This is a genomic window from Levilactobacillus namurensis DSM 19117, from assembly GCF_001434785.1.
GTDB classification, from domain to species: domain Bacteria; phylum Bacillota; class Bacilli; order Lactobacillales; family Lactobacillaceae; genus Levilactobacillus; species Levilactobacillus namurensis.
Map to the genome: position 1 here is coordinate 1 of NZ_AZDT01000008.1, position 57,671 is coordinate 57,671.

The 57,671-nt window shown below is 50.7% G+C and carries 44 protein-coding genes and 2 pseudogenes (1 of these 46 running past the window's edge); 35 read left to right on the forward strand and 11 right to left on the reverse strand.

The window, feature by feature from the left end; all coding sequences use genetic code 11:
* The first annotated feature begins 150 nt into the window (after window positions 1-150).
* The 5 genes from FD30_RS01490 to FD30_RS01510 all read left to right on the forward strand — a co-directional run bounded on the left by FD30_RS01490 (window position 151) and on the right by FD30_RS01510 (window position 4,032).
* Window positions 151-519 (forward strand): hypothetical protein, encoded by a 369-nt coding sequence (locus FD30_RS01490; RefSeq protein WP_235803241.1) that lies wholly within the window; start codon window positions 151-153, stop codon window positions 517-519.
* A 616-nt stretch (window positions 520-1,135) separates the two neighbouring features.
* Window positions 1,136-1,873, forward strand: coding sequence for an amino acid ABC transporter ATP-binding protein (locus FD30_RS01495; protein ID WP_024746773.1), 738 nt, complete (start codon window positions 1,136-1,138; stop codon window positions 1,871-1,873).
* Between the two features lie 17 nt (window positions 1,874-1,890).
* Window positions 1,891-2,727 (forward strand): transporter substrate-binding domain-containing protein, encoded by an 837-nt coding sequence (locus FD30_RS01500; RefSeq protein WP_056943613.1) that lies wholly within the window; start codon window positions 1,891-1,893, stop codon window positions 2,725-2,727.
* On the forward strand, window positions 2,724-3,362 hold the full coding sequence (locus FD30_RS01505; protein ID WP_024746775.1) for an amino acid ABC transporter permease: 639 nt from the start codon (window positions 2,724-2,726) through the stop codon (window positions 3,360-3,362). Before FD30_RS01500 ends, FD30_RS01505 begins: the two co-directional genes overlap by 4 nt.
* Window positions 3,363-3,375: 13 nt before the next feature.
* Window positions 3,376-4,032 (forward strand): amino acid ABC transporter permease, encoded by a 657-nt coding sequence (locus FD30_RS01510; RefSeq protein WP_024746776.1) that lies wholly within the window; start codon window positions 3,376-3,378, stop codon window positions 4,030-4,032.
* Window positions 4,033-4,163: 131 nt separating this feature from the next.
* Here the strand turns inward: FD30_RS01510 and hflX are convergent, their stop codons facing one another.
* Window positions 4,164-5,456 (reverse strand): GTPase HflX, encoded by a 1,293-nt coding sequence (gene hflX, locus FD30_RS01515; protein ID WP_056943614.1) that lies wholly within the window; start codon window positions 5,454-5,456, stop codon window positions 4,164-4,166.
* Between the two features lie 387 nt (window positions 5,457-5,843).
* On the opposite strand from hflX, the gene FD30_RS01520 reads away from it, so the two are divergent.
* The 10 genes from FD30_RS01520 to FD30_RS01565 all read left to right on the forward strand — a co-directional run bounded on the left by FD30_RS01520 (window position 5,844) and on the right by FD30_RS01565 (window position 20,202).
* Entirely contained in the window at window positions 5,844-7,475 is a 1,632-nt protein-coding gene (locus tag FD30_RS01520; protein ID WP_056943615.1) for a peptide ABC transporter substrate-binding protein, read from the forward strand.
* A 334-nt stretch (window positions 7,476-7,809) separates the two neighbouring features.
* The gene (locus FD30_RS01525; protein WP_056943616.1) at window positions 7,810-9,447 is read left to right on the forward strand and encodes a peptide ABC transporter substrate-binding protein; all 1,638 of its coding nucleotides are present in this window, start codon (window positions 7,810-7,812) and stop codon (window positions 9,445-9,447) included.
* 317 nt (window positions 9,448-9,764) lie between these two features.
* Entirely contained in the window at window positions 9,765-11,393 is a 1,629-nt protein-coding gene (locus tag FD30_RS01530) for a peptide ABC transporter substrate-binding protein (protein ID WP_056943617.1), read from the forward strand.
* A 157-nt stretch (window positions 11,394-11,550) separates the two neighbouring features.
* On the forward strand, window positions 11,551-12,480 hold the full coding sequence (gene opp3b / locus FD30_RS01535; RefSeq protein ID WP_024746781.1) for an oligopeptide ABC transporter permease: 930 nt from the start codon (window positions 11,551-11,553) through the stop codon (window positions 12,478-12,480).
* An 11-nt stretch (window positions 12,481-12,491) separates the two neighbouring features.
* The gene (locus FD30_RS01540; protein ID WP_024746782.1) at window positions 12,492-13,520 is read left to right on the forward strand and encodes an ABC transporter permease; all 1,029 of its coding nucleotides are present in this window, start codon (window positions 12,492-12,494) and stop codon (window positions 13,518-13,520) included.
* 13 nt (window positions 13,521-13,533) lie between these two features.
* Complete coding sequence (locus FD30_RS01545; RefSeq protein ID WP_056943618.1) at window positions 13,534-14,637, forward strand: ABC transporter ATP-binding protein; 1,104 nt, start codon at window positions 13,534-13,536, stop codon at window positions 14,635-14,637.
* Window positions 14,637-15,593, forward strand: a complete 957-nt coding sequence (locus tag FD30_RS01550) for an ABC transporter ATP-binding protein (protein ID WP_146999999.1) — start codon at window positions 14,637-14,639, stop codon at window positions 15,591-15,593. Before FD30_RS01545 ends, FD30_RS01550 begins: the two co-directional genes overlap by 1 nt.
* Window positions 15,594-15,807: 214 nt before the next feature.
* Entirely contained in the window at window positions 15,808-17,880 is a 2,073-nt protein-coding gene (locus FD30_RS01555) for a leucine-rich repeat domain-containing protein (RefSeq protein WP_056943620.1), read from the forward strand.
* Window positions 17,881-18,012: 132 nt separating this feature from the next.
* Window positions 18,013-18,498 carry a GNAT family N-acetyltransferase gene (locus tag FD30_RS01560; RefSeq protein ID WP_225426463.1) on the forward strand — a complete coding sequence of 162 codons (486 nt, stop codon included), beginning with the start codon at window positions 18,013-18,015 and terminating at the stop codon, window positions 18,496-18,498.
* Window positions 18,499-18,669: 171 nt separating this feature from the next.
* Entirely contained in the window at window positions 18,670-20,202 is a 1,533-nt protein-coding gene (locus tag FD30_RS01565) for an endonuclease MutS2 (RefSeq protein ID WP_056943621.1), read from the forward strand.
* 216 nt (window positions 20,203-20,418) lie between these two features.
* On the opposite strand, the gene FD30_RS01570 is transcribed toward FD30_RS01565, so the two are convergent.
* The 3 genes from FD30_RS01570 to FD30_RS01580 all read right to left on the reverse strand — a co-directional run bounded on the left by FD30_RS01570 (window position 20,419) and on the right by FD30_RS01580 (window position 22,532).
* Window positions 20,419-20,931, reverse strand: a complete 513-nt coding sequence (locus FD30_RS01570; RefSeq protein ID WP_024746788.1) for a DUF2798 domain-containing protein — start codon at window positions 20,929-20,931, stop codon at window positions 20,419-20,421.
* A 130-nt stretch (window positions 20,932-21,061) separates the two neighbouring features.
* Entirely contained in the window at window positions 21,062-21,520 is a 459-nt protein-coding gene (locus tag FD30_RS01575) for a nuclear transport factor 2 family protein (RefSeq protein ID WP_056943622.1), read from the reverse strand.
* 124 nt (window positions 21,521-21,644) lie between these two features.
* A complete protein-coding gene (locus FD30_RS01580; protein ID WP_056943623.1) occupies window positions 21,645-22,532 on the reverse strand; it encodes a LysR family transcriptional regulator in 888 nt (295 codons plus the stop codon).
* 138 nt (window positions 22,533-22,670) lie between these two features.
* Here FD30_RS01580 and FD30_RS01585 point away from each other — a divergent pair, with 138 nt between their 5' ends.
* Entirely contained in the window at window positions 22,671-24,305 is a 1,635-nt protein-coding gene (locus FD30_RS01585; RefSeq protein WP_371862349.1) for a malolactic enzyme, read from the forward strand.
* A 53-nt stretch (window positions 24,306-24,358) separates the two neighbouring features.
* Window positions 24,359-25,330, forward strand: coding sequence for an AEC family transporter (locus FD30_RS01590; protein WP_082604768.1), 972 nt, complete (start codon window positions 24,359-24,361; stop codon window positions 25,328-25,330).
* 89 nt (window positions 25,331-25,419) lie between these two features.
* On the opposite strand, the gene FD30_RS01595 is transcribed toward FD30_RS01590, so the two are convergent.
* The 3 genes from FD30_RS01595 to FD30_RS01605 all read right to left on the reverse strand — a co-directional run bounded on the left by FD30_RS01595 (window position 25,420) and on the right by FD30_RS01605 (window position 30,986).
* Complete coding sequence (locus FD30_RS01595) at window positions 25,420-26,082, reverse strand: histidine phosphatase family protein (RefSeq protein ID WP_056943625.1); 663 nt, start codon at window positions 26,080-26,082, stop codon at window positions 25,420-25,422.
* 345 nt (window positions 26,083-26,427) lie between these two features.
* Window positions 26,428-28,053, reverse strand: a complete 1,626-nt coding sequence (locus tag FD30_RS01600; RefSeq protein ID WP_056943626.1) for an ATP-binding cassette domain-containing protein — start codon at window positions 28,051-28,053, stop codon at window positions 26,428-26,430.
* A gap of 1,076 nt (window positions 28,054-29,129) precedes the next feature.
* A complete protein-coding gene (locus tag FD30_RS01605; protein ID WP_056943627.1) occupies window positions 29,130-30,986 on the reverse strand; it encodes a cation:proton antiporter family protein in 1,857 nt (618 codons plus the stop codon).
* 170 nt (window positions 30,987-31,156) lie between these two features.
* On the opposite strand from FD30_RS01605, the gene helD reads away from it, so the two are divergent.
* The 8 genes from helD (at window position 31,157) to FD30_RS01645 (ending at window position 39,568) form a co-directional block, all read left to right on the forward strand.
* The gene (gene helD / locus FD30_RS01610) at window positions 31,157-33,460 is read left to right on the forward strand and encodes an RNA polymerase recycling motor HelD (RefSeq protein ID WP_024746796.1); all 2,304 of its coding nucleotides are present in this window, start codon (window positions 31,157-31,159) and stop codon (window positions 33,458-33,460) included.
* 159 nt (window positions 33,461-33,619) lie between these two features.
* Entirely contained in the window at window positions 33,620-34,543 is a 924-nt protein-coding gene (gene coaA / locus FD30_RS01615) for a type I pantothenate kinase (protein WP_024746797.1), read from the forward strand.
* Window positions 34,544-34,612: 69 nt separating this feature from the next.
* Window positions 34,613-35,191 (forward strand): hypothetical protein, encoded by a 579-nt coding sequence (locus tag FD30_RS01620; protein WP_056943628.1) that lies wholly within the window; start codon window positions 34,613-34,615, stop codon window positions 35,189-35,191.
* A gap of 80 nt (window positions 35,192-35,271) precedes the next feature.
* Window positions 35,272-36,828, forward strand: a complete 1,557-nt coding sequence (guaA, locus tag FD30_RS01625) for a glutamine-hydrolyzing GMP synthase (protein WP_056943629.1) — start codon at window positions 35,272-35,274, stop codon at window positions 36,826-36,828.
* A gap of 166 nt (window positions 36,829-36,994) precedes the next feature.
* A complete protein-coding gene (locus FD30_RS01630; RefSeq protein ID WP_056943630.1) occupies window positions 36,995-37,471 on the forward strand; it encodes a thioredoxin family protein in 477 nt (158 codons plus the stop codon).
* Window positions 37,458-38,120, forward strand: coding sequence for an ArsR/SmtB family transcription factor (locus tag FD30_RS01635; RefSeq protein ID WP_056943631.1), 663 nt, complete (start codon window positions 37,458-37,460; stop codon window positions 38,118-38,120). Before FD30_RS01630 ends, FD30_RS01635 begins: the two co-directional genes overlap by 14 nt.
* 35 nt (window positions 38,121-38,155) lie before the next feature.
* Window positions 38,156-38,815, forward strand: coding sequence for a DsbA family oxidoreductase (locus FD30_RS01640; protein WP_056943632.1), 660 nt, complete (start codon window positions 38,156-38,158; stop codon window positions 38,813-38,815).
* A 204-nt stretch (window positions 38,816-39,019) separates the two neighbouring features.
* Window positions 39,020-39,568, forward strand: coding sequence for a matrixin family metalloprotease (locus FD30_RS01645; RefSeq protein ID WP_051413251.1), 549 nt, complete (start codon window positions 39,020-39,022; stop codon window positions 39,566-39,568).
* Window positions 39,569-39,698: 130 nt separating this feature from the next.
* On the opposite strand, the gene FD30_RS01650 is transcribed toward FD30_RS01645, so the two are convergent.
* On the reverse strand, window positions 39,699-40,301 hold the full coding sequence (locus FD30_RS01650) for a DUF805 domain-containing protein (RefSeq protein ID WP_056943634.1): 603 nt from the start codon (window positions 40,299-40,301) through the stop codon (window positions 39,699-39,701).
* Window positions 40,302-40,761: 460 nt separating this feature from the next.
* Between FD30_RS01650 and FD30_RS11875 the strand changes: the two are divergent.
* The 5 genes and pseudogenes from FD30_RS11875 to FD30_RS01670 all read left to right on the forward strand — a co-directional run.
* Window positions 40,762-40,872 (forward strand): annotated as a pseudogene (locus tag FD30_RS11875) (KxYKxGKxW signal peptide domain-containing protein); the annotation flags it as partial.
* Window positions 40,873-42,201: 1,329 nt separating this feature from the next.
* Window positions 42,202-44,400, forward strand: coding sequence for a MucBP domain-containing protein (locus FD30_RS11710; RefSeq protein WP_235803242.1), 2,199 nt, complete (start codon window positions 42,202-42,204; stop codon window positions 44,398-44,400).
* 210 nt (window positions 44,401-44,610) lie between these two features.
* On the forward strand, window positions 44,611-45,780 hold the full coding sequence (locus tag FD30_RS01660; protein ID WP_056943636.1) for an MrcB family domain-containing protein: 1,170 nt from the start codon (window positions 44,611-44,613) through the stop codon (window positions 45,778-45,780).
* Between the two features lie 102 nt (window positions 45,781-45,882).
* Window positions 45,883-48,417: a M1 family metallopeptidase gene (locus FD30_RS01665; protein WP_056943637.1), complete on the forward strand. Its 2,535-nt coding sequence runs from the start codon at window positions 45,883-45,885 to the stop codon at window positions 48,415-48,417.
* A 136-nt stretch (window positions 48,418-48,553) separates the two neighbouring features.
* Window positions 48,554-49,060, forward strand: a complete 507-nt coding sequence (locus FD30_RS01670; RefSeq protein ID WP_056943638.1) for a type 1 glutamine amidotransferase domain-containing protein — start codon at window positions 48,554-48,556, stop codon at window positions 49,058-49,060.
* A 27-nt stretch (window positions 49,061-49,087) separates the two neighbouring features.
* On the opposite strand, the gene FD30_RS01675 is transcribed toward FD30_RS01670, so the two are convergent.
* Window positions 49,088-49,483: a MerR family transcriptional regulator gene (locus FD30_RS01675; protein WP_024746810.1), complete on the reverse strand. Its 396-nt coding sequence runs from the start codon at window positions 49,481-49,483 to the stop codon at window positions 49,088-49,090.
* 175 nt (window positions 49,484-49,658) lie between these two features.
* Between FD30_RS01675 and FD30_RS01680 the strand changes: the two genes are divergently transcribed.
* From FD30_RS01680 to arcD, 3 genes and pseudogenes are all read left to right on the forward strand, one after another.
* A complete protein-coding gene (locus tag FD30_RS01680) occupies window positions 49,659-50,144 on the forward strand; it encodes a hypothetical protein (RefSeq protein WP_056943639.1) in 486 nt (161 codons plus the stop codon).
* 62 nt (window positions 50,145-50,206) lie between these two features.
* A pseudogene (locus FD30_RS01685) lies at window positions 50,207-51,043 on the forward strand (tyrosine-protein phosphatase).
* 496 nt (window positions 51,044-51,539) lie between these two features.
* Window positions 51,540-53,009: an arginine-ornithine antiporter gene (arcD, locus tag FD30_RS01690; protein WP_371862348.1), complete on the forward strand. Its 1,470-nt coding sequence runs from the start codon at window positions 51,540-51,542 to the stop codon at window positions 53,007-53,009.
* A 62-nt stretch (window positions 53,010-53,071) separates the two neighbouring features.
* On the opposite strand, the gene FD30_RS01695 is transcribed toward arcD, so the two are convergent.
* On the reverse strand, window positions 53,072-54,478 hold the full coding sequence (locus FD30_RS01695) for a C69 family dipeptidase (protein ID WP_056943641.1): 1,407 nt from the start codon (window positions 54,476-54,478) through the stop codon (window positions 53,072-53,074).
* 338 nt (window positions 54,479-54,816) lie between these two features.
* Window positions 54,817-55,797: an AraC family transcriptional regulator gene (locus FD30_RS01700; RefSeq protein WP_056943642.1), complete on the reverse strand. Its 981-nt coding sequence runs from the start codon at window positions 55,795-55,797 to the stop codon at window positions 54,817-54,819.
* A gap of 340 nt (window positions 55,798-56,137) precedes the next feature.
* Here FD30_RS01700 and FD30_RS01705 point away from each other — a divergent pair, with 340 nt between their 5' ends.
* Entirely contained in the window at window positions 56,138-56,338 is a 201-nt protein-coding gene (locus tag FD30_RS01705) for a hypothetical protein (RefSeq protein ID WP_024746816.1), read from the forward strand.
* Window positions 56,339-56,394: 56 nt separating this feature from the next.
* Window positions 56,395-57,671, forward strand: partial view of an MFS transporter gene (locus tag FD30_RS01710; protein WP_056943643.1) — the 5' portion only. 133 nt of this gene lie beyond the right edge of the window; 1,277 of the gene's 1,410 nt are visible here — the first part of the coding sequence; its start codon is at window positions 56,395-56,397; its stop codon lies off the right edge, out of view.

The following is a 57,671-nucleotide window of genomic DNA, read 5'->3' on the forward strand; positions in this document are numbered from 1 at the left end:
GTTTTTGAAAAACATGAAAACTGACGACTTTTTTGAAAGGTATGAATAATTCAGGCTAATCAAGCTCCGGCTATTCCTAAGGGGTTAAACAGTCGTTCAGCGATTATTAAGAAAGCATTGAGAAGCTCAAAGCTGTCCTACGAACCGCGAATGTCAGAAGTCTTGGGATTCAGTGACATGACGGATGACGACCAAATTCAGCTTATGGAGAATCCCAAGACGAAACGCTATGTCTTTAACTATGATTTTAAGGGGCAGATAATTCCTGTGTATGTTATTTATAGTCGAATCGATTCGAAAAAGGAGCGGTATAATGCCTACTTAATTCCTGTAAACGATGATAAAATTGAGAATTTATTGACAGATGGAGTAGTTGCGGATAAGCAGGTGAAAGCTAAGTCATATTATGGGTTTAGTTATCAGGATCTGGAGCAATTAATGCCGGAAGATGCCTTTAATGGATCTAAATATCCAGAGCCAAAAATTGTGGGGAAGTATGTGGTGACCGATAAACAATGATTGGCAGGGGTGTCGTTAATCTTGCAGATCAGTAATTGAATGAAAGCTCAACTCTTGTGGTTATGATAGGGGTATACCAGAACACCGAAATAGGCTTAACGTGACTGTAAGCCGTGAGGACGGCCAGACAAGGCTCAGCCGTGAAATTTTCCTTGGTGAGCGTTTCTTAGCTCGCCTAGGAAAAGGCCAGCTTGGGGACTATGGATTTGGGCGTCAAGTTGTGTCCACGGCGTTCCAGCCTTGTCTGGCCGTCCGGTAAGGCGATGACTAGCACAGCAGTTAGGCTAGTCAATCGAAGAAAAATCTTTTCAAGATGGAATGTTGATGGCCATTGGTTCTAAAAAAGTAACGTTTTGGCAGAAAACCTCACATGACAGTCAAAATTTTTTTGAGGCCAGAAATCCAGGAAAATCAATAGTTTTGCCCCATAAATAGTTCAAGGGAGGCCGGGACGCTGAGCAGGATACTTTGACCCGTAATTTCTTTTGGTTTAAACTTTGAAGTAGACCCTGCAAGTTTCCGGGTATCGGAGCGGTAGGCGCCTGATTAACTTTAGTGATGGGCCCCGCGGACCGGTGAACGGTCACTCATTAACTATTTTAATGGAGGGAAAAATATGTCAATGATTGAATTCCACAACGTCGAGAAGTACTACGGTGACTTCCACGCGTTGCATAATATCAACTTAACCATCGAAGCCGGCGAAACGGTCGTCTTGATTGGGCCATCTGGTTCTGGGAAGTCCACTCTAATTCGTTCCGTGAACGGGTTGGAACAGATTCGAGAAGGTCAACTGATCGTGAACGGCCAGGACTTGGCTAATCCTAAGACGGACATCAACCGGATTCGGAAGAACGTGGGAATGGTCTTCCAACACTTTAACCTGTATGCTAACAAGACGATTCTTGAAAATATCATGTTGGCACCCCGCATCGTGTTACACCGGGATGAACAGGAAAACAAAAAGATTGCGATGGAGATGCTGGACCGAGTTGGGCTAGCCGACCAAGCAGCGAAGATGCCGGCTCAGTTATCTGGGGGGCAGAAGCAACGAATCGCCATTGCGCGGTCGCTGGCGATGAAGCCGAAATGCCTGCTATTCGATGAACCGACTAGTGCCTTGGACCCCGAAATGGTTGATGATGTTTTGAATATCATGAAAACGATTGCGGAAGATTCCAGCATGACGTCCTTGATTGTGACCCACGAAATGGGCTTCGCTCGGGAAGTGGCCAACCGGGTTATCTTTATGGCTGATGGACGGATCCTGGAAGACGATTCAAAGGACAAGTTCTTCAACGGCGAGCCTAGCAACGAACGGGCACGTCAATTCCTTAGTAAGATTTTGCACTAATCAGGGAGGTTTGCGATATGAAAAAAATTATGCGCAGCCTGGGCCTGATGCTCGCGCTACTGACCCTGACGGTAGTCGTCAGTGCCTGTGGCTCGAAGCCGCTATCTCAGCGTAACGTCTTGAAGACGGATCAACAGTCCAAGACGATTACCTGGGGGGTCAAGGCGGATACGCGGCTGTTTGGGTTGCTGGATACCAAGGATGGCCAGATCAAGGGCTTCGAAATTGATTTAGCTAAGGCCATCACCAAGCAGATGCTGGGCAAAGATGCCAAGGCGAAGTTTATCCAAGTGACCAGTTCAACGCGGATGCCGATGTTAAAGAACGGGAACATTGATGCCATTATTGCCACCATGACCAATACGCCAGAACGGCGAAAGCAAGTGGCTTTTAGCAATACTTATTTCTACGCTGGTCAATCCCTACTGGTCAAGAAGGGGAGCAGCATTAAAAACGTCAAAGACTTGAACCGCCAGAAAGGCACGGTCCTAGGGGTCGTGGGTTCAGATTCCGTGGAGAACGTCGCGAAGGTGGCGCCTAACGCGAAAGTCCTACAACTGACCGACTACGCCCAAGCCATGACGGCGCTGAAGTCGGGGCAAGGGCAAGCGTTGACCACCGATAACGGGATCCTTTACGGGATGTCCGTCCAGAACCCCGATTACGTGGTCACTGGTGGGACGTTCGTGTCCGAACCTTACGGGATTGCGGTCGATAAGGCGCAAACGCCGTTCCGGCAAGCCGTCAACCAGTCGCTGAAGGAGTTACGGGCCAACGGGCAGTATCAGAAGATTCTGCACAAGTGGTTCCATAACGTTAAGGGCTTTGATTACGAGGAGGCGGCTAGAGAATGATTCATATCTTTGCACACTACGGAGGCACGCTCCTCTACGGGTTAGGTCAGACGCTGTTATGTAGTCTGATTGCGCTGGTGTTCAGTCTGATTATCGGGACTTTCTTCGCGTTACTAGAAGAATCCCCGAATAAGGTCGCGCGCGGCGTGGCCCGGGTCTACATCGAGGTTTTTCGGAACATTCCCCTGCTGGTGATCACCATGTTCTTCTACGTGGTCATTCCGTTGTACGTGATCAAGGTCAACGGATTCACTGCCGGGACGATTGGGTTGACGCTGTACACGTCAGCCTTCATTGCGGAAACAGTGCGGGCGGGGATTCAGTCCGTGGACCCCGGTCAGATGGAAGGGGCCCGGTCGAACGGGCTGACCTACTGGCAGAGCATGCGCTACATTGTCTTGCCGCAGGCTTTCCGGTACGTGATTCCACCACTGGGTAACCAATTCGTCAACTTGGTCAAGAACTCCTCAACGTTAGCCTTCGTGGGGGGCTTTGACCTGATGTATCAGGGGAACGCCATCGCGTCCAGTTCACTAGAGACCATGGCGGCCTACTCCGCTGTTGGGGTGCTCTACCTGATCATTACCATGCCGATTAGTTACTACATGCGCTACCTAGAAAAACGGTTAGCTTAGGGGAGGGATTACGATGCTAAATAACTTTATTGCTGCCTACTCCCCGGATAACTTACGCTACCTGTTTGGCGGCCTGGGAATCACCATTCTGGTTTCCGTGGCCTCCATTATTGGGAGTTTCATTATCGGTGCGATTCTGGGGGTCATCCGGTACGTTAAGATTAAGTACCTGTCTGCCTTGGTCGGTCTGGTGATCGACATTATCCGGAACCTGCCGTTGATTCTGATCTTGTTCTTCATTTACTTTGGATTACCGAACCTGGGGGTCAAGCCGGAAGTGATTCCAGCGGCGATTCTCGCAATGACCATCTTCGAATCCGCTATGTTGGCCGAAATCGTGCGGTCCGGGATTCAAGCGGTCGACCCCGGCCAGATGGAAGGTGCCCGGGCCAACGGGCTGACTTACTGGCAAGCGCTCCGCTATATCGTGTTGCCCCAAGCCATCGTGAAGATGATTCCGGCCATCGTGAGCCAGTTCATCTCACTGGTCAAGGATACGTCTTTGGCGACGATTATTCTGTTACCAGAAATGCTGTACCGGTCACAGATTATCTATGGTCAGAACACGAATTACATTATTCCCATGTTCTTGGCAATCGCAGTGTTATACTTTGTGGTTTGTTACGCACTGTCCGTGTTGGCGCGGTACTTGGAAAAGCGTCAGGCCTAACGTGACGAGATAAACTTAAGGCGTTTTCGATTCTTCCGGAGAAGGGGGACGAAAACGCCTTTTAATTTGGACCACTAACTGACCATAAAAAGCCCCCAGTCGCTGAACTGGGGACTTTTGGTGATCAGTGCCTAATCTTCGACAGAGTCGGCATCCGTGACCACGTATGACTTGTATTTGTTGAAATCAGCGCTGGTCAACTCAACGCGCATCGCAGTGCCGTCGGCTTGGTAATCCGTCGACAGGACGTTGCAGTGGTCGTTCATGTAGGCCACGATGTCGCCGGCATCGAACGGAATCAAGAAGTTGGCCGTGACGTAGTTGTGGAAGACCTTTTCCTTCATGGCCCGGACGAGCAGGTCGATGGAGGCGTCGTCCTTAGCGGAGATGATCAGTTGATCGCCCGCACGGCTGGGGTAGTCGGTCGATGTCAGGTCCGCCTTGTTGAAGACCGTGATCATCGGCACGTCGGTCACCCCAATGTCTTGGAGCGTCTGCTCCGTGGTGGCCATCATGGCATCCCGGTTGACATCGGCGTAGTCGACGACTTGGACCAGGAGATCGGCGTTAGCGGCCTCTGACAGGGTCGACCGGAACGCCTTGACCAGGTTAGTTGGCAGTTGACTGACGAAACCGACCGTATCGCTTAACAGGAGCTTCTTTTGGTCGGGGAAGATCAGTTGCCGCACACTGGTATCTAGGGTCGCAAACAACATGTTCTTCACGAAGACTTGCTTCTCCTCGTTCTTGCCGAAGCGCTTGACCAGCGCGTTCATCAGAGTCGATTTCCCCGCGTTGGTGTAGCCAACTAGGGCGACGGAAGGCAGTTCGTTGCGTTCCCGTTGTTGACGTTGGGTTTCGGCGGCTTGGTTGATTTCCTTCAGCTCGTGGTTCACGTGCGTGATCGACCGTTCGATGGTCCGCCGACTCATTTCGGTCTGGGATTCACCGGCCCCCCGGTTGGCGAGGCCACCGCCACCGCCACCGCCTTGTTGGTCCAGCCGTTGCGACGCGCTGGTGTGCAAGCGGGGCAACTGGTACTGTAACATAGCCAATTGGACTTGTAGCTTGGCTTCGCGGGATTGCGCCCGGTTGGCGAAAATCTCCAGAATCAGGCCGGTCCGGTCGATGATCCGTGCCTTGGTGCCGTTCTCCAAGTTCCGAATCTGACTCGGGGTTAGCTCATCGTTGACCACCACGGTATCGACTTGGTCGTCGGCGACGATGGCCGCGAGCTCTTCCACTTTCCCGGTTCCGAAGTAGGTGCCGGGGTTAGGCTTAGTCAGTGCTTGTTGCACTTGTTCGACCACCGTCATGTGGTTGGCCTCGACTAAGGCCGTTAACTCAGCCATGGAATAATCAAACGTCGCTTGACCGGCGTTTAAACCAATGGTGACGACTGGTGTTGCTGGCGTTTCATCCATAAAGTCATCCTCCTTATTAGGTTCCTTGAAGTCAGTATACCATTTTTAGGGACGGGACGGTTAAGGGAGCTTAGGCGACCCGGATGGTGCGATTGAGTGAGAAATGCGGGGTGATCTTAGAATGCTGAAAATTAAAATGAAATGACAAAGGATTATAAGGAAGTTGGCCAACACTATCGTAAAATTTCTTACGGATTAACGAGTTTAGCGGGATTACATACTTATGAAACCACGAAGGCTGAATGGAAACGGTGAGAAAACGGGAACGATATCGGTTGATAAATGATAATAAAATTAAATAAAAGTATTGATTCTAACTTAATTTTAATATATGCTGTTTTCAGCGCTCATTCGTTGAGCGGATTTACATATGAGGGGTCGGATTTGATGAGAGTATCTTCAGCACTTAAGCTGGGGACGGTCGCCACGTTCTCTGCCATTTTATTGGCTGCTTGTGGGACCTCTTCCAGCAGTACCAGCCGGGCCAAGGACCAAACCTTGAACTGGATGGAAGCTTCAGCGTTGCCAACCATGGATCCATCGAAGGCAACTGACGTGGTTTCGGGGGGAACCATGAACAACACCAGTCAGGGATTGCTTAAGTTCGGGAAGAACAGCAAGACCTATCCCGGGGTGGCCAAGTCCTACAGCAAGTCGAAGGATGGGAAGACCTATACCTTTAACTTGCGGAAGTCGAAATGGAGTAACGGCGATCCCGTGACCGCGAAGGATTTCGTCTTCGGCTGGCAACGGACCGTGAACCCTAAGACGGGGTCGCAGTACGCTTACCTCTACGGTGACGTTAAGAACGCCAATGCCGTCATGAAGGGGAAGAAGCCAGTCTCAGCCTTAGGTATCAAGGCCGTGGGGGACTACAAGGTCGTTGTGAACCTGGAACACCCTGTCAGTTACTTCCCAACCTTAGTCGCGCAGACCAGTTTCTTCCCGCAGAATGAATCCGTGGTCAAGAAGCTGGGGAAGAAGTACGGGACCAACGCCAAGAACAACGTCTACAACGGGCCGTTTAAGCTGACCTACTGGACCGGGACGTCGGATAATTGGACGCTGACCAAGAACGACAAGTACTGGGATGCCAAGCACGTGACCCTAAAGCACGTGAAGTTCAATACGGTCAAGGACCCACAAACGGCGTTGAGTCAGTACCAGACCGGTAAGCTGGACGCGACTTACCTGAGTGGGCAACAACCTAAGAACTACAAGAATAGCAAGAACTACCATTCACGGGACGGCTCGTCGATTGCTTACATCGAACTGAACGAACGGCGCGATTCCATGATGAAGAACAAGAAGGCGCGGCAAGCCTTGTCACTGGCCATTAATCGGGATCAATTCGTCAACAAGGTCCTCGACGACGGCTCTAAGGTCCCAACGGGCTTTGTAACCACCGGCTTAGCGGTTCGTGACGGCCAAGACTTCGCCAAGGAAGCCGCGGTCCCGGCCGCGACGGCTTACAACCTGAAGAAGGCTAAGCAACTGTGGAACCAAGCTTTGAAGGAGACCGGCCGGAAGAGCTATTCTCTGACCCTCTTGGCGGACGATACGCCAGTCGGGAAGAGTACCACCGAATACGTACAGAGTCAGTGGTCGAAGTTACCGGGGTTGAAGGTTACCAACCAGAACCTACCGTACAAGACGCGGCTGTCCCGTTCGGCCAGTCACGACTTCCAGGCCGTGGTAACTCTCTGGGGCGCGGACTTCCCTGACCCGATTACGGACTTATCCCTGTTTACGACGGGCGCTTCGTACAACAACGGCGGCTGGAAGTCGGCGGCTTACGATCGGAACATCCAGGATGCGACGACCACTAATGCGAACCGGCCAGCTCAACGTTGGCAGAACTTAGTCAACGCGCAGAAGATCCTGATGCGTGATCAAGGGGTCATTCCAATCTACCAGCCAGGTAAGCCACAACTGGTGAAGTCGACGGTCAAGAATCTAGTCTACTTCCCAGTCAGCTCGAATTGGGACTTTAGTAAGGTCTACATCGCCAACAAGTAAGCTGAACGCTCTGCATCTTAGTGTGGGCACACTAGGGGGATGACGGGGCAACGTCAGTTAGCTCGGGTGACGCTCAGGTGAAACGAACCTTAGGCGTCACTTTACCCGGTAACACAGGAGGAACCGTTAACGTGCATCAATGGTTAACGGTTCCTTTTACTTATCACTTTTTAATAATGAGAGGCTTATAAGGGGATAAATTGGGTGAAAATGATATAAAATTAAAAAATACTATTGATTTTAATCTTATTCTAATATATGATTGAAACCATCAAATTTGATGTTGTCACTTGGTTGTTTGTACCCAAATTAAGTTTAGAGGGGTTGGATGAGAATGAAGATTAATTCAGCAGTGAAATTAGGAACGGTCGCCACATTTGCCGCCGTTCTGTTGGCCGCTTGTGGATCGTCCACGAGCAGTAGCAGCAGTAGCCAAACTGCGAAGAGTCAGACGTTAAATTGGATGGAAGCTTCAGCTTTACCCTCAATGGATATTTCCAAGGCAACCGACGTGGTTTCCGGTGAAACGTTGAACAACACCAATGAAGGGCTTCTCCGAATGGGCAAGAACAGCAAGACCCATCCTGGGGTCGCCAAGAGCTATAGTAAGTCGAAAGATGGGAAGACCTACACCTTCAACTTACGGAAGTCGAAATGGAGTAACGGGGATCCCGTAACTGCTAAAGATTTCGTTTATTCCTGGCAACGCACGGTGAACCCTAAGACGGCTTCGCAATACGCTTACCTGTTTGCTCAAGTCAAGAACGCGAACGCCATCATGAAGAGTAAGAAGCCCGTCTCCAGCTTAGGAATCAAGGCGGAAGGCAATTACAAGGTCGTGGTCACGTTAACGAAAGCCACGAACTACTTCCCAGCGTTGGTGGCTAACCCAACGTTCTACCCGCAGAACAAGTCAGCCGTTGAAAAGTACGGTAAGAAGTACGCCACGAACGCACAATCTAACGTCTACAACGGACCATTCAAGTTAACGGCTTGGACGGGGACTTCCGATAACTGGACGTTGAGCAAGAACAGCCAATACTGGAACGCAAAGAACGTTAAGTTAAAGAAGATCAACTTCAAGACGGTTAAGGATCCACAAACGGCGCTGAGTCAGTACCAAGCCGGCAAGCTGGATGCCACTTACCTGAGTGGACAACAACCGAAGAACTACAAGAACAGTAAGAACTACGTGGTTCGGCAAGGGGCTTCGACCTTCTACATCGAACTGAACGAACAGAAGAGCAAGTTAATGAAGAACGCTAAAGCCCGGAAAGCCTTATCCTTGGCCATCAACCGGAACCAATTCGTTAACAAGGTGCTTCAAGATGGTTCGAAGGTTGCCAGCGGTTACGTCTCAACTGGTTTAGCTTCGTACAAGGGTGAAGATTTCGCTGCCGCAGCTAAGACGGCTGACGGGACGGCTTACAACCTGACCAAGGCCAAGAAGCTCTGGAAGGAAGCCCTGAAGGAATCTGGCGAAAGCAGTTACGACCTGACGCTGATGGCCGATGATACGGCTGCTGGTAAGAACGCAACTGAATTCGTTCAGAGTCAATGGTCGAAGTTACCTGGCCTGAAGGTCACGAACCAGAACTTACCATTCAAGACGCGGTTGAGCCGTTCACAAAATGGTCAGTTTGATGCCGTGGTTTCTGGTTGGGGTGCCGACTTCGCCGACCCAATCTCCTTCCTGTCCCTGTTCACTTCTGACAACTCGTACAACAACGGGAAGTGGAAGTCAACGGCTTACGACAACGATATCGATAAGGCCAACAACCAAGATGCCAACAACGAAGCGGCGCGTTGGAATGACTTGGTTAACGCCGAAAAGACGTTGATGAACGATCAAGGAATCGTGCCACTCTATCAACAAGCTAAGCCACAACTGGTCAAGTCAAACGTCAAGGGAATCATCTACTTCCCAACCGGCGCTAACTGGGACTTCAGTAAGACTTACATTGCAAAATAAGGTGAAAGCTAAAATCTCGCCGCTCGCTTGCCGAACGGCGAGATTTTATTGAATAAAGCCCACGGGATGGGGGATGTAATCGGTCACTATTCTGTATACGGTATACAGAAAAATGTAATTAAATACAGGAAAAATGTGACATCAGATTTTAATTTTTATTTTTAAACGTTGTCATACCGGCCTTTGTAACTGGTTAGCTGAAATAAATTAAACACAGCCCTTGTTTTTAATGATTTTCTAATATACAATTGGAATCATCAAATTTGAGGTTGTCAATTTATGACACGCAACCAAGATAAGAGGGGTTGGATTTTACAATGAAAATCAAATCGGCAGTCAAATTAGGAACAGTGGCGTCCTTTGCCGCTGTGCTCCTTGCAGCCTGTGGTTCGTCGTCCAGTAACACCAGTTCGGCGAAGGACCAAGAGCTCAATTGGATGGAGAATTCATCGTTACCATCCATGGACATTTCTAAAGCGACCGACGTCGTTTCCGGGGAAACCATGAACAACACGGGTGAAGGACTCTTGCGTGCAGGCAAGGATAACAAGGTCTCCATGGGGGTTGCGAAGAGTTACAGCAAGTCCAAGGATGGTAAGACTTATACCTTTAACCTGCGGAAGTCCAAGTGGAGTAACGGGGATCCCGTAACGGCAAAAGATTTCGTGTATTCTTGGCAACGGACGGTCAATCCTAAGACCGCTTCACAATACGCTTACCTGTTAGCGCCCGTAAAGAACGCTAACGCGATTATGAAGGGCAAGGAAGCCGTGTCGAACCTGGGAATCAAGGCCCAAGGTAGCCATAAGTTAGTCGTGACGCTGGATAAGGCCACGAGTTACTTCCCATCCTTGGTGGCTAGCCCAACCTTCTTCCCTCAAAATAAGTCGGTTGCCGACAAGTACGGTAAAAAGTACGCGACGACCGCTCAGGCTAACGTTTATAACGGACCATTCAAGTTAACTTACTGGACGGGAACCTCGGATAACTGGACCTTGAGTAAGAATCCTACCTACTGGAACGCAAAGAATGTTAAACTGAAAAAGATCAACTTCAAGACGATTAAGGAACCACAAACGGCTCTAAGTCAGTACCAGAGCGGTAAATTGGATGCCACTTATTTGAGTGGGCAGCAACCAAAGAACTACAAGAATAATAAGGATTACGTTGAACGGAAGAGTGCCGGGACGTTCTATCTGGAAATCAACCAGAAGAAGGACAATATGTTGCGGAACAAGAAGGCGCGTCAAGCATTATCGATGGCCATCAACCGGAACCAATTCATCAACAAGATCCTGCAAGACGGGTCAACGCCAGCTAAAGGGGTCGTGGCTTCCGACTTGGCTTCTTACAAGGGGAAGGACTTCGCTTCTGTAGCCAACGTCCCATCTGCTTCGACCCAAGATTTAGCGCAAGCTAAGAAGTTGTGGAAGCAAGCCTTGAAGGAAACGGGTCGTAAGAACTACTCCCTGACGTTCATGGCCGATGATACGCCAGCTGGTAAGAGTGCCGCTGAATTCATTCAGAGTCAGTGGGCGAAGTTACCAGGGTTGAAGGTCACCAACCAGAACTTGCCATTTAAGACCCGGTTAAGCCGGTCACAAAATGGTCAGTTTGATGTTGTGGCGACGGCCTGGGGCGCAGACTTCCCTGACCCAATCTCGTTCTTGCAATTGTTCACTTCTGACAACTCGTACAACAACGGGAAGTGGAAGTCCGCAGCTTACAACCAAGACATCGCGAATGCCAACGGCAAGGATGCCAACAATGATGCTGCGCGGTGGAACGATTTGGTTGACGCTCAAAAGACCCTGTTGAAGGATCAAGGGGTCATTCCATTCTACCAACAAGGTAAGGCGCAACTGGTCAAGTCCAACGTTAAGGGATTGATTTACTTCCCAACTGGCGCGAACTGGGATTTCAGCAAGACTTATATTGCCAAGTAACCGTATCTGACTTATAGTTTTAACCGGGGAGTAAGGACCAGCGTAACCGTTGGGACTTGCTCTCCGGTGGTATAGAAATCATTTATCATCTTATTGTTTTTGTCTAATGCTGGTTAAGTTTTGAAACTTAACGGTAAAGAGATTGAGAGGTAAGCAAATGGCAAAGTACCTAGCAAAACGGATCTTTTACTTGATCCTGACCTTATTCATCGTGATTACCGTGACGTTCTTCCTGATGAAGCTTTTGCCAGGGACGCCGTTGACCAACCAAGCCAAGTTGTCGAAGAGCCAGATTGCGTTGATCTACCAGCAATACGGCTTGGACAAACCGGTTTGGCAGCAATACGTGCTGTACCTAGCGGGTGCCGTCAAGGGGGACTTCGGGACCTCCTTCCAATTCAGTGATCAACCCGTATCCTACTTAATTTCTAGTCGGATCGAACCATCACTGCAGATTGGGTTGCAGGCGATTATTGTGGGTGTCATCTTAGGGATTGTTGTCGGGGCCTTCGGGGCCATGAAACAAAACACCTGGGCAGACACCACGGCCACGATTGTTTCCATCTTAGGGATTTCGATTCCTTCCTTCGTGTTGGCCGTTCTGTTGCAGTACTACTTAGGGTTGAAGGCCGGCTGGTTCCCAATTGCCGAATGGGGCGGCTTCATCTACACGGTCTTACCGACCCTGGCGCTGGCGTTTACTCCGTTAGCCGAATCGGCGCGGTTCGTCCGAACCGAAATGGTCGACGTCTTGAGTTCGGATTACATCGAATTGGCGAAAGCTAAAGGGTTGAGCCGGACCAGTGTCATCTACCACCACGCATTGCGGAACAGTCTGATTCCGTTGATTACCATCGTGGGGCCGTTGGCCGTGAACATCATGACCGGGTCGATGGTTGTGGAAAACATCTTCTCGATTCCCGGGATTGGGGAACAATTCGTTAAGTCCGTCTTGACCAACGATTACCCAACCATCATGGGGCTGACCATCGTCTACTCCTTCATGTTGTGTGTGGTTCTTCTGATTACCGATATTCTTTACGGAATCGTTGACCCACGGATTCGGATTACAGGAAAGGCTAACTAGGAGGTAATTCAATGGCAGATACAGTAAAACTCCCAGAAGATAGCTTTAAGCCGATGACGCCCGCGGACCGTGCGGCGCTAGATAGTGAAAAGATTGCGGCGCCATCCCTTACGTTTACGCAAGACGCATGGCGGCGGTTAAAGAAAAACCGGGGTGCCTGGGTATCCCTCATCATTTTAGCAATTGTGTTCATCATGGCTTTTGGGTCCATCTTCGTGTCACCCCACAACCCCAACGCCGTGAACCCGTCTTACGCCAACTTGCCCTCTAAGATTCCGGGTATTGGCATCAACGGATTCAACGGGACATTGGTCCAAGCGGGTCAACGCATCGATGCTTACCAACAAGCCGGTGCCAGTTCTGGAACCTACTATATTATGGGAACCGACTATTTAGGACGGGACCTGTTCTCCCGGGTCCTTTACGGGACACGGATTTCCCTGATCATTGCGTTAGTGGCCACCTTCTTTGATTTAACCATCGGGGTGACCTACGGGATGTTCTCCGGTTGGAAAGGGGGACGGATTGATACCTTCATGCAACGGGTGATCGAAATCATTCTGTCCATTCCTAACCTGGTTGTGATTGTCCTCCTGATTTTGATTCTGAAACCCGGGATGACCTCGATTATTATCGCGATTGCGCTGACCAGTTGGACCAACATGGCCCGGCTGGTTCGAGCCCAGACCATGGAGCTGAAGAGTCAAGAATACATCTTAGCTGCCAGAACGCTGGGCGAGCGACCGCTCAAGATTGCGTTTAAACACTTGTTACCGAACCTTTCAAGTGTGATTATCATCAATACCATGTTCACCATTCCCAATGCCATCTTCTTCGAAGCGATGCTGTCCTATATCGGGATTGGGATCTCATCACCACAGGCATCACTAGGGACGTTGTTGAACGACGGGCAAAAGAACTTCCAGTTCTTACCGTACCAGATGTGGTGGCCAGCGTTAGTACTGTCCATCGTCATGTTAGCCTTTAACCTCTTAGGGGATGGCTTGCGGGATGCCTTTGATCCACGAACGAAAGAGTAGGTGAAGACGCGTTATGGATAACGAAAAAGATATTTTGGAAGTACGGAACTTGCAGGTTGATTTTAAGACCTACGCGGGGGACGTTAAGGCCATCCGGAACGTTAGTTTTGACCTACGGAAGGGCGAGACGCTCGCTATTGTTGGGGAGTCCGGTTCCGGTAAGTCCGTGACGACGCGGACCATTATGGGATTGAACGCCACCAATGCCCGGATTACCAACGGGAGTATCATGTACAAGGGCGAAGACCTCTTGAAGAAGTCGGAAAAGGAAATGGAAGGAATTCGGGGACAAGACATTGCCGAAATCTTCCAGGACCCAATGACTTCGCTGGACCCGACCATGAAGATTGGGCGCCAGATTGCGGAACCTTTAATGGTCCACAAGGGCATGAAGAAGGAAAAGGCCTTAGCCCAAGCTCTGGAAATGATGAAGTTAGTGGGTATCACGGATGCGGAAAACCGGATCAACGATTATCCACACCAATTCTCCGGAGGGATGCGGCAACGGATCGTGATTGCGATTGCGTTGGTCAACTACCCTGAGATCCTGATTGCCGACGAACCAACCACGGCGTTGGACGTGACGATTCAGGCGCAAATCCTGAATTTAATGAAGGAATTGCAAGACAAGATTTCGACGTCGATCATCTTCATCACCCATGACCTCGGGGTCGTGGCTGGGATGGCCGATCGGGTAGCCGTGATGTATGCCGGGAAGATCGTGGAATACGGAACGGTTGACGAAATCTTCTACAACCCGAAGCACCCGTATACTTGGGGCTTGTTGAGTTCCATGCCGACGTTGGATACCAAGGGCGACGAATTACCATCGATTCCTGGGACGCCGCCGGACTTACTGGATCCACCAGTGGGGGATGCCTTTGCAGCCCGGAACCAATACGCGTTGAAGATTGATACGGAAAAGGAACCACCGTTCTTTAAGGTTTCTGATACGCATTACGCCGCAACTTGGTTATTGCATCCGGATGCGCCTAAGGTGACGCCACCGGAACAGATTGTGGCGCGTCAGAAGAAATATGCGGAGATGCAGGCTGCGTTGCGTAAGCACCAAGCGGACCACACGACACCCGTTGAAGAAGAGGAGGAACAGCAATAATGGACTATGAAAATGCCGAAAAAATCCTCGAAGTGAAACATTTAAAGCAATATTTCAACGTTGGTAAAGCTGACGAAGTTCGGGCGGTCGATGACATCTCCTTCGACATCTACAAAGGAGAGACCTTCGGACTGGTTGGTGAATCCGGTTCTGGGAAGACCACGACCGGACGGGCCATCATCCACTTGTACGAACCTACGTCGGGTGAAATCCTGTTCGAAGGGAAGAACGTGGATAACTTCAAGTCAGCTGACGACCGGCGGCAATTCCGTCAGGACATGCAGATGATCTTCCAAGACCCGTACGCGTCATTGAATCCGCGGATGAAGGTCAAGGATATCGTGGCTGAAGGAATCGATATCAACCACCTGGCGAAGGATGATGCTGACCGGACTAACCGGGTAGAGAACCTGCTTGAAACCGTGGGTCTGAACAAGGACCACTCCAGTCGGTACCCACACGAATTCTCTGGTGGGCAGCGGCAACGGATCGGGATTGCCCGGGCGTTGGCCGTGAACCCTAAGTTCGTGATCGCCGATGAACCGATCTCAGCGTTGGACGTGTCGATTCAAGCCCAAGTGGTCAACCTGATGAAGAAGTTGCAACGGGAACAGGGCTTAACTTACCTGTTCATCGCCCATGACTTATCCATGGTCAAGTACATTTCAGACCGGATTGGGGTCATGCACTACGGTCGGATGCTTGAGATCGCGGATGCAGACGAAATCTACGCGCACCCGTTACACGATTACACCAAGAGTCTGTTGTCGGCGGTTCCAGTTCCGGATCCAGAGTTCGAACGGGCACGACAAGAGATTGCGTACGATGCCAGTCACGAAAATGATGGCAAGGAACGGCACTTGGTTGAAATTGCGCCGCACCACTTCGTTCGGGCAGCGGAAGATGAAATTCCGATGTACCAGAAGCGGGCGCACGAAGCCTCATTGCTACACTAAATTAAAATAGGTACCGTAAAACACCGGCCTGGTTGGTCGGTGTTTTTTTGCGTGGTCGCCATTCGATTATTAAGAATGAAATAGTTTCCCTTGCTTATTCTGTGGGGACGCACTATAGTGGAGGCGTCATAAATGGTGTGCATGGTTCGCACTAGAAATGTTGTCTCCCCGTTTTGGTTTCTATAAGGGGAAAATCGGCAGAGGAGGCCTAGTAATGACAACAATGACAAAGCATCCAACGAATACGCAATGGCACAAGGCGTTAGTGGTGACGGGACTAGTGACGAGCGGGGTGATCTGGGGAAGCTGGACCGGAACTTCCGCCCAGGCTAACCAGCAGGCCACGGGAACCAATCCGGTAGCGCCCACCCGAACAGCAACTTCCGTGACACCCACCCAGCCGGCACTGACCCCGCAACAATCTGAGGATTCGGCGTCAACGACCGTGCAGACTCCGCTAGCGGGGACCCCGGTGACAACGGACGGGCAGCCAACTGGCCAGGGCCAACCGACCCAACCACGTAAGCCCCAACCGACTGGTAGCGTGGAACCATTAGCGGCAACCATGGTTACGGATAAGCCTGCTAACGGCGAGAATCAGATTAATCAAGACAAAACGCCAGTACCCGGGCCGGCCGCTAGTACGGCGCCCACCACGGCCACTACGCCGGCAACTGCCATTGACCAGTGGATGCCGGATAAAAACCTGCAACAGATTGTACTGAAGGCCCTCCAGTCGCAACAGGTCCACGATGGGCAAACCACCTATATCGACGCGACCCAGATAACGCCCCAGGATATGACCACCCTGACTACCCTGAATGTGACCCAGTACGACCCTATCACCGGGGACGTGATTCGGGGACCACTCTATTATGCCATGTTAAATTTGACCGACTTAACCGGCTTGGAGAAGGCCACCAATCTAACGGACTTGGCGTTATCGACCAAAGATGCACGGACCAACGATGATCCGGATGAGGACCAGGGCCTGTGGCAACACGCTAAACTAAGCGATTTGACACCGATTCAGAATCTGACCAAGTTGGCTTACTTAAATATCGAAGAGGACAGCATCTCGGACTTAACGCCCCTGGCCAAGTTGACCAATCTCCGGAGCCTGACCGCTGACCATAACCAGATTAAGGACCTGACACCGTTGGCGGGGTTGAAGCAACTGACTTATTTGGACCTGGATTATAATCAGGTGGGAGACATTACACCCTTGGGACAACTCACGAACTTAACGTCCTTGGCGCTGCAGGTTAACCAAATTAAAGACATTTCCGCGCTGGCTAAGTTGACCCAACCCATGGACCAGTTGATGCTGGATGACAATCAGATTCTAGACTTGTCTCCCTTGGCGCACCTGAAAACCACGGGAAACGGTGCCGCGATAGATGCCAGTGAGCAGTTGGTCTACTTGGATCCGATTAAGGTCAAAACGAATCAGGATACTTACCAGTTCACGTCACCGGTAATTGCGAGCGATGGTCAACCGCTCAGCGTGAAGACGGTGTTGGGAACGGGGGCGAAGAAGACTTCGCTGAAATCAACGCCACTTTCGGGGCCCCGGTTGACCTGGACGGGCATTGTGCGGTCCGGTCAGCGCTACATTAGTGTGACCTGGCTTGATCAGCGGATGGACTGGGATTGGGGCGGTTATCTCGGTAGTTTTTCTGGAGAGCTCATGATTCCCTATAGACTGGTCGCACCGCAACCGGTGAGTCCGGTCAACAGTACTCCGAGTGTGGTTCTCCCCGCCGTGACGCCTGTAAATGAGGTGACCCCCGTTGATGGGGCGCCGACTCCCGGCGATGAGCGGCCAATGGGACGTCCCTTTAAACCGTTCATGATTTACCTCAAGCGGGCCCTGAATCGGTATCTGCGGGCAACCTTTAAGCGAAACCAGATTCAACAGCATTATCGGCAGTATTCGCGGCAGACCGCGCCCACGTTCAAGGTCGTAGGCACCCAACGCTCAAGCCAGGGGCGCTTGCGTTACCGACTAAGCGACGGGAGCTTTGTGACGGCCCGCAAGGCCTTTACCGCTAATTTGTACTGGCAGGGGAAGACCTACACCAGATTGCGGGTTGGCCGGACGATTTACCAACATTCGCAGGCCAAGTTGACGCGCAAGAGTCGCATTAAGGTCCTCAAGCGGGGTCAAGTGGTGCGAATTAAGCGGATGATTGTTCGGCGGGGCTACATGACCCGTTATCAACTGACTAATGGCCAATACGTCACCGGTAATAAACAGTTTGTGACGCCGCTGGCAGCTAAGTGATTGGGTGGTCGACTACGAGTCGTCACGACCACACTAAGAATAAGATGAGTTGCTCAGGGCACTGACTAGTTGGTCAGTGCCCTTTTAGACAGGTATACTAATTCGTAAACGAGTAGAGAGTGAGGCAGTCGAATGGCAAATCAAGAACCAGCATCTCAACGACCAATGGTGGTGTCCCTTCCCGTAGAGCAACGAACCGACGCACGCATCACCGCACTGACCGCCGTATGGGAAGCCAGTGTTCGCGCGACCCACAAGTTTCTGTCACCAAGTGAGGTTCAGGCGATTAAGCAGCTGGTCCCGCCAGCGTTACGGCAGGTTCCCCAGCTCCTGGTGGCCCGGAACGCCAATCAACGCTTACTAGGGTTTATGGGACTTAGTGAGCAACGGATGGAAATGTTATTTGTAGCCCCCGATTCACGGGGAACCGGTGTGGGGAAAACGTTGCTCACGATAGCGATTCGCCGCTACCACGTCACTGAAGTCACGGTGAACCAACAAAATCCGCAGGCGGTCGGGTTCTATCACCACATGGGGTTTCAGACGTATCGCCGGACCATGAGCGATGAGCAGGGGGCACCTTACCCGTTGCTGTATCTCCGGTTGAAGACGGAATAGGCAACTCGGGGGTTTGAACGGTTAAGGGGAACATGGTATTCTGAGACTATTCGGCATTGAAGGAGTGACGTGAATGAGTGCGGTTAGTGGTCTAACGATGACCCAACAGGATTAGGGGCAGGCAATGGACGAACCCGTTCTCCGTTGTTCAGCCCCGTAGAGGAGCGCATTTTGGATAAAACGATTCGAGAAACTTTACAACTAGACGTGATTTTAGACCAGGTCGCCGCTTACACCCACAGTGATTATGCGGCGGACCAGTTGCGTCAGACACCGGTCCAAACGGACTTGAAGGATGTCCGCCGTGAATTGGGCCTCACCCATGAGGCTCACCGGTTACTGAGTGAAGACGTGTTGCTCACGTTCTTCAACTTAGACCAGATCGCCGTGATTCGGACCAAGCTGGATCAGGGCCGTTTACTGACCGTGGAACAGCTGAAGGCCGTTCAGAACACGCTGGTGAACTGGCGGCGGTTGAGTATCGTTCTGCACCAGCACACCACCGAGATTCCCTTTTTGATGGACCTGTTAGCGCAGCAGCCCCCGCTGAATGGCTTGCGGGATCGCTTGGATGACGTGCTAGACCTGAACGGCATTCGGGACGACGCAACGCCCGAGTTGGCGCAGTTGCGTAAGGATAAGGCCAAACAGACGCGGCAGATTCAGCAGCAGTTGAACCAATTCATCGGTAAGCATTCCCATGAATTACAGGGCAAACAGCTGATTCGCCGGGATCAGCATTACTGTGTCCAACTCAAGGCCACTTACAAGCATAAGTTCAAGGGAACCGTGATGGGCCAATCTGCGACCGGTTCCACGGTCTTCTTCGAACCCAGCACGGTCTCTAAGACCGGGCTGGAGTTAGCGGCCACGCTGGCTTCGGAAGAAGGCGAGGTGTACCAGATCCTGGCGACCATGACCGGAGACGTCGAGGAACACTGGACGGACTTGCAGAAACAGATTGAGCTCTTAAGTGAGTTAGACCAGATCTTTGCCCGGGGGCAGTACGGCTTGGAACACCAAGCCATCTTGCCTAAGCTCAACGGACACCAGGTCTTACACATCGTGAACGGCCGGCACCCGCTATTGGGAGAAGCGGCGGTTCCGTTGAACGTAACGTTGGACGCTCAGCAGAGCCTGATGATCACCGGGGCCAATTCCGGGGGAAAGACCGTGGTCCTGAAGACCATCGCGTTATTTTCGATGATGGTCAAGCTGGGCCTGGAGATTCCCGCTGACGAAGGGACTAACCTGGCCGTCTTTGACCAGGTCGCTATCGACATTGGGGACCAGCAGAACATGGCGGCCCAGTTGAGTACTTTCTCGGGTGAGATGACCACGCTGGTGGGCATCACCGACCAGCTGCGGCCGAACGCCCTGATTCTCCTGGATGAAATTGGTAGTGGGACCGACCCGGAAGAGGGGACGGCCTTAGGGATTGCCATTATCCAGTACTTGGTCGACCAAGGCGCTAAGTTGGTGGTCACCACCCACTACACCGGAATCAAGGATTATGCGGTGGCCCAGCCTAAGTTCGTGACGGGAGCCATGGCGTTTGATCGGCAGACCTTAGAGCCCGAGTACCGGCTGTTATTGAACCAGGTCGGGGCCAGTGAGGCCATGTGGCTGGCGGAGCGCATCGGGTTGAAACCGGAGATCCTGGCACTGGCCAAGCAACACTTGAAGATGCAAGCGGAAAAATAGTGTGACCTAAAAATTGCCCTTAGCTGTCGTGTGACAGTTAAGGGCAATTTTTTAAGGGGTCAGATCGAGCTGACCCAAGATGACCGCAAGCTGAGATGGCGGGGTTGTGGGTGAACCACCGACTGTTCGCTTGCAGGAGGGGATGGGCGTAAAGGCCCGAAAAAAGAAAAACGCCGCCCTACGCGAGTTGGTAGCGGCGACGTTTAGTTAGTGAAGCTAGTCTTCGAAAGTTTCGACGGGTTGTTCTTGGGTTGCGGTCTTCAGCGCAGTCCGCTTTTGAACGGCTCCCAGGATGGCCCGGGCAATGGGCCCCACGATCAACAACTGTAATGGCAGTGCCATGAAGAGGTTGAAGATCCAAGTGTGGAGGTACGTCAGGAACACGTTGCCCCCGAAGTTTTGGGTGACAATCATCCCGAAGAGGGACATCAGGGTCACCATGCCGGCCACCATCATGCAAGAGATGGCCAGGGCAATCCGAATCTGCTTTTGTTTCATATAATCGTTAATGATGTAGCGGAAGAAAATGAACTTCACGCCAGGACCGATGATTCCTAAGTCGCAGATTGCCGCGACGATCAAGGCCAGTGGATAACCCACCAGGACCTCCCGGATAAAGTGGTGCGAGAAGCCATCCGTTAAGGCGATGTTGTAACCAGCCATGACTAAGACCATCAGGCCAGCCATGACAGCAGTGAATAGTAATTCTTCTTTAAAATTTTTAGGCATTTAATGTGTAACTCCTTGGTTTAATTCCCACGAAGTCTTACATTACCATAAAAACTGAAGGGGTGTAAGGATTAATTCTCAAAAAAGAGATGATAACGTTTTCGGACCGAAAATCGGGGATGATTGCCCGTTAATGGCCCGTGGCCAGTGGGTGTTGGTCCACGATGATGCGGTGTTCGTCCCGCTCGAGGATGCCCCAGTTCTCGCCCAAGAAGGCGTAGTGGTCATCGTAGCGCACGCTGTAGTCCGTCAGGATAGCCGGGCCACCTTCGACGGGCGTCGTGACGACCTTGACCTGGGCGTAGAGGATGCCCGTGGCCGTCCCGTCGTTTTGGTTAACGGTGATCAGCCGGGTCCCATTTTGCGTAAAGCTCCGGTCGCTGGCAGCGGCCGCTTGGGTGAACTGCCGGTTGAGGTTCTCTCGGCCACTAGTTTCTGAGATTAGGGCGTCATCTTGGTAGATCCGATAGGTCCCATCGGGCGCCATCAACCGTAACTGTGCGGCGGTGTCGTGGGCGTCACTAGCAATAGCCCACTGGTTGATCAGGCGGGTCAAAATTAAATTACTTTCTGCTTCTCCATAAGTCATGACAAGTCTTCCTCACTTTTTAGGATAGAACGGGGCGTTTCGCGTCCTAGGTCCATTAAACCACCGATGACCGTTCCTGTCAGTAGGGGATCCCAGAATCGTTAGGGTGGTTGAACAAGCGAGCCTAAGCTGACCCCAGTGTCTGCCGGAGGACGGTGAGGACCTGCCGTTGTGCAGCAGTCAGGACGTGGTTGGTCCGGTAAGCGATGCTGGTGATGAATTGGGGTTGTTCGTCATCCATCAGTTCCAGGCGAACCACGTCGTCCCGGTGCTGGTCCACGATGGTGGTCAGGAAGGTGATCCCCACGTTTTCGGCGACTAGGTTCATGATGATGTGGGTATCGTTGGCCCGGTAGACCACGTCAGGGCGAAAATGGTTCCGGCGGGTGAGCTTGTTGAAGGCCGTGTTGTGGACAAAACTACTATTAAAGAGGATAAAACGTTCGTGGCGGAGTTCACTGAAGTACAGCCGCTTGCGGTTGGCCAGGGGATGCTGGCGGGAGACGAAAATGCTGAAGGGCCGGTGGTCGAATTCGTTGACCGCCAGTTGCTGGTAGGAGAGGGGTTCGATGGAGCCCAGTAGCGCGATATCACACTGGCCGTCGCGCAGGGCGTGGCGCAGATGGACGGAACCGCCCGCGATGGTTTGCAGGTTTTCCAGTTCACCCAGGGCCTGCAGACGGGCAGCGACCTTAGGAAAGTAGAAGTTTTCAATGATGGGCGGTAATCCCAGGATGGTGCGTTGTTGCGTGAGCCGGTCGATTTCTTGGTGGGTGATCTGCAGCTCCCGCAGGATACTGGTGGCGTGTACCGCTAGTTGACGACCGGTGTCGGTGATCAAAAGCTGGTTGTGGACCCGGTCACGTTGGACCAGTTTAGTGGCGAATTCGGCTTCCAGCCGTTGGATGGCCAGGGTGATAGTGGGTTGCGTGACCCCAAAATATTCGGCCACTTGGGAAAAGTTTTTTTGCAAAGTTAATTGGTGAAAATAATCTAGGTCTTTGATGTTCATTTTTAAAGCCCTCTCTATCAAGGATATTAACCCTATTATAAATTATTTTTATGTGGACTACCAGATTTGACTATAGTTTATACTGAACACTATAGTGGGTCTTGTAAATTGAAGTTAACCAATTGGAGGTTAGTGATGATGAATGCAGAAAATATTTTAAACAATCCATTTTTAAACAAGGGAACGGCCTTTACTCAGGCGGAACGGAAGCAACTTGGGCTGACGGGGACGTTACCCGCCACGGTCCAAACCATTGACCAACAGAGCCAACAAGCCTACGCACAATTCCAAAGCAAGTCGAGTGACTTGGAGAAGCGAATCTTCTTGATGAACCTGTTCAACGAGAACCGGACGTTATTCTTCCATCTGATGAATCAACACGTGGTTGAATTTATGCCCATCGTGTACGACCCAACGGTTGCGGACTCCATCGAAGAATACAGCCACCTCTTCACGGATCCTCAAGGCGCTGCCTTTATCTCCGTGGACGATCCGGACAGTATCGAAGACACGTTGCGCAACGCCGCCAACGGTCGGGACATCCGCTTAGTCGTGGTCACGGACGCTGAAGGCATCTTAGGAATGGGTGACTGGGGCGTCAACGGGGTCGACATCGCCGTAGGAAAGCTGATGGTCTACACAGCCGCTGCCGGTATTGACCCTGCGCAAGTCCTGCCCGTTAGCATCGATGCAGGGACCAACAATCAGAAATTGTTAGATGACCCGATGTACTTGGGGAATCACCACAAGCGGGTCTACGGTGACGCCTACCACGCTGTGATCGACAAGTTTGTCGCAGCGGAACAGAAGCTGTTCCCAGAATCACTGTTGCACTGGGAAGACTTCGGCCGGTCTAACGCGAAGGTCATCTTAGACAAGTACCAAGATAAGATTGCGACGTTTAACGATGACATCCAAGGCACTGGGATGGTGGTCTTAGCCGGGATCTTAGGGGCTTTGAACATTTCCCACGAAGACATTAAGGACCAGAAGATCGTGATCTTCGGTTCTGGGAGTGCCGGCATGGGGATTGCCCACCAGATCTTTGATGAGCTTCAACGGGCAGGGTTGTCAGCCGATGAAGCCCGGCAACACCTCTACGCGGTCGACAAGCAAGGCCTGTTATTCAGTGACACGCCAGACTTGACCGCTGCGCAGACGGAATTCGCACGGAACCGGGATGACTTCGCCAATGCGGCCGAACTTACTGATTTAGCCGCTGTTGTCAAGGCGGTCCACCCAACGGTCCTGATCGGGACATCGACGCAACCTGGAACCTTTACGGAAGCTATCGTTAAGGACATGGCGGCCCACACGGAACGGCCAATCATCTTCCCACTCTCCAACCCAACCAAGTTGGCTGAAGCTAAGGCGTTAGACCTCTTGAAGTGGACCGATGGTAAGGCCTTGATCGCCACCGGGATTCCAGTGGGCGACGTGGACTACAATGGCACCACTTACCACATCGGGCAAGGAAACAATGCACTGATGTACCCTGGCTTGGGCTTTGGGTTGATCGCTTCGACGGCCAAGGTCTTGAACGGGGAAACGTTGTCGGCAGCTTGCCATGCTTTAGGCGGCTTGGTCGACACCACCCAACCTGGCGCGGCAGTCTTGCCACCAGTTGACCAACTGACGGAATTCTCACAGAAGATTGCGGAAGTGGTCGCTCAGAGTGTCGTTGATCAGAAGCTGAACAAGGAACCCATCACGGATGTTAAGCAAGCCGTTGCGGACATGAAGTGGGTCCCAGAATACAAGTCCGTCGACTAACGCCGACCGTGCAGTCCGCTGCACTGATTCTAAAGTAAAGGGGAATATAACTAGTGACTGTTTTATGGAATTCGGTACAAAGCGTCCTAGTCGTGGTCCTGATTATGATCTTGGGCTACGTCTTACGACGGAAGGGCTGGTTTGACGACCAGTTCGGGGGAACCATCTCGAAGTTCATCAAGAACATTGCGTTGCCCGCGTCGATCTTCGTCTCAGTACTGAGTCGCTTAACGCGGGGACAGCTGGTCTCCTTCTCGGGGTACCTGGTCTACGGATTCATTTCCGTGATCATCGGTTACCTGATTGCCTTCTTCTTAGTTCGGGTGATGAAGGTTCGTCCGGGCCGCCGGGGGATCTTCATCAACGCGATGGTCAACGCCAACACCATCTTTATTGGGTTACCGTTAAACATTGCGTTGTTCGGTGATCAGAGTATGACCTACTTCCTGGTCTACTATATCGTGAACACGGTCTCGACTTGGGCCTTCGGGGTCTTCCTGATCTCTAACGATGACCCAACCAAGCCTAAACAGACCGGAAATCATCATATCGACTGGAAAAAGGTTCTGCCGATGCCCCTAGTCGGGTTCTTGGTGGCCTTGGTCTTCTTGCTCCTGAACATCCCGATTCTGAAAATCAGCTTCGTGAACTCAACGCTGACTTACGTGGGGAACTTGGTAACGCCATTGTCCCTGGTCTATATTGGGATTGTGTTGGCCGATGCCGGACTGAAGAGTATCCACTTTGACCGGGATACCATCGTGGCCCTCTTAGGCCGGTTCGTCCTAGCACCAGTGGTCATGGTTGGTCTGATTCTGTTAGGCGCCCACTTCGGGAACGATATGCCAACGCTAGCATCGCAAACGCTGATTGTTCAATCCGCGACGCCAATGCTGGCGGTACTGCCAATCCTGGCCAACGAGGCCCACGGCGACGTTGAGTACGCCACCAACGTGGTCACCACCAGTACGGTCCTGTTCATCGTGGTCGTGCCAATTTTGATGAGTTTGATTCAGTTTGTTTAAACCGTAATCGCAGAATAGAAAAAGTTGATGACAACAGACGAAAAACGGGTCCATCCTCCGCTGGGGATGGGCCCGTTTTGATTGTGGAACTATTTAAGTTTGCCGGTGGTGTTGTTGAAGTAGTTGACCTTGTAGTGGCCGTCCTTCACGGTTAATTTCGTGACCGAACCGTTCTTGGCGGAACTCGCAACGTCAATGTCGGAATACTTGGACACGATGCTGCGGATGGTGGTCCCGTGCGTTGCGATGACCACCTTGTCGCCATCCTGAGCGGCCGCTACGATGGCGTCTAGGCCGGGTTGCAGGCGATCCCAGAACTCCTGGTCGTTTTCGGCATCGTGGAAGGGATCGTGTTCCTTGATCAGGTCGCGGGTCTTCTCGATGGTCAGGTCGCGAATCATGGCGTCGTAGGAGTGAGACCCTACCGGTGAACCGACGAAGTGGGCGGTGAAGGTCGAGTCGAGTCCTTCAAAGAAACCGAAGTTCTCTTCCCGCAATGCCGGGGCCGTCTGAAGGTCGGCGACATCGAGGGTGTCGTTAGCCGCTAAGATGTGTTGCGCCGTGGTCTGAGCCCGTAGCATGTCGCTAGCGTACGCGGCCGCGAACGGAATCTTAGCGAGTCGTTGGCCGACCCGATCAGCATCGGCGATTCCCTGATCAGTCAGGGGGGAGTCGGACCAGCCCTGCATCCGGTGATACTTGTTGAGATAGGTCTGGCCGTGACGGACCAGATAGAGTTCGATGGTTGCCATGAAAAACGCTCCTTATAGATTAATTAGCCTCGGGTGGTGATGCCAGCGCGAGACTCGGGTGATATCAACAGACCTTAGTGTATCACATTGTCTGGTAGAGAAACGAGTCATGCTTGATTTGATTTGCTGGGTAAATTGCTGAGACGGTAGCTAGGAACGGGTTTAAGATGAGTACGACGCGTTAACGCCCAATTCTTCACCAGTGCGGTTTTTCTCGGCTAAAAGCTATGACCGGGCTGAGACGCAATGTCCAGCCATAAGCTCTAAAACGCTGCTACTACCGTCTTTAGCTTGTTTTTGGTCTCATTGACTTAAGTTTCTAGAAGAGGTAGCGTGCCTGTGGATTTAATGACCATGATTTAGGTGATCAAAATGAATGACTTTGTCAAACTGATTCTTATTATGATCATGTGGCGTATGACTAACCATGATTAACGTGAGGTTAGGTTCCCCTAGTAACATATTTTCAATTGCTATCGCATTAGTGGCGTCAATGGACGATGTTCCCTCGTCCAATAGGATGATACTGATATGACGTAATAATCCTCGTGCCAAAGCTAAACGTTGTAATTGTCCTCCGGATAAATTGGAACCATCTTGTCCAGCTCTTTTTTCTAGAAACGATGCGCCATCTTCTTTATCAGCTATTAATTTCACTTTTAATAAGACACGGATTAATTGCTCGTCAGTGTAAGTATCTGTTAAAGCTAAATTTTTACGAATTGATGCATTCAAAGCCTGAGGGTTTTGGTCAAGATATAAAATCTTAGCATTAATTGACGAAGACCTACAGTCTTGCAAATCGTATTGACCCAAAAAAACTTTTCCTTGGTAGTCACGATAATATCCGGCTATGATGCGGAGTAACGTTGTTTTTCCAGCGCCGCTTTCTCCTAGAATTAAGTACTTCTTATTAAGGTTGAATTGATAATTTATATGCTGGAGAGTCGGCTGTTGGTTGTGATAAGAATAGGTGACATCTATCAGACTAATTGAAGTGAATTCAAGATCATGGTCTTGAATAGGTCTTTGTTTTGGTTGGGTTGTTTTCTTCCGCTCGTTTTCAAATTTCATGAATATTGGATCTACGCCTCGAATCATGCCTAAATTATTACTCAGTGAGCCTAAGTTATTGAAAATATTTCCTGAGAGGGACCCAGTTGCACTAAGGGTTCCAATTGTGACGATTCTTCGAATTGCTAAAAAGCCACTGAGACCGATTAATAAAACCTGCGAAATAACATTTCCCATAAAACCAGTCGCAAGAATTTTAGATTGTGATTTTTCTCTCTCAACATATGCGTGTTTTAATGCACTAGACGAACTAAAAATGGAATTTGTTAGGTACGATAATGAGTTAAATGTGTAAAGAAGATTAAAATGGTCGAGAGAGTCTTGGGTTGTCTTTACAAATTTTTCATTTTCAGAAGTTAAGCGTCGATTACTTAAAGACACAATTCTATCAAAAACTTTTGGTGTCAGGATAATTAGCGCTGCTAATATCATTGATGAAATTGCTAAACTCCAGTGATAGCTAAAAAGAGTTAAAATTGCAAAGATTGTACCAAAAATGGCAGGAATTATCGAAAAGAATACGGATAGGCCCTGGTCATTAATAAGCTGTATATCATTGTTGATCCAAGATTCATAAACACCCGTTGAACGTGAGTTATAATCCGCGTAACTTTTAGAGGATAGCGTGCTTACTAAATCTAAACGTATTGAGATATCTATATTTTGTATGGCTTTCTCTTTGAAGATTGCTCCCCAGTAGGTAATTGTCACTATGAATCCCCATACGATGAGCAGCGTTACAGTCTTTGTCAAAAAAAGAGTCAGTTTTCCCTTGATTAACGCATTAATGATATCCGCGTTTAGAGTGGCACTATATACTGTTAGCAATTCCATAACAATCATAGCAGCTGTATACTCATAAACTTCCCTTTTGTGTTGAAGGATGTAATGTTTCATTAATGGTTCGCTTCCAATTTAACCAGGCCAATCTTGATGAAGCTAAATAAGAGCTAGTGGGACGATCGCTTGAAGTCGGATTTAAGGTGCTCTCCTTCTTAACAAAGTAACTAAGTACGAGATTAGCTTCATTAGTTCAAGGCGAGGCTAATTTTCTAGAGGTAGATTTTTAGAGCTTAGTCTCTGATTTAAACTTATTCTCATTTGTAAATGGAAGAGGGCCGAGGCAGAAACCGCGACCTTCTTCCACTTACAAATAATCTTAGAATGTATTGGCTTAATCCAATCAGTGATTGAGAGATTGAGTCAAACGGGTTATCAATGGCTGTATGTGAACCGAAGTATAACACATTAATTACGTCTTCAATGCTGGTTTAAAAAGTTGTATGATTTCCGCTGACTGTGCCTAGATTATGCGATTGATTGGTTATTCGGAAAATTATTATGTGTTTTTAATATAAATAGTGTTTTTTCTGTTTGTTCCCAGCCAGAGATTTCACAACTCTAATAATATTTAGTCGGATTACTAAATCATCATTTTAATATTCTGCTATTATTTGTAAGTTTGGAAATGTAGGGAGGCCAACTAACTAACTTGTAAATACTGGTCCAAGAGTTAATTAAGAAGACGATGAGTCAAACCGTATGTACTGGAACGATGGATTTATGATCGAAGTGTAACCAATAAGGAAACCAAGGCACATCATATCTTAAAATGTCGTGACCGCATCCGGTTAGCCGTTACGTTAAGCCGTGCTTACTAAGCTATTGCCAACCAAGTGGCTGTTCCCAAGCCACTTGGTCACGATTAAACGAAATAGCAGTCAAGGTGTCTACTCCGCAAGGGTTTAGCCGAACCGAGAGGGGTTTCCTTAGAATATGTGAGTTGGTTCAGCTATCAGTGGATTTCAGCAAACAGTAAAAGGTATGTTCCCGTGTGAACAGTGAGAACATACCTTGGCAGAATCATATTTAATTTCTCACGTAGGATGTAACCCATTTTTATGTGCTAACGGTTAACTACGCAGTCGGGTTAAAACGCGGTAACAGAAAATCTTAACGTAATTGTAAAGCTCCTAGTTGAGGACCCCCAGTTTCTGCCGAATCTCGCGGGCGGTAGTAGCGCTACTGGTGAAGATGACGCGGTCGTTGACCTTGAGGAGGGTCTCACCGGTTGGCCGCAGGAAGTGGCCGTCCCGGTAGATCCGGCTGATGGTGATGTCGCCCACGAACGGGAGCTGACGGATCGCCAAGTCGGTGTAGCGCCGGTTCCGTAGTGTCACTTCGTAGACCGTGGTGTTGCTAGACGTCAGCAAGCGAAGCGTGGTAGGCGTTTCAATCAAGCTACGCAACATCGCAATGTTGACACTAGGTGTGTTATAGACTTCAATACCTAGGGCGATGAGTTCATCGGCCCGCTGGTCTAAGACGTTGCGGTCCTCGAACCGGACGATTACCCGGGTGACCCCGTAGGCTTTGGCGGCCTTAGCCAGTTCGTAGTTCTTGGTGGCGTTGAAGTGTCCCAGAACCACGGTGTTGGCATCAAAGACCCCGGCGGCCTTAGCTGATTCGGGGGTCAGTTCCGGAAGCAACTGGGTATTGACTTCGGAGTTATAGGTCCGGTAGTTGGTATCCTTATCCGTGTACATGGTGATGTCGTACCAGCCCTGGGAAAGTTGCTGGGCGACTGGTACCGTCATCAGGTTGGTGCCGATGAAGTGAACCGTGGTCTTCTTCAGGTCCTCGGCTTCGGCGGAGTAACTCATATTGAAGAGGAGCGGCCCGCAGACGCAGGTCAGGATGGCCGCTAACAGGAAGGCGCCGGATTGTTGGCTGGTTACGGCGTGCATGGCCTTGGCAACTTGCAAGACGGCTAGAACCATGGTGATGGTGACCGCGGACATGGCGGTACCGGCTAGGGCGTTACCGCGTTTGAAACGGAGCCGTAAGACCCCGTAGACGGTGACTTTGGCCAATAGGTAGGCCATGAAGAAAGCGGGGATCAGGATCAACGTGGCAGGTTGGGCCAGCAGTTGCCGCAGGTTCAGGTTGGCCCCACTCATCATGAAGAAGATGGGGATGAAGAACCCGTACCCGATGGCGTCGAGACGGACCTTAGTGTCTTCGCGGGGCTGTAGCAGCTTCATCACGATCCCCGCGACAAAGGCGCCCAAGATTCCCTCGGCCCCCACGGATTCGGCCAGGACTACCAGGCTGAAGATTAGAAAGAAGGCCAGCCGAATGTCGAGTTGGGTGGTCGACTTGTTGATCCGTTCGTAGAAGTTGAAGAACGGCTTGAACCGGATGAACAGCACACCAGCGGCCACAAAGATTAATAGGATCAACCATAGAGACTGGTTGTGGCTACCGAAGATGGCCGCGTAGATGGTCAGGGACAGTAGGGGGACAATTTCCCCTAGGGCGGCGATCAGGAGGACCGTTTGCCCGAATGGCTTACTCAAAAGTTCCTTTTCCTTTAGGGTCGCAATCACGATTCCTAGGGAGATGGTCATGAAGATGATGGCGGCTAGCCAGGGGTCGGAGAAGAGCTTGAGGGCCACCAGTCCCCAGCCGAGCAGTAGTGAACAGACCGCAATCAGCAGGTAACTAAGACCGGCCAGGAAGACCGGCGAGTACTTGGGCGCGTTATTGGCGACCTTTGCGGCTAGAGGCGTCTGGGGTGTCTTGCGGCGCCCGAAGAGGCTGAAGTCGATCTCCATCCCGCTGAGAAACATTAAGAAGATGACCCCGGTATTCGATAGCAGGGTCAACGTGTCGTTAGTGTGGACCATGTTGAGGGCACTGGGGCCCAATAAGATGCCGACTAGGATCTCGACCACGGCGGTTGGTAAGAGGCTTAACCGAAACCGAGCCATGGCTAATGGGGTCACCAGTGCGGCTGCTAAAATGATTAATAATGATAATTGATTCATCTGAAATCCCCCCGAACTTTGGCTCTATTATAGCAAACTGACCCTTAAGCACGGTGGTTGGTGCTTGGGGGCGCATTGCTTTATTTGTCAGGAAAAGAAGTGTAAAATTGTTAGGCGAATTATTGCAGAATTGACCAGCAGGTTGTCAGTCACACCAAGGAGGAATTGCGTTGGCAGATTCAATCAAAGCCCGAGAACAAAAGCATTTAGATGAGGTCGTTGCCAAAATCAAGGTGGCCCAGGCGGAGGCTAAGAAACGAATCGACGTTGCCGAAAGCGATGAGGCGGGGATTCGGAAGAACTTTGTCAACGATCTGCGGCTCAAGACGGATAGCTACGAGGGCATCATGGAAACCGCGTTATCCGTGCGGCAGCAGCAACAGATGTTGGCTGAACGACAGAATAGTTGGCAACACGCCACCACGGAACTGAGTACGTTGAAGCGTCTGGAGAAGCGGGCCTACTTCGCTCGAATCGACTTTCAGGAAGGGCCTAATGCCAAGCCAGAAACCATCTACATCGGCCTAGGGTCCTTTTCGGATACGCCGGATCACTTCCTGATCTACGACTGGCGGGCGCCCATCTCCAGTATCTACTACGACGGGGAGCTGGGGAACGTCAGCTACCAGACGCCGGACGGTGAACAGAGCGTTGACGTGAAGTTAAAGCGGCAGTTCCAGATCGAAGATGGCACCATCGTCACGCTGTACGATACGGACCAGACCGTGACGGACCAGATGCTGCTGTCGGCGCTGAGTGAACATTCCGATACTCATATGAAGAGTATCGTGACCACCATTCAAAAGGAACAAAACCAGATTATCCGGGACACCCATTCCGACCTGCTGTTCGTGCAGGGGGCGGCGGGGTCCGGGAAGACGGCGGCCATCTTACAACGAGTGGCCTTCCTCCTGTACCGTTACCGGGGACACTTAACGGCGGGACAAGTTATGCTGTTCTCCCCCAACCAACTCTTTAACGACTATATCGACCAAGTGCTGCCTGAACTGGGCGAGCACAACATGGTCCAGATGACTTACTACCAGTACGCGGGGCGGCGGATGCCGAAGATCGACATTGAGACCTTAGCCCAACGCTTTGCGGAGAGTAACACGCCGGCTGAGAAAAAGATTACCCAATTAAAGGGAAGCCTGGCCTTCTTCAACGCGGTGACCCATTACGCGGACCACTTGGAACAGCGGGGGATGGTTTTCCGCAATATTGTCTTCCAAGGCAAGCCGTTCATTCCTAAAGAAAAGATCCAAGAGATCTACTACAGCTTCAATCGCAACTACCACTTGGGCAACCGGCTCCAGGCGACTAAGGAAGCCTTGATTCGGATCCTGAACCGGCGGATTGCGGGAGAAATGAAGTCTAAGTGGGTCGAAGAAACCATCCAGGACCTGAGTAAAGAAGAGCTGGATAGCTTGTACGGGGACCATCCGCGAGAATTCGAATCGGCGGACAAGGAGTTCCAGTTCTTGGCCCGTAAAGTGGTCATGCAGTCACTGGAATCCGTTCGGCGGGCCATCGTTCGGGCACGGTTCTTGAGTATCAATAACCAGTACGTGCACATGTTGCGGGAGATGCCCCGGCACATTGACCTGACCCAGTACGGCATTACCCAGGCAGATTGGGATGCCAGCGTGGACACCACGATCAGTGAATTGCGCGACCACCGGATGCAGTTGATTAACACCACGCCGTACCTGTACCTCTACGATAAGATTGCCGGAAAGAGCGGTGACCGGGAGATGCGGTACGTCTTCATGGACGAGATTCAAGACTACAATGCCTTCCAGTTGGCCTTTTTGAAGACCACGTTCCCCCGGGCGCGGTTCACCATGCTGGGGGACCTGAACCAGGCCATCTTCACCAAAGAAAACAGCCACACGTTATTGCAGGAGTTGAGCACCATGTTTGACCCTGAGAAGACGCGGGTGGTTCAGTTGACCCAGTCGTACCGGTCAACGCAACAGGTGACCGACTTCACCAAGCACATCTTGAAGAACGGGGAAGCGGTGACGTCGTTTGCTCGTGAAGGGGAGCTGCCGACGATGACGGTGGCGCCGGACGAAGACGCGGCTTTACAACGGGTGATGGCGGAACTGAAGCGCAATGACCAGGATCACGAGACTACGGCCATTATTGGGAAAGACTTGGCGGATTGTCGCGAGATTACGGAGAAGCTGACGGCAGCGGGCGTTCAGGTGACGCTGATTCGCTCGGAGAACCAACGGCTGGCGCCCGGAATCATCGTAGTGCCGTCGTTCCTAGCCAAGGGGCTCGAATTCGACGCGGTCATCGTCTGGCACGCCTCGAAGAGTCGCTACGGGGCGGACGACGAGCGGCAGTTGTTATACACCATCTGCTCGCGGGCCATGCACCGGTTGAGCCTGGTGGCGATTGACCAATTATCGCCACTGCTGAGTGACGTGCCGGCGGATGAATTTGAAGTCGTAAACGTAGACTAATCGAGGACCGTTCGGGGCCGGAGCTTTTCCGGTTGCGAACGGTCTTTTTTAGGAGCTGGCAGCAACTCCTAGAATCTGAGGGACCGAAAGCGGTTCATTTGTTGGGTAAATGCGTTATAATGGGAGATAAATTTTGCAAAATCATTTCGAGGTGTCTTCATGAGTGATCCCATTAATTACAATGCATTTACCCGCGACCAGTGGAAGCAGTTCGCCAACGCCACGGCACTGCCCCTGACTCCCGAAAGTCTACGGCAGATCAAAGCCTTCAATGACCGTATCTCCCTTCAAGACGTCCAGGATGTGTATATTCCGTTGGTCCACCTATTACGACTCGAGTTCGACCGTTACCGGCAACTCCAGAAGGACAAGGCGGCCTTCCTGCACCAAGCCCCGCACCGGGTGCCGTTCATCATCGGGATTGCCGGTAGTGTGGCGGTGGGAAAGAGTACCGCGGCCCGCTTACTTGAAGTCCTGTTGAACCACTACTTTGTGGGGCAGCGGATTCAGCTGATCACCACCGACGGCTTCTTGTACAGTAACGAAGAGCTGAAGAAGCGGAACCTGATGGCACGTAAGGGGTTCCCGGAGAGCTACGATATGTCGTCGCTGATTCATTTTTTGAACGAAGTGAAGTCGGGCAAGCCACTGATCAAGGCGCCCCTGTATTCGCATAAGATCTATGATGTGATTCCCGATCAGTTCGAGTACATCGTGCACCCGGACATCTTGATTGTCGAAGGAATCAACACCCTGCAACTTCCCACCAACGAACAGATCTACGTCAGTGACTTTACCGACTTTTCCATCTACGTGGATGCCGAGGCGTCACTGATTGAGACCTGGTTCTTGGAGCGGTTCGAGTTGCTCCTTCAGACGGCCTTCCAGGATCCGACCAACTACTACTATCCTTATGCCATCGGAGACCACGACCAGGCCATGCGTAAGAGTAAGCAGGTCTGGCACGATATCGACCTGAAGAACTTGGAAGAGTACATCTTACCGACCCGTAATCGGGCGGATATGATTATTCACAAGACCTATCATCACCGCATCGACCGCTTGTTGTTGCGGAAGTATTAGCTTGACCACACAGCCCCCGGAACCCACTGGTATCCGGGGGTTGACTGTTGGTGAAAAGGAGGGGATGGCATGCTACGGAATGCGGAAATCGTCGATGGGCCGGCGGTTGCCATGCTGGTCTTACACGAGTTGGAACGTCGACAGTACCGGCAACTCCGCCGGGTCACCAAGGAACAGCTGTCGCAATTACTGTTTGTGGGCTACCGGGAACCGAATTTTCGGTATAACTACCACTTAGCGCGGGTCTATCAGAACCAGGGGGTTGCGGTTGGGGTGGCGTTCGGCTTTCCAGCGGAGCAGGAAGGTCAGCTGGATAACCAGTGGACCACACTATTCGAGCGGTTGCAGATCACGCCGCCACAGCAGCCGGTGGTCCGTCCCCGTGCGTTGCCCGACGAGTGGTACCTGGACTTATTGACGGTCAATCCCCGGTATGCGCATAAGACTTATCAGCTGAAGTGGTTTGACGAGTGGCTGATGACCGATGTGCTCCGGTGCGCCCGGGTCAATGACAAGCCCGTGGTGGGGTTAGATGTGCGTCCGGGGACTGCAATCGCTTCCTTAGCGGCCCAGTATGGATTTGTCAGCACCCAACGGCGACGGTTTGACCGGCAAACCTACTTACACTTGCGTTATCGGCGGCCTTAATCGGCAATTTTTGATTGACCCGCACCGGTGAAATTAGTATTATATAGGCAGTGTTATCCAAAAAAGAAAGGGTGAATGGCTTGGCAAACGTTGATCTGTCCAAATTTGACAAAATCATCGTCTTAGACTTCGGTAGTCAGTATAATCAGCTGATTACGCGCCGGATTCGTGACTTAGGCGTTTACTCCGAGCTCAAGGCGCACACCATGAGTGCCGCTGAGATTAAAGCTTGGGGCCCTAAGGGAATCATCTTTTCTGGGGGACCGAACAGTGTCTATGATGACGACGCGTTGAAGGTCGATCCAGAAATCTTTAACCTGGGGATTCCGATTCTGGGGATCTGCTACGGGATGCAACTGATGGCCTACGATCTTCCTGGTGGGAAGGTTGAATCAGCGAACAACCGCGAATACGGTCGCGCTGAGATTGAGGTCTTAAGTGACGACGCAACGCTCTTCAAGGGAACCCCTAAGAAGCAGACGGTGTGGATGAGTCATGGGGACTTGGTGACGCAGGTTCCAGATGGTTTTGAACGGGTCGCAACTAGTGAGAATTGCCCGATTTCGGCCATTCAAGACGTTTCCCGGAACTTCTACGGGTTACAATTCCATACGGAAGTTCGCAACACGGAGTACGGTACCGATATTCTCAAGCACTTTACGTTTGATGTTTGTCAGGCGGAAGCCAACTGGTCAATGGACGATTTCATTGATCTGCAGATCGAACAGATTCGCGAGACGGTCGGTGACAAGCGCGTCTTGTTAGGGCTGTCTGGTGGGGTCGATTCCTCCGTGGTCGGGGTGCTGTTGCACAAGGCCATTGGGAACCAACTGACCAGTATCTTCGTGGACCACGGGCTACTCCGGAAGGGTGAAGCCAAGCAGGTCATGGACAGCCTGGAAGGCAAGTTCGGCTTGAACATCGTCAAGGTTGACGCGCAGGACCGCTTCATGAGTAAGCTGGCTGGTGTGACGGAACCGGAAAAGAAACGGAAGATCATCGGTAACGAGTTCATCCAAGTCTTTAACGACGAGGCGCAAAAGTTGGACGGTATCGACTTCTTGGCCCAAGGGACCCTGTACACCGACGTGATCGAAAGTGGGACCGATACGGCACAGACCATTAAGTCCCACCATAACGTGGGTGGCTTGCCGAAGGACATGCATTTCCAATTGATCGAACCGCTCCGGTCCCTGTTCAAGGACGAAGCCCGGAGCTTAGGTGAGAAGCTGGGGATGCCGAGTGACTTAGTCTGGCGGCAACCGTTCCCTGGTCCTGGTCTGGGAATTCGGGTCTTGGGCGAGATTACGCCTGAGAAACTCCAGATTGTTCGGGACAGTGACCTGATCTTACGAGAAGAAATCAAAAAGGCCGGTTTAGACCGGGATATCTGGCAATACTTCACGGTCTTGCCAAACATCAAGAGTGTCGGGGTCATGGGCGATGGCCGGACCTACGATTATGCGGTCGGTATCCGGGCGGTAACGTCCATCGATGGCATGACGGCCGACTTTGCGCACATTCCGTGGGATGTCTTACAAGCCATCTCCGTGCGAATCGTCAACGAAGTTAAGCACGTGAACCGCATTCTGTATGACGTCACGAGTAAGCCGCCTTCGACAATCGAATGGGAGTAAGCTTCCTGCTCGGTAAATTAAATTGTTAAAGAAATGGTGTTCAGGGAAACCTGGACGCCATTTTTGTTTGGAGAAGGTTTTACTTGACTTATTTTAAGTAAGCATATAAACTGAACCTATTCTACGAAACCGTAGAATGAAAAATGACGGAATCAGGAGACCGATGATGCTAGAATCACGGAGATTAACGGAAAACTTAAACGTGACCGATGGCGTCCTCTTCTTTTACGATGAGGGGTGTGCACATTGTGTCACGCAACAACGGGCCGTGGAAACGGTGACGGCTCAACTAGCGGGCGCGTTACCCGTCTATCAGATTAACGTGCGCCGACAACCGCAAGTGACCCGGACGTGGGGTGTCACCAGCACCCCGACCCTGATTCTGGCCCAAGCCGGTCAAGCGGTCGCAACCTATACACATGATTTAGATGCCGCCCAATTGCGGACGGTGATTCATTATTATTTTGGAGGGATTAAGATGGCTGAAAAGAAATCAGAGTCAACGGAGACGTTACACATGGTGACGGGCGGAAGTGCACTGAGCACGGGCGTCTGTGGCCCGGACGGATGTGAGATCGACTGGAACCAGGCCGCGACGAAACCCACGACGCAAAAGAAGCAGGCCGCCCATGACCACGACTAACTTAGCGGAGACCTATCGGGATGCGGCTTACACCCAGCTGGTCAGGGTAGGTAAGGCTCTAGGGAATAGCTCCCGGTTAAAGCTTTTGAACAATTTGGTCCAGGGCCCGAAGACCGTCGAGGAATTAGCCAAGACGGTGGGGCTGAGTGTGGGCACGGCGTCGAAAAACCTCCGGCTCCTGAAACAGGTGGGGCTAGTTCGCGTGGAACGGCGCGGGAACTATGTGGTGTACGACTTGGCCTCCACGCAAGTTCCGCAGGTGCTCTCACTTTTGATCGATGTGAGTGAGCAAGCCTTGCCGGAACTCCGCGCCTTGGAGCAACAGCTGTCCGCCCAACGGCCCCCCTTACCGCAATTATCGATTACGGACATCACCCGAGAGCTGGCGACCAGCCAACCGTACCTGATTGATTTACGACCTGCTGATGAATATCAAGTTGCCCATCTCCCGGGGGCACATAACTTCCCCTATGATCAGATCATGCAACGGTTGGCCGAGATTCCCCGTGATCAGGAATTGGTGGTCTACTGCCGTGGTCGGATGTGTGGCTATTCTGAAATGATTGGTCAGCAGCTCAAAGACCAGGGGTATCAAGTTCAGATTTTTCAAATGACGGTTTGGGAGTGGCAACAGGCCCAAGCCCAATAGACGGAAGCATTCATTAAGGAGACGATGAGAAAATTATGGAAATCGAATACTGGTCCGACATTGCTTGCCCCTTCTGCTACATCGGGTCGACCCGGATGAAGCGGGCGATGAAAGAAATCGGCATCTATCAGGACACCAAACTGGTTTTAAAGTCTTTCCAATTAAATCCCATGGAAGCCAAGACGGCTAAGCCGGGCGACTACCTCAACCACTTTACGGGTGGCCGCGCAGAGATGGCTGACCAGGCTAAGGAGAAGATGGCCTACATCTCCCAGATGGCCGCCGAGGAGGGCCTAGACTTTCACCTGGATCAGGTGATTCCGACGAACACGATGGATGCGCACCGTCTGATCAAGTTGGCGGCGAGTCATGGTGACCGGGAGTTGACGGAACGAGTCATCAACCGGTTCTACCAGGTCTACTTCACGGATGGGGAGTCCATCGCCGACGCCGACGTGTTGACCCGGGCCGCTCACGACGCCGGATTAGCCGATGATGAGGTACAACAAGTTTTAGCGTCCCAGGACTACCAGAAGGAAGTTGTGGCAGACGAACAACAAGCCCAAGAAATGGGCATTCAGGGTGCTCCATTCTTTGTATTGAATCACAAGTATGGCATCAGTGGCGCGCAGCCCTACGACGTCTTCGTGAAGGCTTTAAGACAGGTTTTAGCCGAAGAAGAAGCCGAGGCATAAACTTAAACGTAATCCCCATTGGTCAGGTTATTGCTGACCAATGGGGATTTTTTGAGGAATCGTTTATATGGTGATTATTTTATCCAATAATCATAAAATGGTGTAGCTTATTAATAATGATTAGTTTATAATCATCATAAGTTAATTGATACGCAGCCAACCACGAAAGCGAGTAAACTTATGGTGACTAAACGATCAAGGAAGATGATGAAAAGTCTCAGCCTAGTGGCGACGATGGGGCTATGCCTCTGGGGCGTACCCATCCAAGCCACGGCAACCGCTAAGACCCCGCATTGGGGCAGTTGGAAGACCACGACCGTGACTTACTGTTATCAGGGGTCTTCCGCTTATTATCAGAGCATCTGGAAATCGGCCGCACAGCAATGGACCCGTTCGGGAACGGTGCGCTTGAAGGCTGTGAAGACGCCGCAACAGGCCGATGTGGTGGTGAAAGGCGCCAGCGTTCAAGTGGCGCGTCAGGGCATGGCGGGCGTGACCCACTACGCTTATCGGCCGAATAAGGTGGTCCACGAGATTACCTCCGCGAAAGCCATGCTAAATCACCAGGTGCTATCCGCTCACCGGTACACTAAAAAGCAACGCACCAACGTGGCGGCCCATGAACTGGGGCACGCGTTGGGCTTAGGCCACTCTAAGAGTCGGCGTAGTGTGATGCACAAGTCGAACCGACACGCGACCATCAGTCGCCAGGACCGCCTAGCACTGAAGCGGGCGTACCGGAATCGTAAATAACCGTTAGAAGTCATCAACCGGTGGGGGATGGCTTTTTCTGTGTGGAATATCGGTGTTGTGAGGCTTTGGGGTTTAATGGGTGCAATAAAGCCGCTAGCGAATTAAATCGCCAGCGGCTTTTTGAGCATCCTCAATTAATGTAACGGTTATTTAACTGGCGTGACGGTTGGCACAGCAGAATCAGGACGATTAAGCCACCAACCATGGGGACTAGGTTGAGTAACCAAAAGGCACCACTGTAGCCCAGGTCGTGGAAGCGGCGAATCTCTGCCGTGAAGCTGGCGATCCACAGGCCGACGTATGCCACGAACATGATCAGTAACAGGGCGTAGAAAAATAGCGCCGAGAGTCCCGTGGGTTCGTAAGCGTCATCCAGTCCGCCGAAGAGCGCCAAGAGGAAGAAAACGACTAAAGACGCAGCGCCAGCTAGTAGGCTGATACCTAAGGCGGCCCACCAGTAATCGGCGCGCCCCATACGTTTATTGATGGTTAGGGCATCACGTAGGTAGAGTTTGGTGGAAACGACCAGTCCAGGAACGGGACTTTCATTATAGACAGCATCGCCGGGTTGCGGCTGGGGCTGCTGATAGGTTGAGCCGGCAGTATTTGGCTGCGGATTAGTCTGCTGGGTGGTCTGGGTAGCGACAGCTTGACCGTGGCCGCAGTATGGGCAGAATTCGGCGTCACGGGGAATGGACTTGCCACAATTGGTACAGAACTTGGTTTCGTGCATGGAAAAGACTTCCTTATATTATGTATGTTGTCAGCTTTTCGCGTCATCGGGAGTGGACGGGTCCGGTGGGGAGCAATGTCTGGCACCAGGACTAAGTTTCATCATATTGAGAACAGATGGGAAAGTCAATTGTAAAACGTCTGGGAAAATGAAAGGACGAGGACTAACCAGTTTGACCGGCCTTTAAAGGTTTACCCTGTTTGACGGTTGGTTAAGTAAAACAACTAAAATATTATCCATATTGTAAAAGAAAGATGGGTGCGACTGGTAATGATGACGATGCGCACCATTATAGCATTATATTGATAGCATAGAGAAACCGGTCTATTCCAAAACGGTTCATCCGATTGACTTTGTTGGGCTATTAAGGTTATAATAAATGGTAACAAATAAGCTTATGTGTGCATAAAACTTATCTGATTTTGGTCATTGTTGAATAGGGGGACCAATCATGGGTGTTATGGAGAAGAAGACGCATTTCAAGATGTATAAATCACACAAGGGCTGGCTGGTTGCGGGGATTACCGCAACGAGTTTAGCAGTGGGTTTAGTTGTGGGACCACAGGCAGAACAGACGGCTCAGGCGAGTGATGCGGCACCCGCAACCGAGTCAATCAGTGAAGGTAATGACGTTGAACAGGGCTCTAGTGCCACGCTGCGGTCGACTACCGAAAGTGATGCTAATTCGGTGTCCCAGGGAACGCCATCAGGGACTGAATCAGTAACGGGAGATAGTCAGGCCGAAACGACCGACCAGAAGGCCCCGACTGACGCGACTAATCAGGATTCGAAGACGACAACTTCGGATGATCATGTGGTGAATGAATCTACTAGCAACCAGAATGATCAAAGTGAGGATTCAACGTCGGTTGCTGAGTCAAGTAATAATCAAAAAACGAATATTGAGTCAACAGATAATTTACAGATAGATAAAAATGCTCAGGTTTCCAATGGTTTTGATGCTAGTAAAATCGATAGTAGTGAAACTAATGTTGCGAAGGAAACCGATACTGTAATTAATACTAAAAAGAGTGTAAAGCCAGCTGAGGAAACCATTGATCAATGGATGCCTAACAAAACATTGCAAAAGTGGGTACTGGAGGCTTTGAATGATGGCCCAACTTATAGTACCAAACCAAGTGATGTGGAAATTACTAGCGTTGACCAGATTACTAAGGATGATATGAAATACCTCATTAATTTTATGGCACAAAATTTTGGCTCAACTTATATTGATGGAAAGACGTCATTCTCCATAGAAGGGTTACAGTACGCTACTAATCTTACAAATTTAGATTTATTGAACAATTGGAATAAAGATCCGCATTATGCTGGAGATGTAACGGATATTTCTCCTATTAGTCAGTTGACAAAGCTAACGTCATTGCAATTAGGATCTAATCGACTTTCTGATATTTCGCCTATTAGTAATTTGAAATCTTTGACTGACCTGTCAGTGGGGGAGAGTCGAATTGCGGACTTCTCTTCAATAAATGCGGCTCAATTTACAAAGGGATTCAATATTAGTCCGCAATTTGTTGAAAATGGATTGGCATATGTTCCACAAACCGGAAAATATATTTTGATTAATCCGGTTAAGCCACCCAAAGGGATGACCATGACGGCTACAGATATTAACGGGATCCTTAGGCCAGTTATTACGCAAATGTATCCAGGATCAACGGTCGCCGCTTATTATCAAGGCGGTACGGGAACGATGAGCGCTGATGGCCGGACGATTAATTACCAAGTGCTTAAAAATCAAATACCGGGTGGTCAGGATTATAATCCTTTTCCAGCTGCTTATCAGCATGTTGAGAAACAGGCCTATACGTACTATTTAACAACTGGAATTAGCTTCATTGACAGTAAAGGAAACGTTATGAATACGGCTGTTACAATGGCAACACCTTACGTAATCGCTGCAACCGCTCAACCCGTTACGGTCAACTACGTGAATGAACAAAACGTCCCGCTGGCCAATTCTACGCAATTAAGTGGACTGCAGGGCGAACCTTACGAAGTCAGTGCGCCAGTCATTCCAGGATACGTGGTCACTAACACTGACACAACGGTGACGGGGAACTTTACGGACATGCCCCAGTCGATTACGTTTACCTACAAGAGTGCGTTGGTCAACGTCACCCAAGTAACCGAGCAGATTAAGTATCAGGATGCCCAGGGCAATCAGGTCGCTGATTCAGCGGCACAACAAGTAACCTTTGCAACGATTACGGACCCGAATACCCGAGTTGATCATGTATATAGTAAAGTTGGCGCAGATACCAATATGACGCTGGATAAGGATGGCCAACCGGATGCTTCGTGGACGTTGTACCTAGACGGTAGTACGATTTCGCTGGCGGCAGTGGCTAACCCAGAGATCAAGGGGATGCACGTCATTAAAACCACGGACCCGGCTAATGATTTAACGCAGACAGTGGCTCAGAATGTAACGAACCAGTCTAAGAATTTGGCCTTCGTGGTAACTTATGGACATGATTTCGATACGGTGCTCAACCAGGTCAAGGAAAACATCACTTACGTGGACCAATCTGATCAGCAGGTCGCTGCACCAGTTGACAAGGCGATCACATTTGCGACGGTGACGGATCAGACCAATCAACAGTCGGTCGTTTACAGTCACGTCGGTGATGCCCAAGCGCCTGTATTAGATGAAAATGGAACCCCAACGGATACGAGCTGGGTACTTTATCAGACTGGGCAGCCAATTGCTTTTGAGGCTGTCGTTAACCCAACCATTAAAGGCATGCACGTCATCAAGACCACGGATTCCGCTAGTGATTTAACGCAGACCACGGCCCAGAACGTGACGCCTACTAGTCAAAACTTAGCCTTTGTGGTCACCTACGGACACGATTTCGATACGGTGCTCAACCAAGTTAAGGAAAACATCACTTACGTGGATCAGTCTGGCCAGCAGGTCGCTACACCAGTTGATAAGACCATCACGTTTGCGACGGTGACAGACCAGAGTAATCAACAGTCAGTCATTTACAGTTACGTTGGGGATGCCCAGACACCTGGGTTAGATGAAAACGGCGTGCCGACGGATGCTAACTGGACGGTTTACCAAGCGGGGAAACCTGTCACGTTTGCGGCAGTGACGAACCCAGCGGTCAAGGGGATGCACGTGGTGAAGACCACGGATCCCGCCAACGATTTGACGCAAACCACGGCTCAAGCGGTTACCAATGCGAGTCAGAATCTCGCAATCGTGGTGACTTACGCCCACGACTTTGAGACCACGCTGAAGCACGTCACGGAAAACATCACTTACGTGGATCAAAATGGTCAGCAGGTCGCTACACCAGTTGACAAGACCATCACGTTTGCGACGGTGACGGATCAGAGCAATCAGAAGTCGGTCATTTACAGTAATGATGGCGAGGCCCAAGCCCCTAAGTTGGACGAAAATGGGGTGCCAACGGATGCTAGCTGGGTGGTTTACCAGGATGGGACGCAGTTAACCTTCGCGGCGGTTCCGAACCCTAAGGTTGCAGGCCAACACGTGGTAAAGACCACGGACCCGGCTAACGACTTAACGCAGACCACGGCCCAGAGCATCACGCCAACCAGTGAGAATTTAACGTTCGTGGTCACCTACGCTGCGGATGCAACCACCGGTGGCGGTGGTGGCAACGGCAACAATGGTGGCGATAACGGTGGCGGTGACATTGATACTGGCGGTAGTGGCAATACCGTGAACCCAGAAGTTCCCGAGATTCCAGATACGGGGAACAACGGCGGTAACGTGGTGGCGCCAGGCGACAATGGCGACCAAGTAGCGGTTAAGCCCACGAAGAAGCCATCTAAGCCAGGCTTAAGTAATGGTGGTAACGCGGCAATCGCAGCAAACGGTGGCTCCGCGGCCACGGCTGATTTGGTCAGTCAGGGTGCGCCAGCTCAGCAGCAATCGTTGGGTACGGTGACCCCAGTTGCTCATGAGACGACCGCGCCAGATACCGACAAGTTACCACAGACGAGTGATCAGCAAAACAAGGGTGCAGCAGTCATCGGACTGGCACTGTTGGGATCATTGGCTGGTTTGCTGGGGTTGAAGAAGCGGAAAGGGTAATGCGATATTGAGTGATTAGAAGAGGTGCTGCCTTTGATGAGGCAGCACCTTTTTTATGCAATGATCTATTGTCAAAGATGGAACGATTTTGGACTTGTTTTGCACTATGTGAGGGCTTGAATTGCCTTGGCAGTATACTTAATGGTAAACATGGTATTTGCTATTAGTAGTATTATATATTTAATAATTCAAATGTGAGGTGTAAAACAAGTGATACCAAAGTTAGGGTTAAAGACGTTGTTGGAATCAATACAGCAGGATTATTTAGAAGCCAAAAAGAGACCGCTAAAGGATGATCCAGTCGCTAAAAAGATCCGACATGGCTTGGATGAAGTCGTAGGGTCCGATCTGTTGGGGAATGTGGTCACCACTATGGGGTCAGCAGGTCAGGGACGCTGGGCTACTGTCCCGTGGATGGGGATTTTTGATCCGGATATGTCTGTATCAGCAAGTCATGGGTTTTACTTAGTTTACTTATTTTCGGAAGATATGGAGCGGGTTTATTTATCACTGCATCAAGCTTGGACGTTTTACGATAAGACTTACCAGAAAACTGTGCTGAGTGCTGTCCAGCAGGTTTCAGACTATTGGCGGCGGAATATTAAGGCTTCTTCACCGCGAATTTCTGAAAAGCAAATTCAGTTAGTCCCAAAGAAAGAGCGAGTGAATTCTCCTCTACCGCGGGGATATGAGCTGTGTAACATTTTAAGCATTAGTTATCAGCGAGGTCAGATACCTGCGGAGAAAGTGTTACGCAGTGATTTAGCGTTAATGATCTTAGCGTTGGAAGAATTGAAAAGCAAATTACCAATTAAGAATGATGCTGAGGGGAGTATTAGGCAAATCGTGTCGGGAGACGATACTTTAAAGGCAACCGGTGACTATTACTCAGTAACGCCCAGGCAACCGCGACAACCGCGATTGGTAACGAGTAAGCGAGACTATGCTACTCAGACCAATCAAGACTTAGAAGTCGGACGTTTGGGGGAAAAGCAGGTTGTGGCTTACGAACAGGCACAGTTGGCTGATTTTCCAGAATTACAACAAAAGGTGACCCAGGTATCTGATACGGTTGGAGACGGCCTAGGGTATGATGTACTATCTTTTGATCGCCAGGGACGTGAAAAGCATATTGAGGTTAAGACGACAACTCAGGATGAAAATACGCCTTTCTTTATGTCGGCTAATGAGCGGCAATATGCGGAACATCACGCTGAGACTTACGAGCTTTTTCGAGTTTTTAATTTTGATGCTCAAAGACTGACTGGTCATTTCTACATTCTAAAAGGAAGTTTAGAAGAGCATTGTGATTTTAAGCCAACAAACTATCAAGTTACAGTAAATAAAAATGGACAGGGGAGCGTCAGTTTTCTTCCATGAGACAAAAATGAGAAAATTCACCCCACAATACAAGCGTTCCGGTATCGAATAGCGTATAATGGATTTATTCTAATAGTATTTTAACCATATGGAGGGGAATTCATGACTGAAACAAAGCACTTTTATCAGACATTCCAACCAACGCACTATAACGTCTTCATCGATATTAACCGCGCAACGAAACAAATTAGCGGGACATCTACCATTACCGGGGATGCCAAAGAAGCGACGATTTCTGTGCATGAAAAATACATGACGATCTCATCCGTTAAAGCTGACGGTGCCGACGTACCGTTTACGCTGGATGATAAAGCCGAAGGGATTCACATCGACTTGGGCCATACCGGCAAGACCACCGTTGAGATTGCCTACGCGGCACCCTTGACCGACAGCATGATGGGCATTTACCCGTCCTACTACGAAGTCGATGGGGTCAAGAAGCAAATCATCGGGACCCAATTCGAAACGACGGCAGCCCGGCAAGCCTTCCCATGTGTCGACGAACCGGAAGCCAAAGCCACCTTTGACCTGGCCATCAAGTACGACGAACAACCTGGTGAAACGATTTTGAGCAACATGCCCGAAATCAAGACTGAAAACGGCGTGCACTACTTCGATACCACCAAGAAGATGTCATCTTACCTGATTGCCTTTGCCTTCGGGGACTTACAAAAGAAGTTGACCACCACTAAGAGCGGTGTTCAGGTCGGTGTATTCGCCACTAAGGCCCACCAACCTAAGGAACTCGACTTCGCGCTGGACATTGCCAAGCGCTCCATCGAATTCTACGAAGACTTCTACCAGACGCCTTACCCACTCCCACACTCCTGGCAACTGGCACTGCCAGACTTCTCTGCCGGTGCGATGGAGAACTGGGGCTTGGTCACTTATCGGGAAGCATACTTACTCCTGGATGAGGACAACACGGCCCTAGACATGAAGCAACGGGTCGCTACGGTCATCGCCCACGAACTGGCACACCAATGGTTCGGGGACTTAGTCACCATGAAGTGGTGGGACGACCTCTGGTTGAACGAAAGTTTCGCCAATATGATGGAATACGTGGCCATCGACGCTATCGAACCCGATTGGCACATCTGGGAGACCTTCCAGTCCTCTGACGTCCCAATGGCGTTACAACGGGACGCTACGGACGGTGTTCAATCCGTTCACGTTCAAGTTGAAGATCCGGCCGAAATCGATGCCATCTTCGACAGCGCCATCGTTTACGCCAAGGGTGCGCGGATGTTAGTCATGGCCCGGGCCTTAGTTGGCGATGACGCCTTACGTCAAGGGCTGAAGGCCTACTTCGAAGCCCACCAGTACAACAACGCTAAGGGGGCCGACCTATGGGCTGCCTTGGGTGAAGCCTCTGGTAAGGACGTGGGGACCATCATGAATTCCTGGTTGGAACAACCAGGGTATCCCGTGGTTTCCGCCAGCGTGGTTGATGGCCAGCTGACGTTGACGCAAAAGCAATTCTTCGTGGGTGAAGGTCAGGACCAAGGTCGTCTCTGGCAGATTCCGTTGAACAGCAACTACGATGCCGCTCCCGCCATCTTCAAGGACACGACGGTTACCTTAGGAGACTACGCTACCTTACGGCAAGCAGCGGGCGAACCATTCCGCGTGAACGTGGGGAACAACTCGCACTTTATCGTGAAGTACGACCAAACACTGTTGAACGACATTCTCGACCATGTGGATGACTTGGATCCAATCAGTCAGTTACAGCTGTTACAAGACCTTCGCTTATTAGCCGATGGTCGGCAGATCAGTTACGCTGACGTGGTGCCATTGTTACCACGCTTTGCCAACAGCCACTCCACGCTGGTTGCCGTGGCCCTTTACCGGATTGCGGGGAACTTACGGAAGTTCGTGACGCCAGATTCCGCTGAGGAAAAGACGTTGCGGGCCTTCTACGACCAATTGAGTGCGGCTCAAGTGACCCGGTTAGGCTGGACCGCCCAAGCTGGCGAGTCCATGGACGACACCTTGACCCGGCCGTACATCCTGAGTGCGGCACTCTACGCACAAAATGCGCAGGCTATGGCCGACGCTCACCAGTTGTTTGAAGCGAACCAGGCGAACTTAGCTGGTCTGTCCGCCGACGTCCGGGTCTTCGTTTTACGGAACGAAGTCAAGAACTACGGGAGTGCGGACTTGTTCAACCGCCTGTTGGACGCTTACCGGCAATCCGCCGATGCCAGCTACAAGGCGGACATCGCGGCAGCCGTTACCAGCACCACGGACAGTACTTTGATTGCTAAGCTGATCGAAGCCTTCGAAGATGCGGACACGGTTAAGCCCCAAGACTTACGGGCTTGGTACCGCGGCGTCTTGAGCAACGATGCTGGGGAACAAGCGGCCTGGGATTGGTTACGGAACGACTGGGACTGGCTGGAAAAGACGGTTGGTGGCGACATGGAATTCACCACCTACATTACGGTCACGACCGGTGTCTTCCATACGCCAGAACGCTTTGCTGAATTCAAGGCCTTCTTCGAGCCAAAGATCAACACGCCAGGTTTGACGCGTGAAATCAAGATGGACACCAAGGTGATCGACAGCCGGGTAGCCCTGATTGAAGCTGAAAAGGACGCCGTGAACGCAGCGGTGGCAAAAGTCACGAAGTAGATTAAATGGATTTAACGAAACGTGTGCCTTTAAGGGTGCACGTTTTTTTGTCATTTTTTACCGGTCAGGGGTTGCCTTAGACTCGCTCTAAGCTCGTACACTACGACTTGTACCTTAATTTAAAGGAGATCTTGAAATGAGCAAAGTAGTTGCGATTATGACCAACGATGTTGAAGATATCGAATACACGTCCCCCCACGACGCTATCGTGGGTGCCGGCCACACGGTCGACTTGGTGGAAGATACGGCGAACAAGTCCCTGCTGGGTAAGCACGGGACTAAGTACACCACCGACAAGGGGATTGACGACGTTTCGGCGGACGATTATGACGCCCTGTTGATTCCTGGTGGCTTCTCACCGGATCAGCTGCGGGCCGATGACCGGTACGTAAACCTGGTCAAGACCTTCCTGCTGGCTGACAAGCCAGTCTTCGCCATTTGCCACGGCCCACAATTGTTTATTCAAACGGGCTTGGTCAAGGGACGGACGTTGACCGCCTACACCACGGTGCGGCCAGACCTGTACTACGCAGGGGGCATCGTCAAGGATCAGTCTGTCGTGGTTGACCGGCACCTGGTGACTAGCCGGACGCCTGATGACTTGGACGACTTCAACCATGAGATCTTGGCCCAATTGGCTTAATTGAAGATTATAAAAAACGCCGGAGCATTATGCTTCGGCGTTTTTGGCAACATAGGGTGTTGGAGCGCAGGTCGTCATATCGGTTAAACGCTCACCATCGAGGGTGGCGTGGCGTTTCGTTTCTAGGCAGGCTTCCGTGTGACGCAGATCGTCGATTTGTGCTTCCAAACGGTGCTTCGCCGCGTCTAACAGGTCGAGGTAACCGGCCTGGGTCAGGTCACCAGTGATGATCTGATTGATTTCTTTAAGCGAAAGTCCCGCTTGCCGGTAGCATTGAATCCAGCGTAGCCGGTTGAGGGCGTCCTGGTCGAATTCTCGGACGCCATTGGCATTGCGGGGAATGGTGAGGAGTCCCTTCTTTTCGTAAAAACGAATCGTGTAGGCACTGACGCCCGATGCGGTTGCGGCGGCTTTGATTTGCATGAAATGACCTCCTAACTTGACTGGTCGATACAGCTTATAAGTTTACGTTAATTGACGGCGAAAAGTCAACGGCCGCGGGTGGTTGCGGGTATGTCTAAATTTATAAGTAGTTTGAGTTGGTGGTACCGGATGGGTTTGCTAAACTAAAAGCAATCACAGATTAGGGGATGACATCTTGCGGGAACGATTGCGACAGATTGGCAGCCAAGAACGGCACACGTATCGGGGAACCTTCGTCCGTTGTGGGTATAAGTGTTACGGGGAGCACTATCACCCAACCTTGTTGTTAAAGGATATTCGGGACGCCACCCATCAAATCGTCACGGATCACCTCTGGTTCAATTACACGCTGGGCTTTTTACGGTTAGGGGAACTGCTTAAAGGCGATGAAGTCAACTTTATGTCCCGCGTGGCCACTTACGAAAAGGGACTTTGGATGCAGCGGCAACAGGACGTACATCTGTGTCGGCCGACCCGGGTCCAGCGGGTGGTCCCGAACGTGGAGCGGGCGATTTTGCCAGTGGATAACCATCCAGCGTTAATCGGGTATATCATGTGTGCCAACGAGACCTTTTACAAGACTAATGGGCGGCCGTTCGTGTCCTTTTACGTGCAGGCCTTCCATCAATGGCAACGTCAGAAATTGGTGGGGCAAGTCTGAGGGGACTAGACGTCACCGCTAGGAGTATGGTAGGTTGAAGGCAACGAAAGGGGGAGTGGTTGATGAGTCGGTGGTTAAAAGTGAGTTTGTTGCTAGTCTTGAGCCTGTTACTGGGGTTTGGCGGGTGTGCCGCCGAACAGACTGCCCCTCCCGCACCCAAGCCCACGGTGAATCGGGCCTTGTACGGCCAACACGTCACCTTGACCGGGACTAGTAATACCCAGGACCTGGGCGGGATTCGGACTAAGACCGGGCAAACCCTGAGGGCTCATCGGTTGATTCGGTCGGATCAGTTGTCAGATCTGACCCAGGCAGACGGACGCCGGCTGACCCAAAAGTATCAGGTCCGGGCCATTGCGGACTTGCGGTCGACGGCCGAGATTAAAGACAACCCGGATGTGCACGTCCCGCACGTTACCTACCATCAAGATAGCGTGGTGACGGACAATTATAATGTGCGAACGACGCAACAATTTTACCAAGGATTAGTGACCGATCGGGTGGCCTTACGGGGCTACTCGGCGTTCTTTGACCAATTGTTACAGCGCAAGACCGGGGCGACCGTCTTCCACTGCACTTATGGCAAGGACCGTACCGGTGTTGGTGCGGTGCTGGTCCTCTCGGCCTTGGGGGTTAGCCGGAAGACCATCCTGCAGAACTACCTGTATTCAAACTAGAACTTAGCGCAAGATGTCCATATTCAATTCAAGGGACAAGCTAACTTTGCCGGAAAATCCCGGCGACGGGTCCACCATATCCGGCGCGTCAAGCGGGCCAACCTGGAAGCTGTGTACCAACAAATCAATGCGCGGTATGGCTCCATGGCCAACTTTTTGCGGCGTCTGGGACTCACCCCGGTCAAGCAAAAGCAGTTGCAACGACTGTATTTAACCCAATAGCGAGAAACTACCGGTCGCCCCTCAGGGGGTGGCCGGTTTAATCATCTGCGATGTAAGGGGAGAGCTTGTGTTGTTTAGCACAAAAAATTTACGGGTCACTGAGGGGGTGGACATGGTTGATGAAAATTTACATTTTCTGTATAAAAGGGGATTCTTGGAAACAAAACGATTATATTTATACAAGTTCGTGTAAATAGGTGAACGACAGCCACGTCTAAGGCGCTTACGCGAAAAACTTTCACAATAGAAATTGCATATACAGGTTTGCAATTTGTATATTTTCTGGCATAATAGCAGACGAGGACCCAATGCGTTGGGTTTATTTTGAACGTTAGTATGTAAGCGCTTTATAAAATCAATTAACTTTTTAAGCGCTTGTGAATTTATTCTGAGAAAGTCCCGTTAGTCTTTCACCGGAATTTTAGCGATGAAACTCACGGGAAATTGACCATTGACGCCCTTGATTTGAGTCTGAGAACACGAAAGGAAATCCATGATGAAAACGCTCACCGCAGCAGATTCTGCACACCCTGACCCAGCTACCACATCCCATTCGAAGGGACTGGGGCTGACCGCCTTAGTCTCGACCGTCATTACCTCTTGTGTGGGTGGGGGGATTTTCGCCTTAGCTTCCGACCTTGCCATCGCGGCGTCGCCCGGACCGGCCTTGATTGCCTGGGGCCTGGTAGGGTTTGGGACGTTGATGTTGGCCCTTTCCCTGAATAATCTGGTCCTGAAGCGTCCTGATCTGGAAGGCATCTTCTCGTACGCCGAAGAAGGGTTCGGTAAGTACGCCGGCTTCATTAGTGGTTGGGGCTATTGGATCTCCGCTTGGATGGGGACCGTGGCTTTTGCGACCGTGATGATGAACGCCATGGGGTACTTCTTCCCCATCTTTAACGGGACCAACAAGCTTCCCTCGGTGCTCTTCGCTAGCGTGGTGCTCTGGCTGCTCACGTTGCTGGTCAACCACGGAATTGAGAGTGCCGCGGCGCTTAACTCGTTGATTACGATTTGCAAGCTAGTTCCGCTCTTCGCCTTCATTGTGATCGCAATTCTCCTGTTCAAGGGGCAAGTCTTTACGGCCCATTTCTGGTATAACGTGGGAACCAATATGACGGGGTCCGGATCGATCGCCGCACAGATCAAGCGGTGCTTCATCATCATGATGTGGGTCTTCGTGGGCATCGAAGGGGCGACCATGTTATCGTCCCGGGCCAAGCAGAAATCCGATGCTGGGAAGGCCACTTTGATTGGGCTCTTTTGCATCCTGGCCATTTACATGCTGGCTTCGATCTTGCCGTACGGTTACTTGAGCCGTAACGCCCTGGCTTCAATCCAACAACCGGGAATGGTCTACGTGTTCCGGGAAATGGTGGGATCTTGGGGTGGCGCATTGATTAGCGGTGGGCTGATTATTTCCACGCTGGGATCGTGGCTATCGTGGACCATGTTGCCGGCCGAGACCACCCGGTTGATGGCCAACCAGCACCTGTTACCCCGAGCGTTTGGTAAGGCTAACCGCTACGGGACGGCGACGTTCTCGTTAGTTCTGAGTAGCGTGTTGATTCAGTTCTTCCTGTTGTCCCTGCTGGTGACCGACCGCGCCTACCAGATTGCCTACTCCATGTGCACCGTGGCGGTTACTATCTGCTACATCCTAGTGGCGGCCTACCAGGTCAAGTATGCGGTCCAGCATTTAAAGGAAAAGGGCAGCTATTGGCAACTAGCCGTGGGGATTCTCGCGTTAACGTTTGAAAGCACGGCCATTTACTTTTCCGGGGTCAAGTACCTGATTCTCTGCTCGATTGCGTATATTCCCGGGACCATCCTGTACCTGATGGCGCGGCGCGAAGCCGGAGCCCAGGTCTACTTATCGCACAAGGAATGGTTCTCCATGTCCGCCATTATGACCTGTGCGCTACTGGCTATCGTCTTTGTCTTGATGGGCCGGTTAGTCATCTAGCTAAAAATTTTCAACTCAAAAAGGCCGTCACAATTCCTGTGGCGGCCTTTATTGGTGTCCGATTAGTCGTTTAAGTTGTAACGGAGCTTCATATGTTCGGAGCCCATGATGACCATGTCACCCAGTAACTTGGTCTGACGCTTGAAGGATTCATTCGCCAGCTTTTCGTTAGCTGCTTGGAGGTAAGCCGTCACATCAGATTGATCGGCGATGGCAGCGTCCGTATCGTTTTGAATCTTCCGGTAAGCACCCATGGCTTCTAAGGCGAAGGTGTTCCGCAGATCAACGTACAGGTCGTAGTCGGTATCCCCTAAGAGGGCGGTGGTGCAGCTCAACCAGTACATATGGTTCATGTTGAACTCACCATCGGCGTCCTTGTAGACGGCCGGCGTATCGTTGACGTTTGCGTAGAATGGAACCACCGTGTTGAAAGTGTTGGCTCCAAAGGCCATCCAGTGAATCCCGGCGATTTCTTGCGGTACGTCGTTACGAATCTGCAAGATATGCACGTCGTGGTTCCGGTTGATACCGATTGGCCGGAAGAGGGTCTTGTCGGCTTCGGAGCCGTTACCGTAAACGTCGTACTTGGTGTTTTCGAAGTGGGAACTCAGGACAAACTTGACGTCTTCGATGGAAATCTTGCGGTTCGCGTGGCAGATGAACGGTAGGTCTTGTTCCATCGGATCGTGTTCAATTTCTGGGTTGAAGTACTTCTGACCGAACCACGCCCGGGGGTTGTTGTAGACCGTGTCCTTAATGGAGGCACTTCCGAAGATGTGGCGCAGGTTAACGCGGTCGAAGTCGGGGTTCAAGTGGTAGGTGGCGATGAGATCTTCTAAGTCGGCAGAACTCAACGTGTCATCGGCGTTAAAGTCGAAGTCGTCGATATTCATTCGGTTAGGCGCAACCACGTAAGCGTCATCCGGAATCCGCTTAGCGGCCCAGTGGTGGCCCCCGATGGTTTCTAACCACCAGATTTCGTTGTTATCGGAAAAGGCGATGCCGTTAGGTTCGTAAGTTCCGAATTCTTCCAGCAGGGCGCCTAAACGTTCGACCCCTTCCTTAGCACTGTGGATGTATGGCAGGACCAGGGTAACCAGGTCTTCTTCACCAATACCACCGTCAACGTAAGGGTCAATGCCTAAGACCCGGGAGTTGGTGGTGATGGTTTCGGTAGCGGACATCGCAATGTTTTCACTGTTGATGCCGGCTGCGGGCCAGATACCGTTAGTCAGGATCGAGTTAGGAATGGATGTGTAACGTAGAGGATTGTCCGGTAATTTGATTTGAACTTTACTGATGACCGATTGGTAATTCCGTGGTTGGTCTTCAGGGTTAACCACCACGAAGCGTTCTGGGTCGAGAGCTTCGTGCCCGTCGTCGTTCCGCGAAATGATCGTGGAGCCGTCGATGGAGGCCTTTTTACCCACTAAAATCGTGGTACATGAACCTTTAATTCTTTTCGTCATAGAATACGACACTCCTTTATTAAGTTAACTCGTATTATACCATTATCGGGGGTGGGGGATGAAGCCATCTGATAGGATGAAGGCTACAGCCTAGCCGTTGGTAGGAGTCAGCCGCCTTACCGGGCCCCCAGACAGGGCTGGAACGCCGTGGGCACAACTTCGAGCCGAAGAGCGGTCTCGAAGCTTGGCCTGATTCTAAGTCGGCTGGAGCCCGCCAACTAAGAATCATGTCACGGCTGAGCCCTGTCTGGGGGCCCTCTCGGCTCATGAAACGCGGGACTGGACATTCAGGATGGATTGGGAACGGTTCAGCCCGTTGGAATGGCACTTAGTCCTAGTTAAAGATTCCGTGAATTGGGACTGGAGGCGTCTTCGGGGACGTTTCCGTTCTCGGGGATGTAGTCGATCGAATCCACAATTCGTTTTGGAATGGGAATTTGTGGGTCAACGTGCGGATTGTTTAAGTGAATAAGATTATACGATTTCCGGTATTCACTGGGGGACAGTCCCGTGGATTTCTTAAAGCGCCGCATGAAAACTTTGGAGTCGTTAAAGTAGGAAGCGGCCGCAATTTGTTTGACGGACATTTCCGTTCTTATAAGGAGTAGGGTAGCGACTTCAATTTTGATGTGGTTTAGGTATTGAAGCGTCGTCATCCCGGTACACTTCTTGAATAGCCTGGTCAGATAGTCGACGTTCAGGTGCATGTTATCGGCAATTTCAGCTACGGTCAGCGTGCTCGACATATTAGCCCGGATCCATTCCTTCATATCGTTGATTTTCGCACTGTCACTTTGAACATCAAAATGGTTGAAATAAGATTTATAGAGCTGGATCAATAGCGCGGATACCAAATAGTCGCGTTCTTCGATGGAAGAAAGCTCGTTATGAATCGACAAAATCTGATGAATCAGGATTGTTGCGCTTTCGTAATCGGGTAGCCTGAAATGCAGGGGAAGGGAAAGCCGGTGTTTTGAATTCTTATTCGTTTTAATTTCCGAAAACATGGCATCCTCATCAGCTTCGAAGGTCGTTTCTTTATGTTGTGAAAAGAAATGAAGCCAGTAAAAATCGACGGGGGTATCGGAAGCTTGATAGCCACTCATCGGGGTAAATGGGGGGATTAGTACGATTTCGTTGGGGGATACCGTTATCTTTTGGTCATCGATTTGAAGGTAAATAGGCCCTTTTAGACAGAGAATTAATTCGTAGTCCCCCTTATGGTACATGGGACGATGGCACCAGGCCCCTTGAGCTGAGAATTCGCCGCCCTTGTAATAAAGTAGCGGTTTTTCAACTGAGAAAGTTGTAAAGAGCATGACTTACGCCTCCAATCTAAAGTCGGAAATAGTCACTAATTATACGAAAATACGTATTTAACTAAAAATCGGAAATGGTCACTAAATATACGGTAATTGATAAATAGACGATTGGTGACTAATGCACAATTAAATTAGCCAACTACAATTAGTCGGATATAAACACTTATTTTGTTATTATAGACCTTTTATATGTTTTTGGAAACGCTTACTATTAAATTGTAAATATGAGAGCCGTCATTGAGTTCGTGGGGAAATAACAATGGCCGACACGCGTGTCCGTATCATGATTTACGAATTTGTCATTTATTTTAAGGATTCGAAGAAAGGTGAGCCTAAGATGAACGTATTTGGAAAGTTATTTGCGAGTCAATCGATTATATCGTGGATTCTCCAAATTATTTTTATTGGGTTAGCGTGGAAAGTCGCTGATCATACCATTCCGAATAATTTAATCACGATTATCGGTGGGACAGTCCTGATGCTCCTGATCTATGTCAGCTTGGCTCGCGATAGTCAAAAGAAAATCTCGGATAAATGATGAGTATCTCAGTCATGTTTTTTTTGACCATGTGACTTAAATTGGAGGATTTAAACATGAATTCGAATAATACGGATCAAAATGTGGCGGCTGCGCAAGCCATGCTGGCCAGTGATAAGCTGCCATTTCATAGAAAATTAACGTACGGCTTTACGGATATGGCCGGGAACCTGCTTTATACGTTGATTGGTTCCTATATGTTGTACTTCTTCACCAACGTCTTTGGTTTAGCCGTGGGGACCGCCGGGGTGCTGTTACTCTTAGGGCGGTTTATCGATGCGCTGGGGGCGCCCATCATGGGGGTCCTAGTTGACCACACCCATAGTAAATACGGGAAGAATCGGCCATGGTTTCTGTGGATGGCCCTACCGTTTACCATCTCGGTTTGGTTGCTGTTTACCACACCAGCTCTGGGGAGCACGGCAAAAATTATTTATGCTGGTGCCATGTACATCGTTGCGGAATTAACTTACACGGCTTTATCGACCCCAATTACCTCCGTTTTACCCAATCTTTCAGCGAATTCGGATGAACGGACTTCGGCTAATTCGATTCGGATGGTCTTGGGGAACGTGGGAAATTTCTTTGCGGTCACGTTCGTGATGCCACTGGCTTCGTTCCTGGGTAACGGGAATGAACGGCGCGGTTGGTCGTTAGCCGTTGGATTATATGCAGTGATTGCCTTTATTGTCCTCATGATTGCCTTCTTCGATATGCGGGAAAAGAACATCGGAGAAGAAAAAATCATTACGATTCGGGAAAGTGTCAAAGCCACCAAGAACAACTGGCCATGGGTCCTCATCGTGCTGGCTAATCTGCTTTTGTGGACGGCCTACTCTGCACGGAATGCAGCCCTACCCTACTACTTCCAGTATAATTTAGATAATAAGAGCTTGATTTCAATTTTTAACGGGTTTTCTATCATTCAGATTATTGGGATGGCCGCCGTTCCGTTTGTAGTTAAGTACTTACATAAGTGGGGGACCACGATTTTAATGTTAGCCATGACTATGGTGGGACAAGTCTGGATCGGGTTTGCGGGAACTAACGTGACCTCGGCCTTAGTTGGCTGGTGCTTAGCCTGCATAGGTTCCGGTTCGGCCATGACCATGTTCTTCTCCATGGTTGGGGATACCGTTGACTTTGGTGAATGGAAAAACGGCATTCGGGCCAACGGTTTCTTAACGGCGATGGGCGCATCATTCTGTATCCAGATGGGGTCCGGGATTGGCTCCTTCATCGCGGCCAGAATCTTGGCGGCGTTTGGCTTTACAGCAGCGAAAGCCGCTCAGGCGGCCGAAAGTTTATCCGCCATTAGCTTCACGTTCATCTG

What these genes read in the sequence shown, in the direction of transcription:
- FD30_RS01635 (WP_056943631.1), top strand. Translation starts at nt 37,458, where the DNA reads ATGACCACGACTAACTTAGCGGAGACCTATCGGGATGCGGCTTACACC.
- FD30_RS01650 (WP_056943634.1), bottom strand. Translation starts at nt 40,301, where the DNA reads ATGCACGAAACCAAGTTCTGTACCAATTGTGGCAAGTCCATTCCCCGT.
- FD30_RS01550 (WP_146999999.1), top strand. Translation starts at nt 14,637, where the DNA reads ATGGACTATGAAAATGCCGAAAAAATCCTCGAAGTGAAACATTTAAAG.
- FD30_RS01510 (WP_024746776.1), top strand. Translation starts at nt 3,376, where the DNA reads ATGCTAAATAACTTTATTGCTGCCTACTCCCCGGATAACTTACGCTAC.
- FD30_RS01705 (WP_024746816.1), top strand. Translation starts at nt 56,138, where the DNA reads ATGAACGTATTTGGAAAGTTATTTGCGAGTCAATCGATTATATCGTGG.
- FD30_RS01640 (WP_056943632.1), top strand. Translation starts at nt 38,156, where the DNA reads ATGGAAATCGAATACTGGTCCGACATTGCTTGCCCCTTCTGCTACATC.
- FD30_RS01595 (WP_056943625.1), bottom strand. Translation starts at nt 26,082, where the DNA reads ATGGCAACCATCGAACTCTATCTGGTCCGTCACGGCCAGACCTATCTC.
- FD30_RS01545 (WP_056943618.1), top strand. Translation starts at nt 13,534, where the DNA reads ATGGATAACGAAAAAGATATTTTGGAAGTACGGAACTTGCAGGTTGAT.
- FD30_RS01500 (WP_056943613.1), top strand. Translation starts at nt 1,891, where the DNA reads ATGAAAAAAATTATGCGCAGCCTGGGCCTGATGCTCGCGCTACTGACC.
- FD30_RS01555 (WP_056943620.1), top strand. Translation starts at nt 15,808, where the DNA reads ATGACAACAATGACAAAGCATCCAACGAATACGCAATGGCACAAGGCG.
- FD30_RS01585 (WP_371862349.1), top strand. Translation starts at nt 22,671, where the DNA reads ATGAATGCAGAAAATATTTTAAACAATCCATTTTTAAACAAGGGAACG.
- FD30_RS01700 (WP_056943642.1), bottom strand. Translation starts at nt 55,797, where the DNA reads ATGCTCTTTACAACTTTCTCAGTTGAAAAACCGCTACTTTATTACAAG.
- FD30_RS01520 (WP_056943615.1), top strand. Translation starts at nt 5,844, where the DNA reads ATGAGAGTATCTTCAGCACTTAAGCTGGGGACGGTCGCCACGTTCTCT.
- arcD (WP_371862348.1), top strand. Translation starts at nt 51,540, where the DNA reads ATGAAAACGCTCACCGCAGCAGATTCTGCACACCCTGACCCAGCTACC.
- FD30_RS01530 (WP_056943617.1), top strand. Translation starts at nt 9,765, where the DNA reads ATGAAAATCAAATCGGCAGTCAAATTAGGAACAGTGGCGTCCTTTGCC.
- FD30_RS01695 (WP_056943641.1), bottom strand. Translation starts at nt 54,478, where the DNA reads ATGACGAAAAGAATTAAAGGTTCATGTACCACGATTTTAGTGGGTAAA.
- FD30_RS01605 (WP_056943627.1), bottom strand. Translation starts at nt 30,986, where the DNA reads ATGAATCAATTATCATTATTAATCATTTTAGCAGCCGCACTGGTGACC.
- FD30_RS01505 (WP_024746775.1), top strand. Translation starts at nt 2,724, where the DNA reads ATGATTCATATCTTTGCACACTACGGAGGCACGCTCCTCTACGGGTTA.
- FD30_RS01620 (WP_056943628.1), top strand. Translation starts at nt 34,613, where the DNA reads ATGCTACGGAATGCGGAAATCGTCGATGGGCCGGCGGTTGCCATGCTG.
- FD30_RS11710 (WP_235803242.1), top strand. Translation starts at nt 42,202, where the DNA reads ATGGCAACACCTTACGTAATCGCTGCAACCGCTCAACCCGTTACGGTC.
- FD30_RS01540 (WP_024746782.1), top strand. Translation starts at nt 12,492, where the DNA reads ATGGCAGATACAGTAAAACTCCCAGAAGATAGCTTTAAGCCGATGACG.
- FD30_RS01495 (WP_024746773.1), top strand. Translation starts at nt 1,136, where the DNA reads ATGTCAATGATTGAATTCCACAACGTCGAGAAGTACTACGGTGACTTC.
- FD30_RS01490 (WP_235803241.1), top strand. Translation starts at nt 151, where the DNA reads ATGTCAGAAGTCTTGGGATTCAGTGACATGACGGATGACGACCAAATT.
- FD30_RS01570 (WP_024746788.1), bottom strand. Translation starts at nt 20,931, where the DNA reads ATGCCTAAAAATTTTAAAGAAGAATTACTATTCACTGCTGTCATGGCT.
- FD30_RS01575 (WP_056943622.1), bottom strand. Translation starts at nt 21,520, where the DNA reads ATGACTTATGGAGAAGCAGAAAGTAATTTAATTTTGACCCGCCTGATC.
- FD30_RS01675 (WP_024746810.1), bottom strand. Translation starts at nt 49,483, where the DNA reads ATGCAAATCAAAGCCGCCGCAACCGCATCGGGCGTCAGTGCCTACACG.
- FD30_RS01525 (WP_056943616.1), top strand. Translation starts at nt 7,810, where the DNA reads ATGAAGATTAATTCAGCAGTGAAATTAGGAACGGTCGCCACATTTGCC.
- hflX (WP_056943614.1), bottom strand. Translation starts at nt 5,456, where the DNA reads ATGGATGAAACGCCAGCAACACCAGTCGTCACCATTGGTTTAAACGCC.
- FD30_RS01645 (WP_051413251.1), top strand. Translation starts at nt 39,020, where the DNA reads ATGATGAAAAGTCTCAGCCTAGTGGCGACGATGGGGCTATGCCTCTGG.
- FD30_RS01600 (WP_056943626.1), bottom strand. Translation starts at nt 28,053, where the DNA reads ATGAAACATTACATCCTTCAACACAAAAGGGAAGTTTATGAGTATACA.
- FD30_RS01560 (WP_225426463.1), top strand. Translation starts at nt 18,013, where the DNA reads ATGGCAAATCAAGAACCAGCATCTCAACGACCAATGGTGGTGTCCCTT.
- FD30_RS01665 (WP_056943637.1), top strand. Translation starts at nt 45,883, where the DNA reads ATGACTGAAACAAAGCACTTTTATCAGACATTCCAACCAACGCACTAT.
- opp3b (WP_024746781.1), top strand. Translation starts at nt 11,551, where the DNA reads ATGGCAAAGTACCTAGCAAAACGGATCTTTTACTTGATCCTGACCTTA.
- FD30_RS01670 (WP_056943638.1), top strand. Translation starts at nt 48,554, where the DNA reads ATGAGCAAAGTAGTTGCGATTATGACCAACGATGTTGAAGATATCGAA.
- FD30_RS01630 (WP_056943630.1), top strand. Translation starts at nt 36,995, where the DNA reads ATGCTAGAATCACGGAGATTAACGGAAAACTTAAACGTGACCGATGGC.
- coaA (WP_024746797.1), top strand. Translation starts at nt 33,620, where the DNA reads ATGAGTGATCCCATTAATTACAATGCATTTACCCGCGACCAGTGGAAG.
- FD30_RS01580 (WP_056943623.1), bottom strand. Translation starts at nt 22,532, where the DNA reads ATGAACATCAAAGACCTAGATTATTTTCACCAATTAACTTTGCAAAAA.